At 68.9% G+C, this 57,240-nt stretch carries 54 protein-coding genes (2 of these 54 running past the window's edge); 42 read left to right on the top strand and 12 right to left on the bottom strand.

Features of this window, described 5'->3' with window-relative positions:
* Both DEU35_RS17340 and def read left to right on the top strand, forming a co-directional pair.
* Positions 1-1,701: the 3' portion of a MinD/ParA family protein gene (locus tag DEU35_RS17340; RefSeq protein ID WP_258873291.1), read on the top strand. It extends 633 nt beyond the left edge of the window; only the last 1,701 of its 2,334 coding nucleotides appear in the window; its start codon lies beyond the left edge, outside the window; it ends in the stop codon at positions 1,699-1,701.
* Positions 1,698-2,189, top strand: a complete 492-nt coding sequence (gene def, locus DEU35_RS00575; RefSeq protein WP_103210645.1) for a peptide deformylase — start codon at positions 1,698-1,700, stop codon at positions 2,187-2,189. Before DEU35_RS17340 ends, def begins: the two co-directional genes overlap by 4 nt.
* 192 nt (positions 2,190-2,381) lie before the next feature.
* On the opposite strand, the gene DEU35_RS00570 is transcribed toward def, so the two are convergent.
* On the bottom strand, positions 2,382-4,208 hold the full coding sequence (locus DEU35_RS00570; RefSeq protein WP_116238333.1) for a long-chain fatty acid--CoA ligase: 1,827 nt from the start codon (positions 4,206-4,208) through the stop codon (positions 2,382-2,384).
* A 156-nt stretch (positions 4,209-4,364) separates the two neighbouring features.
* Between DEU35_RS00570 and DEU35_RS00565 the strand changes: the two genes are divergently transcribed.
* From DEU35_RS00565 to DEU35_RS00555, 3 genes are read left to right on the top strand one after another with little or no spacing between them, the layout of a single operon-like run.
* Positions 4,365-5,300: an ROK family glucokinase gene (locus tag DEU35_RS00565; protein WP_116238332.1), complete on the top strand. Its 936-nt coding sequence runs from the start codon at positions 4,365-4,367 to the stop codon at positions 5,298-5,300.
* A 2-nt stretch (positions 5,301-5,302) separates the two neighbouring features.
* Complete coding sequence (locus tag DEU35_RS00560; protein ID WP_103210651.1) at positions 5,303-6,016, top strand: 1-acyl-sn-glycerol-3-phosphate acyltransferase; 714 nt, start codon at positions 5,303-5,305, stop codon at positions 6,014-6,016.
* A 9-nt stretch (positions 6,017-6,025) separates the two neighbouring features.
* Positions 6,026-7,363, top strand: coding sequence for a class II 3-deoxy-7-phosphoheptulonate synthase (locus DEU35_RS00555; protein WP_103210653.1), 1,338 nt, complete (start codon positions 6,026-6,028; stop codon positions 7,361-7,363).
* 141 nt (positions 7,364-7,504) lie between these two features.
* On the opposite strand, the gene pknB is transcribed toward DEU35_RS00555, so the two are convergent.
* Together pknB and DEU35_RS00545 are read right to left on the bottom strand one after the other, a co-directional pair.
* Complete coding sequence (gene pknB, locus DEU35_RS00550) at positions 7,505-9,457, bottom strand: Stk1 family PASTA domain-containing Ser/Thr kinase (RefSeq protein ID WP_116238331.1); 1,953 nt, start codon at positions 9,455-9,457, stop codon at positions 7,505-7,507.
* Positions 9,458-9,524: 67 nt separating this feature from the next.
* A complete protein-coding gene (locus DEU35_RS00545; RefSeq protein ID WP_116238330.1) occupies positions 9,525-10,517 on the bottom strand; it encodes a LysM domain-containing protein in 993 nt (330 codons plus the stop codon).
* A gap of 148 nt (positions 10,518-10,665) precedes the next feature.
* Between DEU35_RS00545 and DEU35_RS00540 the strand changes: the two genes are divergently transcribed.
* Positions 10,666-11,010: an Rv2175c family DNA-binding protein gene (locus DEU35_RS00540; RefSeq protein ID WP_103210659.1), complete on the top strand. Its 345-nt coding sequence runs from the start codon at positions 10,666-10,668 to the stop codon at positions 11,008-11,010.
* 12 nt (positions 11,011-11,022) lie between these two features.
* Here DEU35_RS00540 and DEU35_RS00535 read toward each other — a convergent pair whose 3' ends face one another.
* Positions 11,023-12,114: a polyprenyl synthetase family protein gene (locus DEU35_RS00535; RefSeq protein WP_116238329.1), complete on the bottom strand. Its 1,092-nt coding sequence runs from the start codon at positions 12,112-12,114 to the stop codon at positions 11,023-11,025.
* Between the two features lie 64 nt (positions 12,115-12,178).
* Here DEU35_RS00535 and DEU35_RS00530 point away from each other — a divergent pair, with 64 nt between their 5' ends.
* The 24 genes from DEU35_RS00530 (at position 12,179) to DEU35_RS00415 (ending at position 38,963) form a co-directional block, all read left to right on the top strand.
* Entirely contained in the window at positions 12,179-12,559 is a 381-nt protein-coding gene (locus tag DEU35_RS00530; RefSeq protein WP_103210664.1) for a DUF3040 domain-containing protein, read from the top strand.
* 337 nt (positions 12,560-12,896) lie between these two features.
* Entirely contained in the window at positions 12,897-13,328 is a 432-nt protein-coding gene (gene mraZ / locus DEU35_RS00525) for a division/cell wall cluster transcriptional repressor MraZ (protein ID WP_056227713.1), read from the top strand.
* 100 nt (positions 13,329-13,428) lie between these two features.
* Complete coding sequence (rsmH, locus tag DEU35_RS00520; RefSeq protein ID WP_103210666.1) at positions 13,429-14,382, top strand: 16S rRNA (cytosine(1402)-N(4))-methyltransferase RsmH; 954 nt, start codon at positions 13,429-13,431, stop codon at positions 14,380-14,382.
* Positions 14,379-14,999 (top strand): hypothetical protein, encoded by a 621-nt coding sequence (locus DEU35_RS00515; protein ID WP_103210668.1) that lies wholly within the window; start codon positions 14,379-14,381, stop codon positions 14,997-14,999. The genes rsmH and DEU35_RS00515 overlap by 4 nt, the downstream gene beginning before the upstream one ends.
* Positions 15,000-15,004: 5 nt before the next feature.
* A complete protein-coding gene (locus tag DEU35_RS00510) occupies positions 15,005-16,798 on the top strand; it encodes a penicillin-binding protein 2 (RefSeq protein WP_103210670.1) in 1,794 nt (597 codons plus the stop codon).
* 62 nt (positions 16,799-16,860) lie between these two features.
* On the top strand, positions 16,861-18,273 hold the full coding sequence (gene murF / locus DEU35_RS00505) for a UDP-N-acetylmuramoyl-tripeptide--D-alanyl-D-alanine ligase (protein ID WP_116238328.1): 1,413 nt from the start codon (positions 16,861-16,863) through the stop codon (positions 18,271-18,273).
* Positions 18,270-19,376, top strand: coding sequence for a phospho-N-acetylmuramoyl-pentapeptide-transferase (mraY, locus tag DEU35_RS00500; RefSeq protein WP_116238327.1), 1,107 nt, complete (start codon positions 18,270-18,272; stop codon positions 19,374-19,376). Before murF ends, mraY begins: the two co-directional genes overlap by 4 nt.
* Complete coding sequence (gene murD, locus DEU35_RS00495; RefSeq protein WP_396652075.1) at positions 19,358-20,890, top strand: UDP-N-acetylmuramoyl-L-alanine--D-glutamate ligase; 1,533 nt, start codon at positions 19,358-19,360, stop codon at positions 20,888-20,890. Before mraY ends, murD begins: the two co-directional genes overlap by 19 nt.
* A gap of 10 nt (positions 20,891-20,900) precedes the next feature.
* Positions 20,901-22,154: a putative lipid II flippase FtsW gene (gene ftsW, locus DEU35_RS00490; RefSeq protein WP_258027973.1), complete on the top strand. Its 1,254-nt coding sequence runs from the start codon at positions 20,901-20,903 to the stop codon at positions 22,152-22,154.
* A 49-nt stretch (positions 22,155-22,203) separates the two neighbouring features.
* Entirely contained in the window at positions 22,204-23,277 is a 1,074-nt protein-coding gene (locus tag DEU35_RS00485) for a glycosyltransferase (RefSeq protein WP_116238325.1), read from the top strand.
* A 247-nt stretch (positions 23,278-23,524) separates the two neighbouring features.
* A complete protein-coding gene (gene murC / locus DEU35_RS00480) occupies positions 23,525-24,931 on the top strand; it encodes a UDP-N-acetylmuramate--L-alanine ligase (protein ID WP_103210680.1) in 1,407 nt (468 codons plus the stop codon).
* Between the two features lie 2 nt (positions 24,932-24,933).
* Positions 24,934-25,863: an FtsQ-type POTRA domain-containing protein gene (locus DEU35_RS00475; protein WP_116238324.1), complete on the top strand. Its 930-nt coding sequence runs from the start codon at positions 24,934-24,936 to the stop codon at positions 25,861-25,863.
* Between the two features lie 151 nt (positions 25,864-26,014).
* Entirely contained in the window at positions 26,015-27,202 is a 1,188-nt protein-coding gene (ftsZ, locus tag DEU35_RS00470) for a cell division protein FtsZ (RefSeq protein WP_074694330.1), read from the top strand.
* Between the two features lie 65 nt (positions 27,203-27,267).
* On the top strand, positions 27,268-27,954 hold the full coding sequence (locus tag DEU35_RS00465; protein ID WP_103210684.1) for a YggS family pyridoxal phosphate-dependent enzyme: 687 nt from the start codon (positions 27,268-27,270) through the stop codon (positions 27,952-27,954).
* A 31-nt stretch (positions 27,955-27,985) separates the two neighbouring features.
* Positions 27,986-28,456 carry a cell division protein SepF gene (locus DEU35_RS00460; RefSeq protein ID WP_103210686.1) on the top strand — a complete coding sequence of 157 codons (471 nt, stop codon included), beginning with the start codon at positions 27,986-27,988 and terminating at the stop codon, positions 28,454-28,456.
* A 2-nt stretch (positions 28,457-28,458) separates the two neighbouring features.
* On the top strand, positions 28,459-28,761 hold the full coding sequence (locus DEU35_RS00455; RefSeq protein WP_094733641.1) for a YggT family protein: 303 nt from the start codon (positions 28,459-28,461) through the stop codon (positions 28,759-28,761).
* Between the two features lie 135 nt (positions 28,762-28,896).
* Complete coding sequence (locus DEU35_RS00450) at positions 28,897-29,517, top strand: DivIVA domain-containing protein (protein WP_116238323.1); 621 nt, start codon at positions 28,897-28,899, stop codon at positions 29,515-29,517.
* A 9-nt stretch (positions 29,518-29,526) separates the two neighbouring features.
* The gene (lspA, locus tag DEU35_RS00445) at positions 29,527-30,111 is read left to right on the top strand and encodes a signal peptidase II (RefSeq protein WP_103210690.1); all 585 of its coding nucleotides are present in this window, start codon (positions 29,527-29,529) and stop codon (positions 30,109-30,111) included.
* Between the two features lies 1 nt (position 30,112).
* Complete coding sequence (locus tag DEU35_RS00440) at positions 30,113-31,036, top strand: RluA family pseudouridine synthase (RefSeq protein WP_116238322.1); 924 nt, start codon at positions 30,113-30,115, stop codon at positions 31,034-31,036.
* Between the two features lie 190 nt (positions 31,037-31,226).
* A complete protein-coding gene (dnaE, locus tag DEU35_RS00435) occupies positions 31,227-34,691 on the top strand; it encodes a DNA polymerase III subunit alpha (RefSeq protein ID WP_396652082.1) in 3,465 nt (1,154 codons plus the stop codon).
* Between the two features lie 95 nt (positions 34,692-34,786).
* Positions 34,787-36,058 carry a hypothetical protein gene (locus DEU35_RS17335; protein ID WP_258873290.1) on the top strand — a complete coding sequence of 424 codons (1,272 nt, stop codon included), beginning with the start codon at positions 34,787-34,789 and terminating at the stop codon, positions 36,056-36,058.
* Positions 36,059-36,121: 63 nt separating this feature from the next.
* Entirely contained in the window at positions 36,122-37,423 is a 1,302-nt protein-coding gene (hisD, locus tag DEU35_RS00425; protein ID WP_116238321.1) for a histidinol dehydrogenase, read from the top strand.
* Between the two features lie 12 nt (positions 37,424-37,435).
* A complete protein-coding gene (gene nrdR, locus DEU35_RS00420) occupies positions 37,436-37,927 on the top strand; it encodes a transcriptional regulator NrdR (RefSeq protein ID WP_103210699.1) in 492 nt (163 codons plus the stop codon).
* Positions 37,928-37,937: 10 nt separating this feature from the next.
* Positions 37,938-38,963, top strand: a complete 1,026-nt coding sequence (locus DEU35_RS00415; protein ID WP_116238320.1) for a quinone-dependent dihydroorotate dehydrogenase — start codon at positions 37,938-37,940, stop codon at positions 38,961-38,963.
* Positions 38,964-39,226: 263 nt separating this feature from the next.
* Here DEU35_RS00415 and DEU35_RS00410 read toward each other — a convergent pair whose 3' ends face one another.
* The gene (locus tag DEU35_RS00410; RefSeq protein WP_116238319.1) at positions 39,227-39,799 is read right to left on the bottom strand and encodes a DUF3043 domain-containing protein; all 573 of its coding nucleotides are present in this window, start codon (positions 39,797-39,799) and stop codon (positions 39,227-39,229) included.
* A 46-nt stretch (positions 39,800-39,845) separates the two neighbouring features.
* Between DEU35_RS00410 and DEU35_RS00405 the strand changes: the two genes are divergently transcribed.
* The 6 genes from DEU35_RS00405 to DEU35_RS00380 all read left to right on the top strand — a co-directional run bounded on the left by DEU35_RS00405 (position 39,846) and on the right by DEU35_RS00380 (position 45,707).
* Positions 39,846-41,240 (top strand): dipeptidase, encoded by a 1,395-nt coding sequence (locus DEU35_RS00405; RefSeq protein WP_116238318.1) that lies wholly within the window; start codon positions 39,846-39,848, stop codon positions 41,238-41,240.
* A gap of 72 nt (positions 41,241-41,312) precedes the next feature.
* The gene (gene erpA, locus DEU35_RS00400; protein WP_056227791.1) at positions 41,313-41,678 is read left to right on the top strand and encodes an iron-sulfur cluster insertion protein ErpA; all 366 of its coding nucleotides are present in this window, start codon (positions 41,313-41,315) and stop codon (positions 41,676-41,678) included.
* A gap of 166 nt (positions 41,679-41,844) precedes the next feature.
* A complete protein-coding gene (gene coxB / locus DEU35_RS00395) occupies positions 41,845-42,726 on the top strand; it encodes a cytochrome c oxidase subunit II (RefSeq protein ID WP_103210707.1) in 882 nt (293 codons plus the stop codon).
* 2 nt (positions 42,727-42,728) lie between these two features.
* Positions 42,729-44,492, top strand: coding sequence for a cytochrome c oxidase subunit I (gene ctaD, locus DEU35_RS00390; protein WP_056227796.1), 1,764 nt, complete (start codon positions 42,729-42,731; stop codon positions 44,490-44,492).
* A 2-nt stretch (positions 44,493-44,494) separates the two neighbouring features.
* Positions 44,495-44,911, top strand: coding sequence for a cytochrome c oxidase subunit 4 (locus tag DEU35_RS00385; RefSeq protein WP_103210709.1), 417 nt, complete (start codon positions 44,495-44,497; stop codon positions 44,909-44,911).
* Positions 44,912-44,915: 4 nt separating this feature from the next.
* The gene (locus DEU35_RS00380; RefSeq protein WP_103210712.1) at positions 44,916-45,707 is read left to right on the top strand and encodes a PP2C family serine/threonine-protein phosphatase; all 792 of its coding nucleotides are present in this window, start codon (positions 44,916-44,918) and stop codon (positions 45,705-45,707) included.
* 51 nt (positions 45,708-45,758) lie between these two features.
* Here the strand turns inward: DEU35_RS00380 and DEU35_RS00375 are convergent, their stop codons facing one another.
* From DEU35_RS00375 to DEU35_RS00350, 6 genes are all read right to left on the bottom strand, one after another.
* Positions 45,759-46,709, bottom strand: coding sequence for an alpha/beta fold hydrolase (locus tag DEU35_RS00375; RefSeq protein WP_116238317.1), 951 nt, complete (start codon positions 46,707-46,709; stop codon positions 45,759-45,761).
* A gap of 38 nt (positions 46,710-46,747) precedes the next feature.
* Complete coding sequence (locus DEU35_RS00370; protein WP_103210717.1) at positions 46,748-47,155, bottom strand: rhodanese-like domain-containing protein; 408 nt, start codon at positions 47,153-47,155, stop codon at positions 46,748-46,750.
* Positions 47,156-47,363: 208 nt separating this feature from the next.
* A complete protein-coding gene (locus tag DEU35_RS00365; protein WP_103210719.1) occupies positions 47,364-49,205 on the bottom strand; it encodes a cytochrome bc complex cytochrome b subunit in 1,842 nt (613 codons plus the stop codon).
* The gene (locus tag DEU35_RS00360) at positions 49,202-50,260 is read right to left on the bottom strand and encodes a ubiquinol-cytochrome c reductase iron-sulfur subunit (RefSeq protein ID WP_116238316.1); all 1,059 of its coding nucleotides are present in this window, start codon (positions 50,258-50,260) and stop codon (positions 49,202-49,204) included. The genes DEU35_RS00365 and DEU35_RS00360 overlap by 4 nt, the downstream gene beginning before the upstream one ends.
* A gap of 39 nt (positions 50,261-50,299) precedes the next feature.
* Positions 50,300-51,112, bottom strand: a complete 813-nt coding sequence (locus tag DEU35_RS00355; RefSeq protein ID WP_103210724.1) for a c-type cytochrome — start codon at positions 51,110-51,112, stop codon at positions 50,300-50,302.
* A 16-nt stretch (positions 51,113-51,128) separates the two neighbouring features.
* Complete coding sequence (locus DEU35_RS00350; protein ID WP_116238315.1) at positions 51,129-51,800, bottom strand: heme-copper oxidase subunit III; 672 nt, start codon at positions 51,798-51,800, stop codon at positions 51,129-51,131.
* Positions 51,801-51,932: 132 nt separating this feature from the next.
* Between DEU35_RS00350 and trpD the strand changes: the two genes are divergently transcribed.
* Both trpD and DEU35_RS00340 read left to right on the top strand, forming a co-directional pair.
* Positions 51,933-52,994 carry an anthranilate phosphoribosyltransferase gene (gene trpD / locus DEU35_RS00345; RefSeq protein ID WP_103210728.1) on the top strand — a complete coding sequence of 354 codons (1,062 nt, stop codon included), beginning with the start codon at positions 51,933-51,935 and terminating at the stop codon, positions 52,992-52,994.
* A 2-nt stretch (positions 52,995-52,996) separates the two neighbouring features.
* Complete coding sequence (locus tag DEU35_RS00340; protein ID WP_116238314.1) at positions 52,997-53,989, top strand: PHP domain-containing protein; 993 nt, start codon at positions 52,997-52,999, stop codon at positions 53,987-53,989.
* A gap of 6 nt (positions 53,990-53,995) precedes the next feature.
* Here the strand turns inward: DEU35_RS00340 and DEU35_RS00335 are convergent, their stop codons facing one another.
* Positions 53,996-54,907 (bottom strand): 5'-3' exonuclease, encoded by a 912-nt coding sequence (locus DEU35_RS00335; RefSeq protein ID WP_116238313.1) that lies wholly within the window; start codon positions 54,905-54,907, stop codon positions 53,996-53,998.
* A 48-nt stretch (positions 54,908-54,955) separates the two neighbouring features.
* Here DEU35_RS00335 and DEU35_RS00330 point away from each other — a divergent pair, with 48 nt between their 5' ends.
* The 4 genes from DEU35_RS00330 to DEU35_RS00315 form a co-directional block, all read left to right on the top strand.
* Complete coding sequence (locus tag DEU35_RS00330) at positions 54,956-55,354, top strand: YchJ family protein (protein ID WP_116238312.1); 399 nt, start codon at positions 54,956-54,958, stop codon at positions 55,352-55,354.
* Positions 55,355-55,445: 91 nt separating this feature from the next.
* Complete coding sequence (locus tag DEU35_RS00325; RefSeq protein WP_103210739.1) at positions 55,446-55,829, top strand: PPOX class F420-dependent oxidoreductase; 384 nt, start codon at positions 55,446-55,448, stop codon at positions 55,827-55,829.
* A 1-nt stretch (position 55,830) separates the two neighbouring features.
* Positions 55,831-56,505, top strand: a complete 675-nt coding sequence (locus DEU35_RS00320) for an SDR family oxidoreductase (RefSeq protein WP_116238311.1) — start codon at positions 55,831-55,833, stop codon at positions 56,503-56,505.
* On the top strand, positions 56,502-57,240 hold the 5' portion of the coding sequence (locus DEU35_RS00315) for an isocitrate lyase/phosphoenolpyruvate mutase family protein (RefSeq protein WP_103210743.1). It continues 38 nt past the right edge of the window; the window shows 739 of its 777 coding nt (coding positions 1-739); the start codon lies at positions 56,502-56,504; the stop codon falls past the right edge of the window. Before DEU35_RS00320 ends, DEU35_RS00315 begins: the two co-directional genes overlap by 4 nt.

Genomic DNA, 57,240 nt, shown 5'->3' with positions numbered 1-57,240 from the left:
CCGGTGGAGACCGAGCGGCGGACCGATGATCGCGCGGGTGCCGAGATCGTCGACGACGTCGAACTGCTCGAGGCGGACGCGGCCGAACCGGTGGACGCGTTCGACGACGTCCCCCTCGGAGCGCACGACCTCGAGCACGATCACGCGTCGGTCGATCCGGAAGAGCCCGGCACGCACGACGAGCCCGCGACGTACGGCGAGGCCGCAGACATCGCGGAACCGCTGACGCGCGCGCCCTGGATTCCCGCGGCCTCGGACGAGGCGGAGGCCGGCAGCTCCGGCATCGGCGAGGCGCACGAGCTCGAGCCGGGGGATGCCACTCCCGAAGACGCGGAGCCCTCCCACCCCGAGCCGGAAGATGTCGCCGACGACGGCGCCGATGACGCAGAGGTCGAGGAGACCAAGATCGTGGCACAGACGCCCGCAGACGCCACGCAGCCGGTCGACGCGCCGCGCCCGGAAGCCGCGGCCGAGCCGCAGACCGCCGCTTCGACGGCCGCCGCCGAGATCGAGGCCGATGCCGCCGTCGCACGGGCCGGTCTCGAGGCCGCCCCGGCCTCCGCCCCGGCACCGACCACGCGCGCCGAGCGCGCCGCGACGGGCGTCATCGGAACGATCCCGCTCACGCGCCGCGGCGCCCAGCAGGCCGACGACGCCGCCCGCGTCGATCGCTCGCATTCGCTGGAACGCGTGCGCACGCCGGCCCCCGAGGTCACGCTCGCCTCGAAGCGCATCGGGCAGATCGACGACGCGCGCGAGAGCTCCGATCTGCTCACCGCCGACCGTCTGCTCGACCCGCGGCAGATCACGCGTCCGGAGCCCGAGGGCCTGTGGCAGCAGCTGGTCTACTCGGTCTCGCGCCACCGCATCAACCTGGGTGACGGTCGTCGCGCCCGCCAGCGCAAGGATCTCGACCGTCGGATCGCCGCACCGCTCGCCGGCGGCGCTCGGTTCGTGCCGGTGCTCTCGCGCAAGGGCGGCGTGGGCAAGACCACCGTCACTTCGCTGTTGGGCATGGCCCTGGCAGACGCCCGCGACGACCGCATCATCGCGGTCGACGCCAACCCCGACCGCGGTACGCTCGCCGACCGCGTGGGTCGCGCGAACGGCCGCACGGTTCGCGACCTCGTGCGTTCCCACGACGAGATGGTCGGCTACAACGACGTCTCGTCGATCGTGGCACGCGATGCCACGCGTCTCGACGTGCTGGCATCCGACTCCGATCCGCGGGTGTCGGAGGCCTTCAGCGACGAGGACTACCGCCAGGTCGCCGACGTCGCCGCGCACTACTACTCGATCGTCCTGACCGATACAGGCACGGGGATCGTGCACTCGGTCATGGGTGCCACGCTCGAGCTGGCCGACACACTGGTCATCGTCGCGGGTCTCTCGGTCGATGAGGCGCGCCTGGCGTCGGAGACACTGACCTGGCTCGAGACCAACGGGTACGCATCGCGCGTCCGCGACGCCGTGGTGGTGCTCAACACCTCTCGCCCCGGCACGCCGCTGGTGCGCGAGAACGAGCTCGAGGCGCACTTCCGCTCGCGTGTGCGCACGGTCATCCGCATGCCGTACGACGCCCGCATCGCCGCGGGCAGCGCCATCACTTTCCGCGAACTCCAGCCCTCGACCCGACAGGCCGCGCGCGATCTCGCCGCCGCCGTCGTCGAAGGCCTGCGCACCCCGGCGGCCGCCGCATGACCGTCCGCCCGATCCGCCTGTTCGGCGACCCCGTCCTGCGCGCGACGAGCGCGCCCATCGAACAGATCGACGACGGCATCCGTGCTCTCGTCCAGGACCTCGTCGATACCGTCGAGCTCCCCGGGCGCGCGGGCGTCGCGGCCCCGCAGATCGGTGTGGGGCTGCGCGCCTTCAGTTACAACATCGACGGTGATATTGGCTACGTACTGAACCCCGTGCTCGTCGAGACGCGCGGAGAACCGCAGCCGGTGGGCGAGGGCTGCCTCTCGGTACCGGGTCTGTGGCATGACGCGCTCCGCTACCCGTGGGCGAAGGTCGTCGGGATGGACCTCGACGGCAACGAGGTCGTCCTCGAGGGCGAGGGGCTGCTCGCCCAGGCCCTGCAGCACGAGACCGACCACCTCGACGGCATGCTCTACCTGTCGCGCCTGTCACCCGAGACCCGCCGCGAGGCCATGCGCCAGGTGCGCGAGAGCGACTGGTTCTGACCTGATCTCTGCAGAAGGGCCCGGATGCCGGCATCCGGGCCCTGTGTCTGCCCCCGCTCGTCACGAGAACAGGAGGGCGCGACGAGAACAAGCCGGTTCGAGGCGATCGTCCCGTATCCGTGACATCTCCTATTCTCGCGACGCGAAACGGCCCGGCCCCGCGAGGGAACCGGGCCGTCGTCGTCGCGCGTGTCAGGGAAGAGACACGTTGGTCGTGTTGACCGGCACCGCGTAGATGTCCTCGATCGCGTCGGCGAAGTCCGACGTGATGACGTTGCGCTTGATGCTCATCTTCGGGGTGAGGTGGCCGCTGGCCTCGGTCCATTCGGTCGGCAGGATCGTGAACTTGCGAATCGACTCCGCGCGCGAGACCCGCGTGTTGGCGCGGTCGATCGCGCCCTGCACCTCGGCGCGGACCTTGTCGTTCTCGGCCGCCTCGGTGAGCGGCATGTCGGCGGGGAGGCCGTTGTTCGACAGCCACGTCGGCAGCATCTCGGTGTCGAGCGTGACCAGCGCCGCGATGAACGGCTTGTGGTCGCCCACCACGACGACCTGGCCGACGATGGGATTGGCGCGGATCGGATCCTCGAGGGCCGCGGGAGCGACGTTCTTGCCGCCGGCGGTGACGATGATCTCTTTCTTCCGTCCGGTGATGGCGAGGAAACCGTCGCTGTCGAACGCGCCGATGTCGCCCGTTTTGAACCACTCTCCGTCGAAGGCCTCGGCCGTGGCCTCGGGGTTCTGCCAGTACTCCCGGAACACGTTGATGCCCCGCACTTGGATCTCGCCGTCATCGGCGAGACGGATGCCGACACCCGGCAGCACGGGACCGACGGTGCCGATCTTCGACTTGGTGGCGAGGTTCACGGTGGCCGGTGCGGTGGTCTCGGTGAGGCCGTAGCCCTCGAGGATCACGACGCCGAGGCTGCGGAAGAAGTGGCCCAGGCGAGTACCGAGAGGAGCCGACCCCGACACCGCGTAGACGATGTTGCCGCCCATGGCATCCCGGAGCTTGGAGTAGACCAGCTTGTCGAAGAGCGCGAACTTGATCTTGAGCAGCAGGGGGATCGGCTTCCCCTCCTGCAGGCGCTGGGAGTGCTCGATCGCGGCGTCGGCGGCGGCTCGGAAGATCTTGCCTTTGCCACCCGCCTCGGCCTTCTGCTCGGCGGAGTTGTAGACCTTCTCGAACACGCGGGGGACCGCGAGCAGGAAGGTGGGGCGGAAGCTGCCGAGTGCCGGGAGCAGCTGCTTCGTATCGGGCTGGTGGCCCGTCTTCACGCCCGCGTGCACGTTCAGCAGCGAGATAAAGCGTGCGAACACGTGCGCCGTGGTGATGAACAGCAGGGTCGAAGCGCCAGGGGTCTCGACGACCTCGTGCAGCGACTTCGCGGAGTTGCGCGCCAGCTCGACGAAGTTGCTGTGGACGAGCACGCAGCCCTTCGGGCGACCGGTGGATCCCGAGGTGTAGATGAGAGTCGCGACATCGGAGGCCTTCGCCAGGTGGCGGCGGCGCTCGATCTCTTCGTCGGTGATGTGCGTGCCGCCCGCGACGAGCGCGTCGAGAGCGCCCGAGTGCATCGCCCACACGTCGCGGACGAGGGGAAGGTCGCTGCGCACCTCGTCGAGACGCTCGGCGTGATCGGTCGACTCGACGACCACGGCGATCGCGCCGGAGTCCGACAGGATCCACGAGATCTGCGACGGCGAGCTGGTCTCGTAGACCGGGACCATGATGGCGCCGGCGTAGAACAGCGCGAAGTCGACCAGGGTCCAGTCGTAGGTGGTGCGGGCGATGAACCCCACCTTCTCGCCGGGCTGGATGCCGGCGGCGACGAAGCCTTTCGCGAGGGCGATGACCTGCCGTTCGAATTCGACGGCGGTGACATCGCGCCATCCGTCTCGGTCGGGAACCGCGAACAGCGGTCGGTCGGGGGTGGCGCGGACGCGGTCGGCGAGCAGGTCGGACGCGTTCGCGTCGGGTTCTGCGGGAATGAGGGCGGGTTGATCGAACTGGATCACGGCAACTCCTTTGGCACCGGAAGAACGTCGAGCTGTGGGACGAGTCTATCCGCACCGAGGCGCTCTGCCCCGGGAGCGCAGCGCATCGTCGTCGGTTGCACGGCATGGCTAGACTTCTCCGGGCCGAGCCGCACGGTGGGCCCGGAAGGGAGCGCGGTGCGCAACGTCGGCATCGATATCGGGGGAACGAAGATCGCGGGGGGCGTCGTCGACGAAGACGGCACCATCGTCGAGAAGCTTCGAGTCGACACTCCCATCGACCCCTCGGCTCTCGTGGATGCCGTGGTCGACATGGCCGATCACCTGCGCCGGGCACACGAGATCCACGCGATCGGCGTGGCCGCGGCCGGTTTCATCAGCCGCGACCGCAGCACCGTGATCTACGCACCGAACATCGACTGGCGCGACGAGCCCCTCCGTGCGCGCCTCGAGCAGCGCCTCGACGCCTCGGTCACGATCGAGAACGACGCGAACGCGGCGGGCTGGGGGGAGTACCGCTTCGGCGCCGGCCGAGGCGTGCGCGACATGGTCATGCTCACGATGGGCACCGGCGTCGGCGGCGCCGTCGTCACCGACGGCGAACTCTTCCGCGGCGGGCACGGCATCGGTGCCGAGCTCGGTCACATGCGGTTCGTGCGTGGCGGCCACCCCTGCGGATGCGGACAGAACGGCTGCCTCGAGCAGTACGCGTCGGGGCGCGCGCTGCAGCGCGAGGCCAACGCGATCGCCGACGAGGGCGGCATCGGCGCGGCCCTCGCGGCCGTTCGCGAAGAGCGGGGCGCGATCCCCGGGCCCGCCGTCTCGCGCCTCGTCCTGGCCGGAGATCCCGGGGCCGTCGAGGCTCTCCGTCGCGTCGCCACCGCCCTGGGCGAGGCGTGCGGCGGTTTCCAGGCCGTTCTCGATCCCGAGGTCTTCGTGATCGGCGGGGGAGTGGCGCAGCTGGGCGCCGACCTGCTCGAGCCCGTGAAGCTCGCGTACGAGACCTCCCTCCCGGGGTACGGTGAACGTCCGGTCGCGGAGTTCGCGATCGCACGCCTGGGCAACGATGCCGGTCTCATCGGGGTCGCGGACCTCGCCGGGAAGGAGCGCTGACGATGTTCTACTGGCTCATGAAGTACGTGGTGATCGGACCGGTGATCAAGGCCGTGTTCCGTCCGTGGATGGTGGGCCGGCGCAACATCCCCGTCGAGGGGGCCGCGATCCTCGCGAGCAACCACCTGTCGTTCTCCGACTCGATCTTCCTGCCGCTCATGATCGACCGCCGCATGGCGTTCCTCGCCAAGAGCGACTACTTCACCGGTAAGGGCCTCAAGGGGTGGGCCACCCGCATGTTCTTCACCGCGACGGGCCAGCTGCCCATCGACCGATCGGGGGGCAAGGCGTCGGAGGCCTCGCTCAACACGGGCCTCGGCGTGCTCGGGCGCGGCGAGCTGCTCGGCATCTATCCCGAGGGCACGCGCAGCCCCGACGGCACCCTGTACCGCGGCCGCACGGGCATCGCTCGGATGGCGCTCGAAGCGCACGTCCCGGTCGTCCCCGTCGTCATGGTCGACACCGGCGCCGTCATGCCCATCGGGCGGCGTCTGCCCCGCGTGGGGCGCGTCGGCATCGTGATCGGCGAGCCCCTCGATTTCTCGCGTTTCGAAGGGATGGAAGGCGATCGTTACGTTCTCCGCTCCGTCACCGACGAGATCATGGTGGCCCTGCAGCGTCTCGGCGAGCAGCGCTACGAAGACGTCTACGCCTCGACCGTCAAGGACCGTCTCGCCGCGTCACAGGCGGCGAAGGCGCCGGTCTCCCGCCACTAGACTTCAGGGGTGAATCAGCAGCTCCACGACCTCGACCACTGGCGAACCCTGCCCATCAAGCAGCAGCCGCAGTGGTATGACGAGGCCGCTGTGGCCGCGGCATCCGCAGAACTCGCCACCCTTCCGCCGCTGGTGTTCGCCGGCGAGGTCGACATCCTGCGCGACCGCCTCGCGCGTGCCGCCGCCGGCCAGGCCTTCCTCCTGCAGGGCGGTGACTGCGCCGAGACCTTCGCGGGCGCGACCGCCGAGCAGATCCGCAACCGCATCAAGACCGTGCTCCAGATGGCCGTCGTCCTCACCTACGGCGCTTCGATGCCGGTCGTGAAGATGGGCCGCATGGCGGGCCAGTTCGCCAAGCCGCGCTCGAGCGACGTCGAGACGCGCGGCGATGTGACGCTCCCGGCCTACCGTGGCGACATCGTCAACGGGTACGACTTCACCGAGGAGTCGCGTAAGGCCGACCCCGCACGCCTGCTCAAGGGCTACCACACGGCCGCATCGACCCTGAACCTCATCCGTGCGTTCACGCAGGGCGGCTTCGCCGACCTGCGCGAGGTGCACAGCTGGAACAAGGGCTTCGCCAGTACCCCGGCCAACCAGGCCTACGAGAGCATGGCGACCGAGATCGACCGGGCCATCAAGTTCATGGAGGCCGCCGGGGCCGACTTCGACGAGCTCACGCGCGTCGAGTTCTACACCGGGCACGAGGGCCTGCTCATGGACTACGAGCGTCCCATGACGCGCATCGACTCGCGCACGGGTCAGCCCTACAACACCTCGTCGCACTTCCAGTGGATCGGTGAGCGCACGCGCGAGCTCGACGGCGCACACGTCGACTACTTCTCGAAGATCCGTAACCCCATCGGTGTGAAGCTCGGCCCCACCACCACGGCCGAAACCGCGCTGGCGCTGATCGACAAGCTCGACCCCGAGCGCGAGCCCGGGCGTCTCACCTTCATCACGCGCATGGGTGCGGGCAAGATCCGCGACGCCCTGCCGCCGCTGCTCGAAGCCGTCCGCGACTCGGGCGCGACCCCGCTCTGGGTCACCGACCCGATGCACGGCAACGGCATCACCACCCCCACCGGTTACAAGACGCGTCGCTTCGACGACGTGGTCGACGAGGTGCGCGGGTTCTTCGAGGCACACCGCTCGGTGGGTACGCACCCCGGTGGCATCCACGTGGAGCTCACCGGCGATGACGTCACCGAGTGCCTGGGCGGCTCGGAGCAGATCGACGAGGCGACCCTCGCGACCCGCTACGAGAGCCTGTGCGACCCGCGTCTGAACCATCGTCAGAGCCTGGAGCTGGCGTTCCTCGTGGCCGAGGAGCTCGAGAAGCGCTGACCCCCGTCCGAACGAGACGACGCCCCCGGCCCCGAGGTCGGGGGCGTCGTCTCGTTCCGGATGCCGTGAACGAGTGCGCTGCGTCGAGTCACACACGTCGTCCGAAGCCGTGCGGCGCGGGAGGGGCACCGCCGGGAAGCGTTACAGCGTCGGCGTCAGCGTGATCGTCGAACCCTGCGGCGCGGTCGTTCCGGCCTTGGGGTTCGTCGCTCGCACCTTATAGATGTCCCAGTACTTGAAGCCGAGGGGGAGCGTTCCGTCGTCGATGCCCGCGTTGACCTGGAAGCCGAGTGCTTCGAGGGTCTTCACGGCATCCCGGATCGACATTCCCACCACGTTGCCCGGGATCTCGACGGGCTTCGGACCGATCGACACCCGCAGGGGAACCGTGTCGCCGGGGCGCCAGTTGCCGCCCCCGTCGCGCTGGCCCATGGCGATGACGTTCCCGGATGCCACGGAGTTGCTGTACTCCTCGGTCACCGAGGACTTCAGCCCGACGCCGTCGAGGGCTCGCTGAGCCTGCGAACGCGAGTCCCCGGTGACGTCGGGGATGGGGCCGAGGGAGACGACGAGCGTGGCCGCGTCTCCTTCGTAGACGGTGCAGCCCTCGGTGCAGTCGATCGAGTCGCCGCCGGAGCGGGGAATGACCGAGGCACCGAGCACCGTGCCGTTCGCCGGATCGGCGAACTGACGCTCGGGGTCGCCCGCGACACCCACGAAGGCCTGTTCGAGGATGGCGCGCACCTCGTCGGCGCTCTTGCCGGCGAGGGCCGGTATCTGATGGGTCGCCGGCCCGATCGAGACGAAGACCGTGACGACCGTCTCTTTGTCGAGCCGCTCGCCCGGGGCGGGGTCGGACCCGACCGTGGTCCCCGAGGGGATCTCTCGATCGGTGACCTCCTGCGCCTGCGCCCGCAACTGCTGCTCGGTGAGCAGGGCCTCGGCGTCGGCGAAGCTCCGGCCCGAGATGTCGGGGACCGCGACGAGCGAGCCCGGTCCCGAGCCGAAGTACCAACCGGTGAATCCGGCGCCCCCGGCGAGGAGCAGCACGAGCACGAGGATCCACGCGCCCCGCGTCGTGCGCCGACGGGTGCGCGTGCGCAGGCGTGCGGCGTTGTCGGGCTCGTCGATGGTGGCGGAGGGGAGGGACGCCGTCTGCGGCAGCACCTTGGTCAGCTCGCGCGACTCCGCCGCGTTCGGGGGGCTCGTGGTGCCCACCGCGACGGCGCGGGCCACCTGGGGGGCGAGGCCGAGCTCCTTCTCGATCGCGCGCAGGCGCTCGAGCATCGCACCCGCGTCGAGGGGGCGATCGCCCGGCTCCCGCTCGGTCGACCACAGGACGAGCTCGTCGAGTTGCTCGGGCACCCCGGGATTCTTGGCGCTCGGGCGGGGCACCGAGTCGGTGGCGTGCTGGTAGGCGATCTGCATCGGCTGCTCGCCCTTGTAGGGCTGCTCGCCGACGAGCATCTCGTAGAGCATGATGCCGAGCGAGTAGATGTCGCTGCGGGCGTCGGCCGTGCCGCGCGTGACGAGCTCGGGTGCGAGGTAGGCGATGGTGCCCATGAGCTGAGCGCCGCTCGCGGTGTTCGCGGTGGTCGCGCGGGCGAGGCCGAAGTCGCCGATCTTGATGCGGCCGTCCTCGGCGAGCAGGACGTTCTCGGGCTTGACGTCGCGATGGACGATCCCGGCCCGGTGCGCGGCCGCGAGCCCCGAGAGGATGGCATCCATGATCGTGAGAGTCTGATCGACCGTGAGGCGCCGGTGCTCGCGGAGCAGTTCGCGCAGGGTGATGCCGGGCAGGTATTCCATCACCAGGTAGGCCATCTCGCCGTCCTGACCCTGGTCGAAGACGTTGACGACGTGCGGGTCGCTCAGTCGGGCGGCCGAGCGGGCTTCCTGGATGAAGCGGCTCTGGAACACGGTGTCGTCGCTGAGGTGGCCGTGCATGACCTTCAGGGCGACGCGGCGCTCGAGGCGCAGGTCGGTCGCGACGTACACGGTCGCCATGCCGCCGCGCGCGATGCGCGCGCGCACCCGGTACCGGCCGTCGACGAGACGGCCGATCAGCGGGTCTGCCTGCTGACTCGTGCTCACACGTCGAGTCTACGGAGCGCCCCCTGTGAGCCCGGGGAGCGGCTCGCCTTCACCTCGGTCGAGAAGCTCAGCCGAGAACGGAGAGCCAGACGGTCGCGGGTTGCTCCCATTGGGCGTAGCGGTCCGGGTAGGCCGAGATCTGTACGGCCTGCGCGGCGTCGGCGTAGGGCAGTTGCTCCCATCCGGGGATATCGAGCAGCCCGCGGGTGGCGGCGCCGTTGGGATCGCCTGCTCCGCCGAAGAACACGCGGGTCGAGCGGTCCCGGTCGAGGATCTGGTCCGGCGTACCCCAGCCGGTGCTGGGTCGCTGCTGGAAAAGGCCGAGCGAATCGCGGTCGCCCCAGTCGAGGTTGCGCAGCCACGATTCCTGCATCGCGGTGCCGAGGGCGATGACGATGCCGCGGTCCGAGACGCCGAGTTCGCGCCCGATGCGGATGATCAGACGAGCGTTCTCGCTCTGTTCGGCGTCCAGCCCGGGTGCGGTGGCGGGAGCGACGGCGGCCGGGGCAGGGGCCGGCGCGGGGGTTCCCAAGGGAATCTGCAACACGTCGCCGGGGTAGATGATCGAGGCACGCGTGAGCCCGTTCGCGCCGAGGATGGCGTCGACCGAGACGCCGTTGGCGCGAGCGATCGCCGAGACGGTGTCGCCCGGGCGGACCTCGTGCGATCGAGGCGCGGCCTCCGGCGTCGTGGGGGTGGTCGGAGCGGGCGACGCCGCGGGCGTGAGCGCGAGCACCTGACCCGGGCGGATGACGCTGCCGGGCGTCAAGCCGTTGGCCGTGAGGACCGCGGCGGTATCGAGGCCGTGCGCGCGGGCGATGCCCCACACCGTGTCGCCCGCGGACACCGTGTAGGTGGTCGGGGCGGCGAGAGCGGTGAGAGCCGGCATCCCGAGACCGCGGGGGGCGGGCGGCAGGACGGTCAGTGCCGGTTCGGGGGGAGCGGCGTGGGCGGAGTGCTCCGCGGTGAGGGTCAGAGCGATCGTGCCGGCCACGGCGGCCGGCCAGATGGCGACCGCGCGGCGTCGCGAGGGCAGGGGGGACAGCGTGAGTCGTCGCATGGTGGGGGGATTCCGTTCGTTCGACTGCCCGCAACCGTGGCATGCCCGGGGGCGGATGTCAACGGAAGTGGCCCCTGTGACGCATGGGACTCACCGCACAGGCGTCCTCGGGAGCGGTCCGGTGCGGCGGAAATGAGAGGATGGGGGAGTGAGCGAGACTTCCCGGTACGAGACAGCGTGGCTGACCATCCCCGACCTGGTCGAGTTGCTCGACGAGTCGCTCGGACGCGTCCGCCGCCTCTTCGACGAGCACTACCTCGTCGGTTCGCGCCGCGAGGGCGTGTTCAAGGTGCCCGCGGTCTTCATCGTCGACGGGCGCCCGTTGGCGTCGTTGCGCGGCACGATCATCGTTCTGCACGACGCCGGGTTCGACCCCGACGAGACAATCGATTGGCTCCTCAGCCCGGAAGAGACCATCGGCATGGCGCCGATCGAGGCTCTGCTCGCCGGGCGCAAGAGCGAGGTTCGCCGAGTCGCGGCGACTCTCGCCTGAGCCGTTTCGGCGTCAGGCGGCCCGCTCGGTGGCCGCGCGCGCAAGAGCGCGGAGGTCTTCGAGAGCCGCGGTGTCGACCCGCGCGGCGTCGAGCGCAAGATCGGCCTGCCTCGCGTAGTCGGCGATCAGGCCCTCCGTCCGCTCGAGCGCACCGGTGTCGGCGATCGTGCGCTGGAGTGCCGCGATCTGCGCCGCGTCGAGATCCGGATCGCCCAGAAGTGTGTCGAAACGCGCACGATCGTCGGCCGAGAGGATCTCGCGGGCGTAGGCCACGAGGACCGTGCGCTTGCCCTCGCGCAGGTCGTCCCCGACCGGTTTTCCGGTGACGACGCTGTCGCCGAAGACGCCGAGCACGTCGTCGCGCAGCTGGAAGGCCATGCCGACGTCGTGACCGAACCGACCGAGGGAGTCGAGCTGCGCCTCATCGGCACCGGCGAGAGCCGCCCCGATCTGCAGGGGCTGCTGGATGCTGTACCGCGCCGACTTGTACGACGCGATGCGCAGAGCTCGCTCCGCGTGGCTCTCGTCGGGGTAGACGGCGTACGCGGACTCCTCGGCGACGTCGAGGAACTGCCCGACGGTCACGTCGCGGCGCATCCGCGCGTAGGCGCGGCGGGTCGAGGCGGCGTGGGGGTGGCTCTCGAGGCCCGCTTCGAGCAGGTCGTCGCTCCAGGCGACGAGGAGGTCTCCGAGCAGGATGGCCCCCGACCGGCCGAACGCGTCGGGATCACCCGCCCAGTCGGCGTCCTGATGCGCTTTCTGCAGAGCGCGGTGCGCCGCTGGCTGACCTCGGCGCGTGTCGCTGTTGTCGACGAGGTCGTCGTGGACGAGGGCCGCCGCATGGAAGATCTCGAGCGAGGTGGCCACGGCCAGAGCGGGTTCGTCGAACGGGGGAGAGGCCGGCGCGTCGAGAGCGCGGACGGCACGCCAGCCGGCGAGGCAGAAACGGGCTCGCAGGCGCTTGCCGCCCTGGAGGGCGGACGCTCCGGACCGGGTGAACGACTCGGCCTCCGGGCCCAGGGCGGAGGCGTACGATAGCTGTTCGGAGAGGAACTTGTCGAGTCGCTGGGAAACAGCTTCGATCGGTTCCGAGGAGGTCGCCACGGGCCTAGCCTAGTGATCTACGTGGCGCGTAGAATCGCCGGCAACGAACAACAGAGGGGGATGCATGCCACTGTCAGAGCAGGAGCAGCGTCTGCTGGACGAGATGGAGCGCCATCTCATGAGCAACGACACCGATGTCGTCTCCGCCCCCAGTCGCGCCCTCAGCTACCGCAACATCGTCCTCGGCTCGATCCTCGTCCTCGCGGGTCTCGGTGCGCTCGTCGCGGGTGTGTCGATCGGATTCACCACGGGCTTCGTCGGCATCGCCGTCGGCGTCCTCGGCTTCCTCCTGATGGTGGGGGGCGTCGTGTTCGCCGTCACCCCGACGCGCGGCGCCGCGCAGGCATCGCCCTCCGTCGCCAAACCCCGCCCCGCGCGCGCCTCCGGCTCGTCGTTCATGGATCGCATGAACGAACGCTGGGATCGCCGCCACGACGGGCCCTAAGCCTCCGGCCCCCCTCATCTCAGCACCGGCTCTTCGGAGCCGGTGCTTTTTCGTGCGCCCGGGAACCCCGTGCACCTCGGGAGCGGGGAGTGCGGCGGAAACGGCACGCATCCGACCTCGGGCGCTCCTTTTTCCTCCACCTCGACGTGCACCCGGGGTGATCTGCCGTCATCGGCCGCGGGATTCTGCGGGTTGCGCTCCCGGGTGTCGCGACGGAAGGACACAGTACACGGCTGTGGTTTTCCGCAGAAGACCCCCGATTTCGATAGCGAAGTGGAGGAAGGTGGAGTAAAGTGGGGGAAACTTCGCAGGCCGGACGAAGGGGGTGGACGCCCGAATGCTGCTCGGAACGCACACACCCAAGCTCGACGACAAGGGTCGGGTCATCCTGCCGGCGAAGTTCCGTGACGATCTCGGCGCCGGAGTGGTGATCACGCGCGGGCAGGACCGCTGCCTCTACGTGTTCAGTACCGAGGAGTTCGAGCGCGTTCACGAGCGGATCCGCGAGGCCCCGCTCAGCAACAAGCAGGCCCGCGACTTCCTGCGCATGTTCCTCTCGGGGGCCAGTGCCGAGAAGCCCGACAGTCAGAACCGCATCACCGTCCCGCCCGCGTTGCGTACCTACGCGGGGCTCGGGCGCGAACTCGTCGTCACCGGTGTCGGAGCGCACGCCGAGATCTGGGATGCCGAGGCATGGAACTCCTACGCGGAGAGCAACGAAGAGACGTACGCCGAGATGGAGCAGGAGGTGATCCCGGGACTTTTCTGACCCTTCGGCTGTGATGCCCAGCCGCTCGCCCTGACGCACTTCCCCGGCGCCAGGTCGATGCGGATGGGGATCAGAGTCCGAAGGTTCGGCCCGAGACATCATGGATATCCGCGACATCCACACCCCCGTCCTGCTCGAGCGCTGCGCCGAGCTGTTGGGTCCTGCCCTGCAGAAGCCCGGCTCCGTGTTCGTCGATGGCACGCTCGGCATGGGCGGCCACTCGGAGGCGTTTCTCGAGCGGTTCCCCGAAGCCCGCCTCATCGGCCTCGATCGCGACACCGAGGCCCTGCGTATCGCGGGCGAGCGCCTCCAGCGCTTCGGCGACCGCGTCACCCTCGTGCACACCGTGTACGACGGGATCGTCGAGGCCGTGGCGTCAGCCGGAGTCGACAAGGTCGACGGGATCCTCTTCGACCTCGGTGTCTCGTCTCTGCAGCTCGACGTCGCCGACCGCGGCTTCGCCTACGCGCAGGACGCGCCGCTCGACATGCGCATGGACCAGACCGCCGGCGTCACGGCCGCGGAGGTTCTCGCGACCTACGGCGAGGGCGACCTGCGTCGCATCTTCGAGCGCTACGGCGAAGAGAAGCTCGCCGGCCGCTATGCCCGCGCGATCATCGCCGCTCGCTCCGAAGCGCCCCTCGAACGCTCCGGCCAGCTGGTCGACATTCTGCAGGCAGCAACCCCCGCCGCCGTGCTGCGCGAGCGTCACCCGGCCAAGCGCGTCTTCCAGGCCCTGCGCATCGAGGTCAACGCCGAGCTGTCGGTGCTCGAGCGCACGATCCCGGCGGCGCTGAGCGTGCTCGGCGTCGGTGGGCGCATCGTCGTGCTGTCGTACCAGTCGCTCGAAGACCGCTTGGTCAAGCGCGTCTTCGCTGACGCGTCCACGTCCACCGCTCCGCGCGGACTGCCCGTGGAGCTTCCCGAGCACGCCCCGAAGTTCCGACTCCTCGTGCGCGGCGCCGAACTCGCGAGCGACGAAGAGCGCGCGGCCAACCCCCGCGCCACCCCCGTGCGTCTGCGCGCGGCCGAGAGAATCCGGGAGGACGCATGAGCGCACCCCAGGCCGTCGATGCAGTTTTCCTGCCCGACTTCCCGACGCCCGTTCGCGAGCGCCGGCTCACCGTCGTCCCCGCCACCGCGCGTCGTCGTGCCCCGCGGCGCGTGTTCGGCGTCATCGCCGTGCTCGGCGCGCTGGCGATCGTGCTGGTGCAGATGGGCCTCGGCATCCTGACGACTCAGAGCTCCTTCGAGATCTCCTCGCTCACCCAGCAGCAGCGTGATCTGACCTACCAGAAGCAGATCCTCTCCGACGAGAGCGCGGGGCTCAGCTCGCCCCAGTACCTGGCGGCCAACGCCGCAGCGCTCGGCATGGTCATCGACGAGTCGCCGACCTACCTGCGTCTGAGCGACGGGGCCGTGATCGGTTCCGACAAGCCGGCCGACACCGCCTCCTCGGTCGACGCCAAGGGCCGCGGCTCGGTCGGCAACGCGCTGATCTCGGGCGTTCCGCTCGTCACCGACCCGGCAGCGTCCACCACCGAGAACGGTACGTCGACCCCTGCCCCCGCGGCGCCCGGACAGCCCGCGCCCACCGAGGCCGCCCCGGCCACCCCATCCGCGACACCCCCGCCGATCAGCGACGGTTTGCCGACTCCCGCGACACGATGAGAGCCATGACGACGACAACCTCCCGTTCCCCGCGGCGTCGCACCGTCGTCGCCCTCGCGGTCGTGCTGATCGTGATCATCGCCTTCGTCGTCCGCCTGGTCGACATCCAGGTCGTGAACGCCCGCGACCACGTAGACGACTCGCTCTCGATGGGTCTGCAGAACTCCCGCATCGAGTACGCCTCGCGCGGATCGATCGTCGACGACAACGGGGTGCCGCTGGCCACCAGCGTCAATCGCTACGACGTGCAGATCGACCCGATGCTCGCCGCGAAGGGCGTGACCACCCGCGACGACGACGGCGACGAGACCACGACGGCATGGCCCGACCTGGCCGCTCAGATCGCCGGCGTCACCGGTCAGAACGCCGCGGACGTGCAGAAGATCGTCCAGGACGCCGTGGCCGACAACCCCGAGTCGCGCTACGCGATGATCGCGAAGAACGTCTCGACCGAGCAGTACCGAGCCCTCGTGGCCCTGGGGCTGCCGTTCCTCAGCTTCCCGCCTCAGGCGGGCCGCATGTACCCCGACGGCGCGGTCGCCGGTAACCTGCTCGGGTTCGTCGGCGGCGACGGTCAGGCCCTCGCCGGCCTCGAGGCGGCCGACAACGACTGCCTGGCCTCGACCAACGGCAAGGTCGTCTTCCAGCAGAGCCGCGACGGCGTGGTGCTCCCCGGTACCGAGGTCGTCACGCAGCCCGCGGTCGACGGCGGCACCCTCAAGCTCACGATCGACCGCGACCTGCAGTGGTACCTGCAGCAGCTCATCGCCGAACAGGTGCAGAACACCGGGTCGCTGCGCGGCACCATCACCGTGGTCGAGGCGAAGACGGGCAAGATCCGCGCACTCGCGGAGTACCCGACGGTCGACCCGAACGACCCCACCGCCACCGCGCCCGAAGATCGCGGCAGCCGCGCGTTCTCGAGCCCTTTCGAGCCCGGTTCGACCTTCAAGGCGCTCACGACCGCGATCGGCCTGGACAGCGGCTCGTACACGCCGCAGACCACGGTGACGGCCTCGGGTCGAGAGGTGCTGGACGGCGACGCGCGCGTTTCCGACGCGTTCTCGCACGGCCCGAACGTCTACACCCCCACGGGCGTCCTGATCGACTCCTCGAACGTGGGTATCTCGAAGTTCGCCCAGATGATCCCCGCCCAGACGCGCTTCGACTACCTGCAGAAGTTCGGCATGGGAACGACGAGCGCGATCGACTTCCCGGGGGAGTCGGGCGGCATCCTGCACCCCGTCCAGGACTGGGACAAGCAGACCTTCTTCAATACCGCGTTCGGCCAGGGTCTGTCGGTCACCGTGCCCCAGCTCGTGGGGGCGTACCAGACCATCGCCAACGGCGGCGTGAAGAAGCCGCTGTCGATCGTCGAGGGCTGCACGGCGGCCGACGGCACCGTCACCGACGTCCCCTCGACCGAGGGCACGCAGGTCATCTCGACAGACACGGCGAAAGAGGTCTCGCTCATGCTCGAGAACGTCGCCACGCAGGGCGAGCTCGCGTCGAAGATCGCGATCCCCGGCTACCGCATCGCGATCAAGACCGGTACCGGTGAGAAGGTCGACGAGAACACGGGCGCCTACAAGCCCGACGCGTACTTCACCACGATGATCGGTTTCGCCCCCGCCGACGACCCGCAGTACGTGGTCGCGGTCAACCTCGACGAGCCGCGGACGGTAAAATCGTCGGCGGCCACCGCCCCCGCGTTCCAGAAGGCCCTCACCCAGGTTCTCAAGTCCTACCGGGTGATCCCGTCCGGAACCACGACCCCCGAACTGCCCAAGTTCGGCTGAGAAAGAGCCCGTATCGGTCTCGTCTCGGTAACGAATGCGACCGGAAAGGGCGTCCCACAGCAATGATCTCCCTCAGCCTCTCCCACCTCGCCGACGTGCTCGGCGGCCGACTCGTCGTCCGAGGTGACGACACCCCCGACACGCTCGTATCGGGTCTCGTCGATACCGACTCGCGCCTCATCGGACCCGGTGGGATCTTCGTCGCCAAGCCCGGCGAGACCACCGACGGCCACCTTTTCGTCGGCACCGCCGTCGAGCGCGGCGCGGCCCTCGCGATCGTCGAACGCGAGCTCGACGACGCGGTGAGCCAGATCGTCGTCCCGGATGCCGTGGCCGCCCTCAGCGACCTGGCCCGCGACGTGGTGGCCCGGGTGCGCGACGCGGGCCCCCTCCAGATCGTCGGCATCACGGGATCCAACGGGAAGACGACCACGAAGAACCTCCTCGCCCGCATCCTCGAGGACGAGGGCGAGACGGTGGCGCCGCGCGCCTCGTTCAACAACGAGGTCGGCGCTCCGCTGACGATGCTGCGCGTCACCGAGAACACCCGCTACCTCGTGAGCGAGTTCGGAGCCAGCGCCCCGGGCGCCATCGCGCACCTCGCGGGTCTGGTCACACCCGACGTCGGCGTCGTGCTGATGGTCGGCATGGCGCACGCCGGCGGCTTCGGCGGAATCGAGTCCACCTTCCACGCCAAGAGCGAACTGGTGAAGGCCACCCGCGAAGGCGGCCTCGCCGTGCTCAACGCCGACGACCCCCGCGTCGCCGCGATGGAGCCCATCGCACGCGAACGCGGGCAGGAGGTGCGGTGGTTCGGCCGAGGCGAGCGGGCCGAGGTGCGCGCCCTCGACGTCGAGGTGTCGGCATCCGGAACCCGCGCCGATCTGCTGGTCAACGGAGAGCCCTTCACCCTCACCCTGCGGGTGCTCGGCGAGCATCACGTGATGAACGCCCTCGCGGCCCTCGCCGCCGCCACGGCGGTCGGCGTCGCCGCCGCCGATGCGATCGCGCGTCTCGAGACCGTCGAGATCGCCGAGCGCTGGCGCATGCAGCCGCTCGGCTCCGACCGCGTGCGCATCATCAACGACGCGTACAACGCCAGCCCCGACTCCATGGCCGCAGCTCTGCGCACCCTCGCCCAGATCACCGGACCCGAGGAGCGCACGGTTGCCGTCCTCGGCGCGATGAGCGAGCTGGGGGAGTACGCCGACGAAGAGCACGATCGCGTCGGGCTGTTGGCCGTGCGCCTGCGCATCCAGCGGATCGTCGTGATCGGCCCCGAGGCGCGCCGCATGTATCTCGAGGCCATCGCCCAGGGCTCGTGGGACGGCGAGGCCGTGTTCTTCGCCGATGCCGACGCCGCCTACGACTACCTCTCGACCGAACTGCGCGACGGCGATCGCGTCCTGGTGAAGTCGTCCAACTCGGCGGGGCTCCGGCACCTCGGCGACCGTCTGGGAGACTTGTTCGCGTGAGATCACTTCTGACGTCGGCTGCGATCTCGCTCGCCTTCACGCTCTTCCTCACCCCGGTGTTCCTCCGGTGGTTCCGCAAGTGGGGCTGGGGTCAGGTCATCCGCACCCCCGAGAACGTGCACAACCCCTCGCACGGGGCCAAGCGCGGCACGCCCACCATGGGCGGAACGATCTTCATCCTCGGCACGATGGTTGGGTACTTCATCGGCTCGTACGCCGGCAACAACCCGCCCACGGTCTCGGGCCTGCTCGTGCTGTGGCTCATGCTCGGCTTCGGCGTGGTCGGTTTCATCGACGACTACATGAAGATCCGCCAGCAGCGCAGTCTGGGGCTCTCGGGCTGGCGCAAGATCGCCGGTCAGGTCATCGTCGCGGTGCCCTTCGCGATCATCGCGTTGAACTTCCCGAACACCGTCGGACAGACCGCCGCCTCGGGGTACGTCTCGGTGTTCCGCGACATCCAGCTGCTGTCGTTCTTCGCCCTCGGGCCGATCCTCGGCTGGCTGCTCTACCTCGCGTGGATCTCGCTGATCGGGACCGCGACGTCCAACTCGGTCAACGTCGCCGACGGCCTCGACGGCCTCGCGGCGGGCTCGGGCATCTTCGTCGTCGGCGCCTACAGCCTCATGGCGTTCTGGCAGAACAAGCAGGTCTGCGCCGACGTGCTCGACCCCACCGTGCAAGCCGGGTGCTACGCCGTGCGCGACCCCTTCGATCTCGCGATCGTCGGTGCCTCGTTCGTGGGAGCCCTCGTCGGATTCCTCTGGTGGAACGCACCCAAGGCGAAGGTCTTCATGGGCGACTGCGGTTCGATGGCGATCGGCGGCGTGATCGCCGCGATGGCGATCTTCACCCGCACCGAACTCCTGCTCATCCTCATCGCGGGCGTCTACGTCATCGCTTCGGGCTCGGTCATCCTCCAGCGGGCCTACTTCAAGATCACCCGGGGCAAGCGCCTCTTCCTCATGAGTCCCCTGCACCATCATCTCGAGATGCGCGGATGGCCCGAAGTCACGATCGTCGTGCGCATGTGGATCATCGCCGGCCTCCTCGCCGTCTCGGGCATCGGATTCTTCTACGTCGAATGGCTCTCACGCGTATGACCGACCTCTCCACCCTCACCAGCTGGCACGCCGACTGGAAGGGGCTGCGCGTCGTCGTCCTCGGCCTGTCGGTGACCGGGTTCTCCGTCGCCGACACCCTCGCCGAGCTCGGCGCCGAGGTGCTCGTGGTGACGGAGCGGGCGGATGCCGAGTACTCCCGCCTCCTCCCCGTGCTGGGCGTGAGCCTGCACGAGGGTCCGCTCGAGACCGTGCCCGCCGAGATGGCCGACTTCGCACCCGAGGTGGTCGTGGCATCCCCGGGCTTCCCTCCGCACCACCCCGTGATCACGTGGACGCGGGAGCGGGGCATCGCACTGTGGGGCGATGTCGAACTCGCGTGGCGCGTGCGCGACAAGGTCGTGCGGCCCGATGGGCGCCCCGCCGACTGGGTGCTCATCACCGGCACGAACGGCAAGACCACGACCACGCGTCTCACGGCAGAGATGCTCATGACGGCGGGTCAGCGGGCGGTACCCGTCGGCAATATCGGAACGCCGGTGCTCGACGCGGTGCGCGATCCGGGGGGCTTCGACGTCTTTGTCGTCGAGCTGTCCAGCCACCAGCTCTGGTATCTGAACCTCCAGAGCGGGCCCGACGCCCTGTCACCGCATTCCGCGGTGTGCCTGAACCTCGCGGACGACCATCTCGAGTGGCACGGCGGCGCCGACGCGTATCGCGCGGCGAAGGCCGGCGTGTACACCCGCACGCGGGTGGCCTGCGTCTACAACAAGGCCGACATCGCGACCCGCGAGATGGTCGAAGACGCCGAGGTGATCGAGGGCGCCCGCGCCATCGGCTTCGACCTCGGCGTCCCGGGTCCCAGCGACCTCGGCGTGGTCGATGGCATCCTCGTCGATCGCGCGTTCCTCGAGGAGAGGGCCACCTCGGCCCTCGAGCTGACGACGGTGACCGACCTCGCCCAGCGGGGACTCGCCGCTCCCCACATGGTCGCGAACATCCTCGCCGCGTCGGCCCTCGCCCGTTCCCTCGGCGCGACACCCGCGCACATCCACGACACGCTCGAGCGCTTCCGTCTGGACCCGCACCGCATCCAGGTCGTCGGCGCCCACCTCGGCGTCACCTGGGTCGACGACTCCAAGGCGACCAACCCTCACGCGGCCGCCTCGTCGCTCGCGGCCTATCCCGGCGCCGTGTGGGTGGTCGGGGGACTGCTCAAGGGTGTCGACCTCGGCGACCTCGTCCGAGCCCGCGGCGCGTCGGTGCGCGCGGTCATCGTGATCGGCACCGAGCGCGACGAGATCGTGACCGCGTTCCAGCGACACGCCCCGGCGGTGCCGCTGTTCGAGGTCGACCACGCCGAGACTGAAGACGTCATGGCCCAGGTCGTCGAGCTGGCGGCGGGTGTGGCCCGGGATGGAGACACCGTTCTTCTGGCTCCCGCGGCGGCCTCGTTCGATCAGTTCGCGTCCTACTCCGACCGCGGCGACCGCTTCGCCGAGGCGGTGCGGGAGTGGATCGCGGGCCACGACGGAGATTCTCGACCGCACGACTGAGGGGACTCGCGTGACCACGACGGCGCCTCCTCCGCGGCAGACACCCGACGAACCCGAGCGTGCCGGCCTCGCGGCCCGCGTCTCGCTCGGTCGGGCGTTCCGCCCCGTGCCGAGCGAGTTCCTGCTCATCACGTCCGCGGCACTCCTGCTGACCGGTTTCGGTCTGGTCATGGTGCTCTCGGCGACCTCGGCCCTCGATGGCGCGCAGAACCCCTTCGATCACGTGCTCAAGCAGGGCGTGTTCGCCGTCATCGGCATCCCGCTGATGTTCGTCCTGAGCCGGGCGCCCCTGCGGTTCTGGAAGCGCATGGCCTGGCCGGCGCTGATCTTCGCGACCCTGTTCCAACTCCTCGTGTTCACGCCGTTGGGCATCTCGGCGAACGGTAACCGCAACTGGATCAACCTCGCGGGCATCCAAGCTCAACCGGCGGAGTTCCTCAAGCTCGCCCTGGCGCTCTGGCTCGGTTACGTCCTGTATCGCAAGCAAACGCTGCTGGGCGACTGGCGGCACGTGTTCATCCCGATCGTTCCGGTCTTCGCCCTCGTCGTCGCCACGGTCATGGGCGGCAAGGATCTGGGCACGACGATGATCCTCGTGCTCGTCCTGCTCGGCGCCCTGTTCTTCTCGGGCGTGAAGCTGCGCATCTTTGTCCTCCCCGCCCTCGCGGCCGTCGGCGCCATCGCCCTCTTCGCCGTCACGAGCGCAGACCGCATGCGCCGCATCATGAGCTTCCTCGACCAGGACTGCATCGCCAACTACCTCGGCGACTGCTATCAGCCGCTGCACGGCATCTGGGGGCTCGCCGCGGGCGGCATCTTCGGTGTGGGTCTGGGCAACTCCGCCGAGAAGTACGACTGGCTCCCCGCCGCGGCGAACGACTACATCTTCGCCATCGTGGGTGAGGAGCTCGGGCTCATCGGCTGCATCGTGGTCCTCCTGCTGTTCGGCCTGTTCGCCGTCGGCGCCTTCCACATCATCCGCCGCACCGACGACCCCTTCGTGCGCATCGTCGCGGGTGGCATCACCATCTGGATCGTCGGCCAGGCCATGATCAACGTCGCGGTCGTGCTCCGCGTCTTCCCCGTGCTGGGCGTGCCGCTGCCGTTCATGTCGCAGGGAGGTACGTCGTTGCTGTCGGTGTTGATCGGGTGCGGCGTGCTGCTGTCGTGCGCGCGGACGCTGCCCGACCGCCGCGCGGTGAGCGAGGCGCCCCCGCGCGCGCCGCGACGGGCCGCGGCATCCCCCCGTCGTCCGCGCGGCTGAGCGCCCCCGACCGCCGCGCGTGCGCGTGCGAGGTGGTTAGGGTCGAACGGTGACGACTTACCTTCTCGCCGGCGGCGGCACCGCCGGGCACGTGAACCCCCTGCTCGCGGTCGCCGACGGACTCCGCGCCCGCGACGCCTCGGCCGACGTCCTCGTGCTGGGCACCCGCGAGGGCCTCGAAGCGCGCCTCGTTCCGCTGCGCGGTTACGAGCTGCTCACCGTCGCGAAGGTTCCGTTCCCGCGCCGACCGAACGGGGCGGCCGCAGCGTTCCCGGTGCGGTTCCTGCGCGCGGTCGCCCACGTGCGCCGCCTGATCCGCTCGCGCGGCGTCGACGTCGTCGTCGGATTCGGCGGATACGCCGCGGCTCCCGCCTACGTCGCGGCGCGCCGCGAACGCGTGCCGTTCGTCGTGCACGAGGCCAACGCGAAGCCGGGCCTCGCCAACGTCCTGGGCGCCCGGGGCGCGGCGGCGGTCGGCGTGGCCTTCGCGGGCACACCGCTGCGCGGAGCCCGAGAGGTCGGGATGCCACTGCGGCGGGAGATCGTCGACCTCGACGCCCCGGCCCTGCGCGCCGAAGCGGCCGCCCACTTCGGGCTCGCTGCCGATCGCCCCACGCTCCTGGTCTTCGGCGGATCGCTCGGCGCTCTGCGCCTGAACACGGCCTTCGGTGGAGCGTGGCGCGACGTCCTCGACGCGGGCTGGCAGTTGCTCCACGTCACGGGCCAGAACTCCGACCTGGCCGACCCCGGCGTCGACGGGTATGCCGTCGTCCGCTACGTCGACCGCATGGACCTGGCCTTCGCCCTCGCCGATCTCGTCGTCTCGCGTTCGGGCGCGGCGACCGTCAGCGAGATCAACGCCCTCGGTATCCCCGCGGTCTACGTGCCCTACGCGGTCGGCAACGGCGAGCAGAGTCTCAACGCCGCCGCGGCTGTGCGTGCGGGGGCCGCTGTGCTCATCGCCGACGCCGATCTCACGCCCGAGCGCGTCCGCTCCGACATCGTGCCCCTGCTCGCCGACGAAGACCGGCGGACCGCGATGCGGGACGCTGCGGCGCAGACCGGCATCCGGACCGGGACCGAGAACGTCATCGCCCTCGTCGACGAGGCCCTCGGCGGCTGACGTATCCGGCCCGCCGCAGGCGACACCCTCCGCCCGTGCCATCGTGCGGAGTTCGCCGGCGACACGGGCGGTTCGGGCTGTGTGCGCTCGGTGCGTCGTCCGATAACTCCGCCCGATGGCCCGCCTCGGGCATCTGGCCCGCGCTCGTCTGTCTGACGGCCGGCGGCCGACGACCGGCCCGACCGCCCCGCCTCCCCAGCGCGCCGGGGCCGACGCGCAGGATCGGCGACGTAAACTCGCAAGCGCCATGATCAGACCCGACCTGAGCCTCCCCATCCCCGAGACCATCTCCTCCGCGCATTTCATCGGCGTGGGTGGTTCGGGCATGTCGGGACTCGCGCGCATGTTCCTCGACCGCGGGATCCGCGTCTCCGGCTCCGACCGCGCCGACAGCGCTGCGCTGCGCGACCTCGCCGCGCGCGGTGCGACGGTCCACGTCGGTCACGACGCGGCCTATCTGGGAGACGCCGACACCGTCGTGCACACCGGCGCGATCTGGCCCGAGAACCCCGAGTTCGTCACGGCCAAGGAGCGCGGACTGCACGTCATCCACCGGTCGCAGGCGCTGCACTGGCTCATCGGCGGTCGGCGTCTCGTCTCGGTCGCCGGTGCCCACGGCAAGACCACCTCGACGGGCATGATCGTCACGGCCCTCCGCGCTCTCGACGTCGACCCCACGTTCGTCAACGGCGGCGTCATCGCCGATCTCGGAGCCTCGAGCGGCACGGGGAGCGACGACCTCGTCGTGATCGAGGCCGACGAGTCCGACGGCACGTTCGAGCTGTACGACACCTCCGTCGCTCTCATCACCAACGTCGACCCCGACCACCTCGACCATTACGGCTCGCGTGACGCCTTCGACGCCGCGTTCGCCCGATTCGCGGATGCCGCGAGCGAAGCGGTGGTCATCTCGTCCGATGACGCCGGCGCCCGCTCGGTGCGCGAGCGCATCACGCACGCGAACGTCGTGACCTTCGGCGAAGACGCGGCCGCCGACGTGCGGCTCAGCGGCATCCGGACCGACGGTCCCGTCGCTTTCACGCTCACCGCCGACGGCGAGAGCGTCGAGGTGCGCTTGCGCGTCCCTGGGGCCCACAACGCCGTCAACGCCGCCGGTGCGGTCGCCGTGCTCCGTGTGCTCGGCCACTCGCTCGGGGAAGCGGCGCGCGCCGTCGAGGGTTTCGGCGGCACGGTCCGCCGTTTCGAGCTGCACGGCGTGCAACAGGGAGTGAGCGTCTACGACGACTACGCGCATCACCCCACCGAGGTCGCCGCCGCGCTCTCGGCCGCGCGCACGGTCGTCGGCGAGGGACGCATCATCGCGATCCAGCAGCCGCACACCTACTCGCGCACGCAGGAGATGTACCGCGAATTCGCCGAGGTGCTCGAGACCCACGCCGACCACACGGTCATGCTCGACGTGTACGGCGCCCGCGAAGATCCAGTGCCCGGGGTGACCGGTGAGCTGGTCAGCGGCGCCTTCGCCGACCCCGCTCACGTGCAGTACGTGCCCGATTGGCAGGCGGCGGCCGATTACACGGCCGAGATCGCCCGCCCCGGCGACTACGTCATCACCCTCGGCTGCGGCAACGTGTACCAGATCATCCCGCAGGTGCTCGAGGCGCTGTCCCGCACCGAGGCCACGGCGGTCTGAGCATGAAGCGGCCCTCGCCTCTGCCGTCGACGCCGGAGTCCGCGCGCCGCGCCGCGACCTCCCGGTCCGCAGCCTCGCGGCACCCGGGTTCCGTCGACGACACCGCGGCGGCCAGGCGCTTCGCGTCGTCCGACATCGACCCGGACGGGAAGGCTCCGGATGCCGGGGGAGCGGGGCTGCGCGACGTGTGGCGCGCGTCGCGGGCCCGGCGTCGGGCGCTCTCGGCCGAGGTCCGTCGGTTCACGGTGCGTCAGCGGCGACGGAGACGGGTGTGGATCGGGGTCGTCTCGGCCTTCCTGGTCATGGCGCTGGGAACGGCGGGTGCGGCCTACAGCCCGCTGTTCGCGGTCGAGAAGGTCGACGTGGTCGGTACGGCGCAGCTCGACCCGGCGGCCGTCTCCGCCGCCCTGAGCGATCAGCTGGGTGTTCCGCTCGCGATGGTCGACGACAGTGCGGTCAAGGCGGCGCTGGTGCGCTTCCCGCTCGTCGAGTCGTACACGCTCGAGGCGCGTCCGCCCCACGACCTCGTCGTGCGCATCGTCGAGCGCACCCCCATCGGAGCGATGCAGTCCGCAGCAGGTTTCACGGTGGTGGATGCCGCCGGCGTCGCGCTGTCGACGACTCCCGACGCGCCCGCGGGTCAGCCCGTGCTCGACATCACGGGGGGAACCGATTCGGCCGCCTTCCGCGCGGCGGGCCGCGTGGTGCGCTCGCTTCCGGAGGCCGTGCGCTCGCAGGTCACCGCGGTGTCGGCCTCGACGCCGGACGACGTGACGCTGACGCTCGGCGCCTCCGGATCGAAGGTCGTATGGGGAAGCGCCGACCGCTCGGCCGAGAAGGCGGTCGTCCTCGACCGTCTCATGCAGAAGAGCCCGCCGGATCGGGCCAAGGAGTACGACGTGACCTCGCCCGAGGCGGGCGTCGTCCGCTGATCTTCGAGGCGATAATCCAACACGCCGCGTGTCGGGCGGGCGGGGTCGGGTCCGCCGCATACCTTCGAGCTAAGGAATTGCATACCGGGCAATTCTTTAACCCTCAACATGAGGTTTAAAGTTTCGGGTTCGGGGACAAACGGAGGCCGGCATGAGCCACAACCAGAACTACCTCGCCGTGATCAAGGTCGTCGGTGTGGGCGGGGGCGGCGTCAACGCCGTCAACCGCATGATCGAGCTCGGCCTTCGCGGCGTGGAGTTCATCGCGATCAACACCGACGCTCAGGCGCTGCTGATGAGCGACGCCGACGTCAAGCTCGACGTCGGTCGTGAGCTGACCCGCGGCCTCGGTGCCGGCGCTGATCCCGAGGTCGGCCGACGTGCCGCCGAGGATCACGCCGAAGAGATCGAAGAGGCCCTGCGCGGTGCCGACATGGTCTTCGTGACCGCGGGCGAGGGCGGCGGCACGGGCACCGGAGGCGCCCCCGTCGTCGCGAAGATCGCCAAGTCCATCGGTGCACTAACCATCGGTGTTGTGACCAAGCCCTTCTCGTTCGAGGGGCGCCGTCGGCAGAGCCAGGCCGAGGGCGGTGTGCAGCGCCTGAAGGAAGAGGTCGACACCCTCATCGTCGTCCCCAACGACCGTCTCCTCGAGATCAGCGACCGCGGCATCTCGATGATCGAAGCCTTCGCGACCGCCGATCAGGTGCTGCTCGCCGGTGTGCAGGGCATCACGGACCTCATCACGACCCCGGGTCTCATCAACCTCGACTTCGCCGACGTCAAGTCGGTCATGCAGGGTGCCGGTTCCGCCCTCATGGGTATCGGCTCCTCGCGGGGTGCCGACCGCGCCATCAAGGCCGCTGAACTCGCCGTCGAATCGCCTCTGCTCGAGGCGTCGATCGAGGGAGCGCACGGTGTGCTGCTGTCGATCCAGGGCGGCTCGAATCTCGGCATCTTCGAGATCAACGACGCCGCTCAGTTGGTCAAGGAAGCCGCTCACCCCGAGGCGAACATCATCTTCGGAACGGTCATCGACGACACTCTCGGCGACGAGGTGCGCGTCACCGTCATCGCCGCCGGTTTCGACGGTGGAGAGCCCTCCCTGCGTATCGACGCGGTCGGGGCCCAGCGTCCCGTCTCGGCGCCGGTCGTCCCCGTCATCCCGGCCGACGACGTCGCCCGTGACCTCGACGCCGCCGAAGAGCAGAAGGCAGCGACCGAGCGCGCACCCGAGCGTCGCCCCGAGCCCGCGCCGGTGACCGCGCGCGTGCCCGAGACCTCGTACGACGGCGGTTACGCCGACGACGACCTCGACGTGCCCGACTTCCTGAAGTAAGAGCGAACGCTGCGACGAGCGGGTCCGGTGTCCACCGGGCCCGCTCTCGTCGTCGAAGGAGCACCATGGACACCGCCCTGGCCGACCGCCTCGCCGCCGTCGACGAGCGCATTCGGGATGCCGCCGTCGCCGCGAACCGCGATCCCGGCGAGATCACCCGTATCGTGGTGACGAAGTTTCACCCCGCCTCTCTCGTCGCCGAGCTGCACGCCCTGGGCGTGCGGCACGTGGGGGAGAACCGTCAGCAGGAGCTCACCGCCAAGCGCGCCGAGCTCGACGGCATCCCGGATCTCGTCTGGCACTTCATCGGTCAGGCGCAGACGAACAAGGCGCGCGCGGTGCGGGCGGGGGCGGATGCCGTGCACTCCGTCGACCGATCGCGGATCGCCGACGCGCTGCACGCCGCAGGCGCCGGGGGCGAGATGCTGGACGTGCTCGTGCAGGTGAACCTCACGGATGATCCCGGTCGCGGGGGAGTCGGTCCCGGCGCCGTGGAAGAGCTCGCGGCGCACGTCGCGGGGCTCTCGACGCTGCGCCTGCGCGGGGTCATGGCCGTCGCCCCGCTCGACGAGGAACCCGCACGAGCCTTCGAGCGACTGCGCCGCTGTGCCGACGCGGTGCGCTCCGTCGTCCCCGACGCGCGCTGGATCTCGGCCGGTATGACCGGAGATTTCCCCGAAGCCATCGCAATGGGCGCGACACACCTGCGGATCGGCTCCGCAATCACGGGCCCGCGCCCCCCGCGCGACTAGCCTCGAACCAGACGAGCGAACGGAGGATGCGATGTCGAACCCCCTCAAGAAGACGATGGTGTACCTGGGCCTCGCCGACGAGGAAGAGACCTATGAGGAGACCGCGCCGCAGCCCATCGCGCGCAAGCAGCCCACAGCTGCCGCTCCCCTCGAGAAGGCCGCGCCGGTGACCCCCCTGCACCGTCCCGCCGTGGTGCGTCAGCCCGCGGCCGGACCCGTGAGCGAGATCCTCACGGTGCACCCCAAGCAGTACCGCGACGCGCAGACGATCGCCGAGAACTTCCGCGAGGGAATCCCGGTCATCATCAACCTGTCGCAGATGAGCGACGCCGACGCGCGCCGTCTCATCGACTTCGCGAGCGGACTCTCGCTCGGGCTGTACGGTCGCATCGAGCGGGTCACAAGCAAGGTCTTCCTGCTCTCGCCCGAGAACATCGCCGTCTCCGGCGATGGTGCGATCGCGCAGGCCGATCCTGAGGCTGCGCCCTTCGCGTCCCAGTAACAGTGGCCGTTCTGAGCCTCGTCGGCTCCATCCTCAGTGCGATCCTGTTCATCTTCATCGTGCTGCTGCTCGCGCGCCTCGTGCTCGAGTACATCCCGATGTTCAACCGGGAGTGGCGTCCGCGCGGCGTCACGCTCGTGTTGGCCGAGATCGTTTACACCGTGACGGACCCGCCTATCAAGCTGATCCGTCGCTTCATCCCGCCCCTGCGCATCGGGGGGATCGCCATCGATTTCGGTTTCGCGATCGTCATGTTCGTCTGCTTCATGCTCCTGAGCGTCACACGGTCCCTCGCGGCCGTGTGATCTCTTCGCCGCCGCTTTCTCACCGGTGATCTTCGACACCGGTGGAGGGCGGCGGCTATGCTGTTCCGAAGCGGTACGCCCCGGTGCGACACCCCCCACAGTTCCGACATCAGAGCTCTCGAAAGAGGAAACACCATGGCACTGACCCCCGATGACGTCGTCACCAAGCAGTTCCAGCACGTGCGCTTCAAGGAGGGCTTCGACCCCGACGAGGTCGACGACTTCCTCGACGAGATCGTCGTCGAGTGGCGCAAGACGATCGCTGAGAACGAAGAGCTGAAGACCAAGCTCGCGGCCTACGAGTCCGGCGAGGCCTCCCCGTCCGCCGGCAGCGCCCCCGTCGAAGCCCCCAAGGTCGAAGAGCCGGTCGTCGCCGAGACTCCTGCTGCCGCTCCCGTCGCCTCCGCGCCGACGAACGACGTCGAGCCCGCCGCCCAGAGCGCCGGCATCATCGAGTTGGCCCAGCGTCTTCACGACGAGCACGTCGCCGAGGGTAAGGCCCAGCGCGACCAGCTGATCGGCGAGGCCCAGGCCCAGGCCGCGTCCATCGTCGCCGAGGCCGAGCAGAAGGGCCGCGAAGAGCGCGCCCGTCTCGAGAAGGAGCGCACGACGCTCGAGGGTCGCATCACCGAGCTGCGCAACTTCGAGCGCGACTACCGCTCGCAGCTGCGCTCGTACATCGAGGGTCAGCTCCGCGACCTCGACACCACCGCGACGTCCTCGGGCTCGACGCCGGTGTCGGCGATCGGTCTGTAGGCCGACTCTTTGCGCAGTCGACCTCCTCTGCGTTCGGCGGCGGCCGGCATCACCATCGCGGTTCTCGCGGTGCTGGTGCTGGCCGCCGACCAGTTTGCGAAGAACGCCGCGATCGCCGCTCTCCCTTCGGAGCGCGTGGTCCCGATCCTCGGTGACTTCCTGCAGTTCTACCTCGTCCGCAACCCCGGTGCGGCGTTCTCTCTCGGCGAGGGCGTCACGTGGGTGTTCACCATCGCTCTCGCGGTGGTCGCCTGCGTGATCGTCTATCTCGGTGCACGCCGGGTACGGTCCCGCCTCTGGGCGGTCGCGCTGGGTCTGCTCCTCGGCGGGGTGCTCGGCAACCTCACCGACCGCCTGGTGCGAGAGCCCGGCTTCCCCGTCGGACACGTCGTCGATTTCATCTCGACGCCCTGGATGATGCCGGCGATCTACAACGTCGCCGATATGTTCATCGTCACGATGATGATCTCGGTGGCGGTCCTCGTGCTCTTCGGGCTCAAACTCGATGGCACCCGCGAGACCAAGGCCTCACGTGCAGCGGCGGATGCCGCCGAGGGCGAGGTCGAGGCTCCCGTCGACCCGGGCGCTCGCTGACATGGAGTCGCGGAGCCTGCCCGTCCCCGACGGGCTCGACGGGACGCGCATCGACCAGGGCCTGGCCAAGATGCTGGGCTTCTCGCGCACCTTCGCGGCCGAAGTGGCCGATGCCGGAGGGGTCAACGTCGACGGCCGGGTGGCCGGTCGTTCCGACCGCTTGCGCGCCGGTACCTGGCTGAGTGTCGAGTGGGAGCCCAAACGCGATCCCGAGATCGTGCCGGTCGAGGTCCCCGACCTCGGGATCGTGCACGACGACGACGACATCGTGGTCGTCGACAAGCCCGCGGGCGTCGCCGCTCACCCGTCCGTCGGGTGGGACGGACCGACCGTGCTCGGGGCCCTCGCCGCGGCGGGGTTCCGGATCGCCACCAGCGGCCCGGCCGAGCGGCGTGGTGTCGTGCATCGCCTCGACGCGGGCACGAGCGGCCTCATGGTGGTCGCCAAGACCGAGCGCGCCTACACGCTGCTCAAGAGTGCGTTCAAAGACCGCGAGGTCGACAAGATCTACCATGCGGTCGTGCAGGGGCACCCCGATCCGCTCTCCGGCACGATCGACGCGCCGATCGGTCGGCATCCGCATCACTCGTGGAAGTTCGCGGTGACGCCGGACGGCAAGGACTCGGTGACGCACTACGAGACGCTCGAGGCGTTCCCGCGCGCCTCGCTGCTCGAGATCCATCTCGAGACCGGGCGCACGCACCAGATCCGCGTGCACATGGCGGCCCACCGCCATCCGTGCGCCGGCGATCCTCTGTATGGTGCCGACCCCACGCTGTCGGCCCGCCTGGGACTCACGCGCCAGTGGCTGCACGCGCATCGGCTCGCCTTCACGCACCCCGGCTCGGGGGAGTGGGTGGAGTTCGAGTCCCCGTACCCCGCCGATCTTGCGCATGCCCTCGAGCTGCTCGGCGACGGGGTCTGACAGAACGATCGACATGCGTCCGGGCGCAGACCAATGCGCCGGATGCCGGGACCCCGGCGACGCGCCCGGGGGAGCGTGTCGAACTGAGCGCCGGCTGCGAACTTCCGTGGTCGATGTCGGGGGCCGAACGTAGACTCGACCCGTGGCAGCAGACTCCTTCGTTCACCTTCACGTGCACAGCGAGTATTCGATGCTCGACGGCGCGGCCCGCATCGGCCCGATGGTCCAAGAGGCCGTCAGGCAGGGCATGCCGGCCATCGCGGTGACCGACCACGGCAACACGTTCGCGGCGTACGAGTTCTACAAGACCGCGAAAGACGCGGGCATCAAGCCGATCATCGGGATCGAGGCCTACGTCACCCCCGGGACGCACCGCTCCGACAAGACGCGTGTGCGCTGGGGGACGCCCGAGCAGCAGAGCGACGACGTCTCGGGTTCGGGGGCGTACACGCACATGACCCTGCTGTCCGAGACGACGCAGGGCATGCACAACCTCTTCCGTCTCTCGTCCAAGGCGAGCATGGAGGGCTACTACTTCAAGCCCCGTATGGACCGCGAACTGCTGCAGACCTACAGCAAGGGTCTCATCGCCACGACCGGCTGTCCCTCCGGCGAGGTGCAGACGCGCCTGCGCCTCGGCCAATACGAAGCCGCTCGGGCGGCCGCCGCCGAATTCCAGGACATCTTCGGCAAAGACAACTACTTCGCCGAGATCATGGATCACGGTCTCTCGATCGAGCGCCGCGTGATGGGCGACCTGCTCAGGCTGTCGAAAGATCTCGGCATCCCTCTGCTGGGAACCAACGACCTCCACTACACGCACCAGCACGACGCGACGAGCCACGCCGCCCTGCTGTGCGTGCAGTCGGGCTCCACGCTCGATGACCCGAAGCGCTTCAAGTTCGACGGCGACGGCTACTACGTCAAGTCGCCCGCCGAGATGCGTGCGGTGTTCCGCGACCACCCCGAGGCGTGCGACAACACACTGCTGATCGCCGAGCGCTGCGACGTCGAGTTCGATACCTCGGCCAACTACATGCCGCGCTTCCCCGTGCCCGACGGCGAAACCGAGGGCAGCTGGATGATCAAAGAGGTCGAGAACGGTCTCCACGACCGTTACCCCGGCGGCATCCCGGATGCCGTGCGCAAGCAGGCCGAGTACGAGACCGACGTCATCCTTCAGATGGGGTTCCCCGGCTACTTCCTCGTCGTCGCCGACTTCATCAACTGGGCGAAGAACAACGGCATCCGGGTCGGACCCGGCCGCGGTTCGGGGGCAGGTTCCATGGTCGCGTACGCGATGAAGATCACCGATCTCGACCCTCTGCAGCACGGCCTCATCTTCGAGCGCTTCCTCAACCCCGACCGCGTCTCGATGCCCGACTTCGACGTCGACTTCGACGACCGTCGCCGCGGCGAGGTCATTCAGTACGTCACCGAGAAGTACGGCGACGAGCGCGTCGCTCAGATCGTGACCTACGGCACGATCAAGGCCAAGCAGGCCCTGAAAGACGCCGGACGCGTGCTCGGCTTCCCCTTCAGCATGGGAGACCGCCTCACGAAGGCCATGCCTCCGGCCGTGATGGGCAAAGACATGCCGCTCGACGGCATGTTCAACCCCGAGCACCCCCGCTACAAAGAGGCGAGCGAATTCCGCACCCTCATCGAGACGGACGCCGAGGCGAAGACGGTCTTCGACACCGCCCTGGGACTCGAGAACCTGAAGCGTCAGTGGGGCGTGCACGCGGCCGGTGTCATCATGTCGAGCGAGCCCCTCATCGACATCATCCCGATCATGCGCCGCGAACAGGACGGCCAGATCGTCACGCAGTTCGACTATCCGGCGTGCGAGTCGCTCGGCCTGATCAAGATGGACTTCCTGGGGCTTCGCAACCTCACGATCATCAACGATGCCCTCGACAACATCGAGGCGAACCGCGGCCACCCGCTCGTGCTGGAAGATCTCGAGCTCGACGACGCCGCCTCGTACGAGCTTCTCGCGCGCGGAGACACGCTCGGCGTGTTCCAGCTCGACGGTGGGCCGATGCGTTCGCTCCTGCGTCTCATGCGCCCCGACAATTTCGAGGACATCTCGGCCGTCCTCGCCCTGTACCGTCCCGGCCCGATGGGCGTGAACTCGCACATCAACTACGCGTTGCGCAAGAACAAGCAGCAGGAGATCGAGCCGATCCACCCCGAGCTCGAAGAGCCGCTGGCCGACATCCTCGACACGACGTACGGCCTCATCGTGTACCAGGAGCAGGTGATGGCCGTGGCGCAGCGCGTCGCGGGCTACACGCTCGGTCAGGCCGATCTGCTGCGTCGCGCGATGGGTAAGAAGAAGAAGAGCGAGCTCGACAAGCAGAAAGAGATCTTCTTCGGCGGCATGACCGAGCGCGGCTACGGCGATGTCGCTCAGCAGACCCTGTGGAAGGTGCTCGAGTCGTTCGCCGACTACGCCTTCAACAAGGCGCACACCGCGGCTTACGGTCTCGTGTCGTACTGGACCGCCTACCTCAAGGCGCATTACCCCGCCGAGTACATGGCCGCGCTGCTCACGAGCGTCGGAGACTCGAAAGACAAGATGGCGGTGTATCTCAACGAATGCCGTCGCATGGGCATCAAGGTGCTCCCGCCCGACGTGAACGAGTCGATCCGCTTCTTCGCGGCCGTCGGCGAAGACATCCGCTTCGGCCTGGGCGCGGTCCGCAACGTCGGAACGAATGTCGTCGACGGCATCGTCTCGGCCCGGCAGGATGCCAAGTACACGTCGTTCCATGACTTCCTGTCGAAGGTCCCGATGCACGTGGCGAACAAGCGCACCGTGGAATCCCTCATCAAGGCCGGTGCCTTCGACTCCCTCGGCTCGACCCGTCGCGCCCTCGTCGAGATCCACGAGGACGCGTGCGAAGGGGCTGTGCTCGACAAGCGACGCGAGGCGAACGGCGAGGTGGGCTTCGACTTCGACTCGCTGTGGGACGAACCGCAGCAGGTCGAGAAGGTCCCCGAGCGACCCGAGTGGACAAAGAAGGACAAACTCGCGTTCGAGCGTGAGATGCTCGGGCTCTACGTATCCGATCACCCTCTGGCCGGTCTCGAGGTGCCGCTCGCGAAGCACGCCTCGACATCGATCCACGATCTCCTGGCCTCGGAAGACGTTCAAGACGGAGACCAGGTCACCGTCGCGGGCTTGTTGACGAGCGTCCAGCACCGCGTTGCGAAGCAGAGCGGCAACCCCTACGGCATGGTCACCGTCGAGGACTTCAACGGCGAGGTGACCGTGATGTTCATGGGCAAGACCTACGCGGAGTTCGCGCCGATCCTGCAGGGCGACTCGATCCTCGTCGTCCGCGGCCGCGTGTCGCGTCGAGACGACGGGCTGAATCTGCATGCGCAGAGCGCTTTCGCTCCCGACCTCGAGGGCCTCGACGATGCGGGCGGACTCACCCTCGTCGTTCCCGAGCAGCGCGCCAACGAGGCGCTCGTCGGCGAGCTCGCGCAGATGCTGCGTCGGCATTCCGGGTCGACCGAGGTCGTCCTCAAGTTGCACAAAGGCGGGACCGCCAAGGTATTCGAGGTGCCGATGCCCGTTCGTGTGACCGCCGACCTGTTCGGCGAGCTCAAGGGCCTCCTCGGCCCGAACTGTCTCGGCTGAACGACGCACCTCCGCAGCGAGGTGCAACCCCAGCGAACGCTGGAGACCCCCTGGTTAGGATGACCGGGCGCTTGCCGCCCTCCGAAAGGACCACCGTGACCGATCCGACCCCCCACGACGGCTTCACACCCCGCGACCCCGACCGACTCGACGGCGCCCCTTCCGACCCGCGCGCGCCCTATGAGCCGACCGGCGCCCGCCGCAAGGGCTCCGACGGCGCCGACGCGACCGACCTCGCGGGTCATGACACCGGTGCTCTCGACGCCGCATCCCGCGGGGCGTTCCTTCCTGCCGCCGCCCACGCGAACGCTCACGCCGGCGGTCACCCGCACATCGACGCAGACGCCGACCGCCCGAACTACGGCGTCGGCCCGTTCTCCGTTCGCGAGGTCTCGCTTCTCGGTATCTGGGTGGTGGCGTTCTTCGTCTCGTTCTTCCGCACCAACATCCTCGAGTCGGGGTCCGGCGTCCTCGTCGGCGGTGCCAACGTCTGGCTCTCGGGCCTGTGGTGGATCCCCGCCATCGCCCTTCCCACCGTCGCCGTCGGCCTCATCGTGCTCCGGCGCCTTTCTCCCCAGGGAATCCGCCGCGTCGGTTCGCTCGGCATCGACCAGTTCTCCTCCGTCGCGTTCACGGTTGCGGCCCTGGTGTGGGTCGCGTGGGTATGGGATGCTGTCGCGGTCTTCGACTCGAACGGGGTCTGGACGCGCTCCTGGGTCATCTGGGTCGAGGCCGTGCTGCTGCTCGCAGGCGTCGTTCTCACGGTGTTCGCGCCGTTCATCCCGCCCTTCTCCGCCGACTTCCGCGGTCGAGAAGAGATTCCCGCTCACCGCACCGCGCGTCCGATCCGTCCGGTGGTGGTGCGGCCTCGTACGCCGCGCACCCCCAAGGCCCCGACGGCCGCGCAGGCGTCGATCCCCACGGCGGCCACCCCGTCGGGCGCTGAGGTCGGGGCAGACGTCCCCGCCCCGGGGAGCTACACCGGCTCGACCGATCTCGCGCACGACGCCGCACCGGCGACCAGTGTTCTCCCGGCCCACGCCGATGAGAACGACACCGACGTGTTCGCTCCGCTTCGTGCCGACGACGACGATCGCGACGACCACTCGCGGTGGGTCGCTCCGGTCGGTGACGAGCCGACGGCGGAGCAGCGCGCCGCTCACGACGACCACCCGCACGCGCAAGCGTTCTGGGCTCTCGCTCCGGAGCAGCGCGAGATCGTCGACGACTACGGCTCACCGATCTTCCACATCGGTCCCACGGCATGGGCGCTCGTGATCGAGGACCGCGGCGAGACCTTCGTCGTCCGCCACGACGACGGTCGTATCGGGTACCTGCACGACGTCTCGGGCGTCACGCGCGGCTGAGCGGAGCCTGCGAGCCGCCCGCCTCGCGCGAGGCGGCTCGCGGGCGCCGGTAGCCTGGGATACATGCTTCGCACGATCGATCTCCGCGGCCGCGTGCTCTCGCCGGCCGAGCTTCTCGCCGTCGTCCCGCGCGCCGACGCCGCGCGCGACGAGGCCCTCGCCACCGCCGCTCGGCTCGTCGACGACGTCGCGCGGCGCGGTGAAGAAGCACTCCGCGAGCAGGCTGCGCGTTTCGACCGGGTCAGCGATCACGCCCTGCGTGTGCCCGCCGACCACCTCGACGAGGCCCTGCGCGATCTCGATCCCGGCATCCGTGCCGCTCTCGACGAGGCGATCGTGCGCGTGCGCGCAGCTTCCGCGGCGCAGGTGCCCGCCCCCGTCGTCACCCAGCTCGGCGCGGGAGCCCGCGTCACGCAGCGCTGGCAACCGGTGCGCCGTGTGGGCCTGTACGTTCCGGGCGGCAAGGCCGTCTACCCCTCCAGCGTCGTCATGAACGTCGTACCCGCTCAGGTGGCCGGAGTGCGCGAGGTCGCCCTCGCCTCCCCGCCACAGGCGGCGTTCGGCGGTCGCGTCCACCCCGTCATCCTCGCCGCGGCGAAGTTGCTGGGCGTCACCGAGGTCTACGCCATGGGCGGCGCCGGGGCCATCGGCGCCTTCGCGTACGGCGTCGGCAAAATCGGGCTCGACCCGGTCGACGTCGTGACCGGACCCGGCAACAATTTCGTCGCCTCGGCCAAGCGCGCCGTCGCGGGTCGGGTGGGCACCGACTCCGAAGCCGGAGCGACCGAGATCCTCGTCGTCGCCGACGACAGCGCGATCCCCGCCCTCATCGCCGCTGACCTGGTCAGCCAGGCCGAGCACGACGAACAGGCTTCCGCGGTGCTGGTCACCGCTTCCGCCGACCTGGCCGAGGCTGTCCGCGCTGCCCTCCCCGAGCGTGTCGCCGCGACGCGCCACACGGAGCGCGTCACGGCGGCGTTCCATGGTCCGCAGTCGGCCGTCGTGCTGGTGGACGACCTCGCGCAGGCCACCGCGTTCAGCAACGCCTACGCACCCGAGCACCTCGAGCTGCACCTCTCCGACCCGCGTCCGGAGGATTTCGTGAATGCGGGTGCCGTGTTCGTCGGCCCTTACACCCCGGTCAGCCTCGGCGACTACCTGGCGGGCAGCAACCACGTGCTGCCGACCGGGGGACAGGCGCGCTACGGCTCCGGACTGTCGGCGGCGACGTTCCTGCGCCCCCAGCAGGTCGTCGAGTACGACCGCGATGCGCTCGCGCGTGTGCGCGATGCCATCGTGACCCTCGCTGACGCGGAGGCGCTGCCCGCGCACGGTGAGGCCGTTACCGCCCGTTTCGACGCGTAGTCTGGCGGCGTCATGCACTGCCCCTTCTGCCGCAACCCGGACTCCCGCGTCATCGATTCGCGCACGAGCGACGACGGTCTGAGCATCCGCCGGCGGCGCCAGTGTCCGAAATGCGGCGGGCGCTTCTCGACGGTCGAGACCGCGAGCTTGAACGTCATCAAGCGATCCGGCGTCGTGGAGCCGTTCAGTCGCGAGAAGGTCATGTCGGGCGTTCGCAAAGCCTGTCAGGGGCGACCGGTGACCGATGGCGACCTCGCGGTGCTCGCCCAGCAGGTGGAAGAGAACATCCGCCAGACCGGGTCCTCGCAGATCGAGGCGAACGAGATCGGCTTGTCGATCCTCGGCCCCCTTCGTGAGCTCGACGAGGTCGCCTACCTTCGCTTCGCGAGCGTCTACCAGGCCTTCGATTCGCTCGACGACTTCGACGCCGCTATCGCTCAGCTGCGCGCCGATCACGCCGAGCGGTCTGCGGGACGGATCGGCGAAGGCGACACGGTCCAGTAATCTGGCGGGGATGTATCCCCTCCTCTTCCGCACGGTCCTGACCCGCTTCGACCCCGAGTTCGCGCATCACCTCGGCGCTCTCGTGATCCGTGTCGCGGGCGTGGAGCCGGTGGCATCCCTCGTGCGCCGCCTCACGGCACCCGGGCGCACGCAGAAGGTCCACGCGCTCGGTCTCGAATTCGACTCGCCGTTCGGCGTGGCCGCGGGTTTCGACAAGAACGTCACGATGGTCAGCGGTCTCGGCGCCCTCGGCTTCGGCCACGTCGAGGTCGGGACGGTCACCGCCCTTCCACAGCCGGGCAATCCCAAGCCCCGCCTGTTCCGTCTCGTCGCCGACCGGGCGGTCATCAACCGCATGGGGTTCAACAACGACGGAGCCGCCGCGGCCGCCGCGAGACTGCGACGTGTGCGTCGCTCGCGTCGGCGCCCGGTGATCGGCGTCAACATCGGAAAGAGTCGCGTGGTCGCCGTCGAGGACGCCACGACCGATTACGTCCGCAGTGCCCTGCTACTGGCCCCTCTCGCCGACTACCTCGTCGTCAACGTCTCCTCGCCCAACACGCCCGGTCTTCGCGGTCTGCAGGCGGTCGAGACGCTGCGTCCCCTGCTGACGGAGGTTCGGGATGCCGCGGGCGACACGCCCCTGCTCGTGAAGATCGCCCCGGATCTCGATGACCCCGAGGTGCAGGACATTGCGCGCCTTGCCGTCGATGCCGGGCTCGCGGGCATCATCGCAACGAACACCACGATCGCCCGGTCGCACCTGGCCACCAACGCAAAGGCGGTCGAGGCGATGGGGGCCGGCGGCCTGTCGGGTGCGCCGCTGAAAGCGCGAGCTCTGCAGGTGCTGCACCTCGTGCGCGACGTCGTGCCCGAGGAGTTCGTCGTGATCTCGGCCGGGGGAGTGGAGACAGCCGACGATGTGCGCGAGCGGCTCGCCGCCGGAGCCACGCTCGTACAGGGGTACACCGGTTTCCTCTACCGGGGCCCGCTGTGGGCCCGGCAGATCAACCGCGGTCTCGCGCGCGGCCGCTGAAAGCGGCGGCCGCGCATCGTGCAGCCGACCACGCGTGGGTCGCGCAGGTCACGGTGCCGCACGCGTCGGTTGCCCGCGCCGGGGCGTCGCCACGCCCGTGGCGGCGATCTCGCGACGTCTGCCGCCCTGCGGCGCGCCTGGCGCCGTCCGAGTGTCCAGAGCAGCCCCCGCTCGCGGGTCGCGCGGCGCGTCGTGAGCACTCCACCGGGGTGAAAGAGAAGCGGCACGCCCGAAGGCGTGCCGCTCGATAACGTCGGAACCGGTCAGACGGGGTACTGCCCGCGCTTGACCTGTGCCTTGGGCAGGCGCATGAAGCGCATCTGCACGGTGCGCATGGCGGCGTACCAGCCCAGGCCCTTCTCGAGGCGGCTCTCGCCGAACTTCTCTTTCGCGGCGCGCTTGATGCGGATCGACGTGATGATCATGTCGCCGACGACGAAGAGGATGAAGATCCACAGCGCCACGAACGACCAGTACTGGAAGAACGAGACGGGAATCAGCGTCGCCACGATCACGAGGATCATGAAGGGCATGACGCCCTCGCCGAGGTGCCAGCCGGCGTCGACGAAATCGCGGGCGAAGCGACGCTGCGGGCCGCGGTCGCGGGCGGGCAGATACTTCTCTTCGCCGGCGGCCATGCCGATGCGCGCCTTCTCGCGTTGAGCGGCGAGCTCGGCGCGGGCGCGGGCCTTGGCCTCTTTGGTGTCGGGCACCAGCGGACGCTTACGAGCGGCCTCCTGCTCGGCGCGCGACGGGGTTGCACGCCCCTTGCCCGAACTGAGCTCCGTCGGCTCGACGGGGGTGTCGTTGGGGGCGGGGGCGGGGGACTTGGCCACGGGAAACCTCGGTGCTTCGCTGATCGGGAGATTTAAGATTACCCGCATGACCCTCGACCTGTCCCGGCAGGACGCTGTGCAAAAAGCAGCGGACGCCGGCATCCCCTCCGCCCTCGCCGATCTCGGCTCCCTCGTGCGCATCCCGTCCATCGCGTGGCCGGCCTTCGACCAGTCCGCGCTCGTCAAGAGCGCGGATGCCGTGGCCGCCCTCCTCGAGGGCACCGGCGTCTTCGATTCGGTCGAGGTGAAGCGCGCCGCGATCCCCGGAACAGACGAGACCGGCCAGCCCGCCGTCCTCGCCACGCGCGCGGCCCGCAACGGGCGCCCGACCGTGCTGCTGTACGCGCACCACGACGTGCAGCCTCCCGGAGACGAGGCGCTCTGGGACTCCCCGCCCTTCGAGCCCACCGTCCGCGACGGGCGTCTCTACGGGCGCGGCGCCGCCGACGACAAGGCCGGCGTCATGGCGCACGTCGGTGCGATCCGCGCTGTCTCCGAGGTGCTCGGCGACGACCTCGACCTTGGCATCGCCGTCTTCATCGAGGGAGAGGAGGAGTACGGCTCCCGCTCGTTCGGGCAGTTCCTCGCCGACAACGCCGACGTGCTGCGCTCCGACGTCATCGTCGTGGCCGACTCCGGCAACTGGGACGAGCGCACTCCCGGTCTGACGGTCTCGCTGCGGGGCAACGCCCGATTCACCCTCACCGTCCGCACCCTCGAGCACGCCTCCCACTCCGGGATGATGGGCGGAGCGGTCCCGGATGCCATGCTGGCCACGGTCAAGCTGCTCGCGACCCTGTGGGACGACGACGGTGCCGTCGCGGTCGATGGCCTCGCGGTGCGCGACGCCGAGACCCCCGTCTACGACGAGGCCACGCTTCGCGCGGAGTCCGGCCTCCTCGAGGGTGTGAGCCCGATCGGCCGCGACTCGATCCTCAGTCGTATCTGGAACAAGCCTTCCATCACGATCACCGGATGGGATGCCACGCCCGTCGAGGCGGCATCCAACACCCTCTCTCCGCAGACCAGCGTCGTGATCAGCGCGCGTGTGGCTCCCGGACAGAACGCCCAGGACGCCTTCGCCGCCGTCGAGGCCCATCTGCGCGCCCACGCCCCGTTCGGGGCGCAGCTCGAGTTCACCGACGTCGACTGCGGTGACTCCTTCCTCGTCGACACGACCGGCTGGGCCGTGGAGGAGGCGCGTGCGTCGTTCGCCGAGGGCTATGGCGTCGACTCGGTGGACGTCGGTATCGGCGGCTCCATCCCGTTCATCTCCGATCTCGTGCGCGAGTTCCCCGAGGCGCAGATCCTCGTGACCGGTGTCGAAGACCCCCACGCCCGCGCGCACAGCCCGAACGAGTCGCTGCACCTCGAGACGTTCCGTAACGCGCTGGTCTCCGAGGCCCTGCTGCTCGCCCGCCTCAACGCGCGCGGGCAGTGATCGAGGCCGCGGGGGCGGGACGGGCGTAGACTCGTCTCGTCCCCGCGACCGAACAACCCGAAGGGCATCGCCATGACCGACACCACACTGTCGTCCTCCGCCGAGACCCGCGAGCACGGCGTCGGCCTGACCGCGGCCGCCTCCGACAAGGTGAAGAGCCTGCTCTCGCAGGAGGGTCGCGACGACCTGCGCCTGCGCGTCGCGGTTCAGCCCGGCGGCTGCTCCGGCCTCATCTACCAGCTGTACTTCGACGAGCGGTACCTCGACGGCGACAAGGTCGTCGACTTCGACGGCGTAGAGGTCATCGTCGACGACATGAGCGTCCCGTACCTCGACGGCGCCAACATCGACTTCAAGGACACGATCTCGGAGCAGGGCTTCACGATCGACAACCCCAACGCGCAGGGATCCTGCGCCTGTGGAGACAGCTTCCACTGACACCCCGACGCCGTTCTCCGGCGTCGAATCGAGAGCCCCCGGAACCCCGGATCACCCCGTGGAAACCGGGGGCTTTCGATGTCTCGGCACTGGACGAATGGCCTGAGAACGGTGAGAGGTTGCTCTAGACTGTCAGAGCAACATCCACGACCCGGAAAGGTGCATTGTGCCCTCCAAACGTCGCCTTCGCTGGGCAGCGCTTCCCCTCGGGATCGCATCCGTCGCGGTCCTCTCCGGCTGCACCACCACTCAGCTTCACGGCTTCCTGCCTGGCTTCGTCGATGACGGCCCGGCCGCGACGAACCACACCGACATGGTCGCAGGGCTCTGGGTCAACTCGTGGATCGTGCTCCTCGCCGTGGGTGTCATCACCTGGGGCCTCATGCTGTGGTCGGTCATCGCGTATCGCCGCCGCAAGGGCCAGTCCGGTCTCCCGGTGCAGCTGCGCTACAACATGCCGGTCGAGATCTTCTACACCGTCGTGCCGCTGATCCTCGTCGTGGGATTCTTCGCCTTCACGGCGCGCGACCAGAACACGCTCGAGACGCAGTACGAGAACCCCGACGTCTCCATCACCGCCTACGGCAAGCAGTGGGCGTGGGATTTCCAGTACAACGGCACCAAGGAAGACAATTCCGACGCCGTGTACTCCATGGGTGTGCAGGCCAAGGCCACGTCCGACGGCTACGACCTCCAGGACGTCCCGACCCTCTACCTGCCGGTGAACAAGACCGTGAAGATCGACCTCCGCTCGCGCGACGTCATCCACTCGTTCTGGATCATCGACTTCCTCTACAAAAAAGACATGTACATCGGTCGCGACAACGAGTGGTCTTTCACGCCCACCCGTGAAGGCACCTACGAGGGCAAGTGCGCGGAGCTCTGCGGTGAGTACCACTCCGCCATGCTCTTCAACGTCAAGGTCGTCAGCGAAGACGAGTACAACACCTACCTCGACTCGCTGCGCCGTGCCGGCGACGTGGGCGACATCAGCGACCTGTCGCGTCTTCAGAACCTGACGACGGCCGGCACCGAAGGGAACGAGTGATCATGGCCACGACGCTTCCGCTCCAGGGGACGGGCCCCTCGCGCCCGACGACTCTCCCGCCGCGTCAAGCCGCACTGCTCAGCACCACGCGTGTGGAGCAGAAGGGCAATCTGGTCGTCAAGTGGATCACCTCCACCGACCACAAGACCATCGGGTACATGTACCTGATCGCCTCCGTCATGTTCTTCATGCTCGGTGGCGTCATGGCGTTGATCATCCGCGCCGAGCTGTTCGAGCCCGGCATGCAGATCATCCCCACCAAAGAGCAGTACAACCAGCTGTTCACGATGCACGGCACGATCATGCTGCTCATGTTCGCGACGCCGCTGTTCGCGGGGTTCGCCAACGCGCTGCTGCCGCTGCAGATCGGTGCGCCCGACGTGGCCTTCCCGCGCTTGAACGCGTTCGCGTTCTGGCTGTTCCTCTTCGGCTCGACCATCGCCGTCTCCGGCTTCCTCACCCCGCAGGGTGCGGCCGGGTTCGGATGGTTCGCCTACCAGCCGCTCGCCAACGCCAGCTTCTCTCCGGGCGTAGGCGGAAACCTCTGGATGCTCGGTCTCGGCATCAGCGGTTTCGGCACGATCCTCGGCGCGGTCAACTTCATCACCACGGTGCTCACCATGCGTGCACCCGGTATGACCATGTGGCGCATGCCGATCTTCTCGTGGAACACGCTGATCACGAGCATCCTGATCCTGCTCGCGTTCCCCGTGTTGGCCGCCGCGATCTTCGCCGCCGCTGCCGACCGCGTGCTCGGCGCGCACATCTACAGCCCCGAGAACGGTGGCGTGCTCCTCTGGCAGCACCTCTTCTGGTTCTTCGGTCACCCCGAGGTCTACATCATCGCGCTGCCGTTCTTCGGCATCGTGTCCGAGATCTTCCCCGTCTTCAGCCGAAAGCCGATCTTCGGTTACAAGACGCTCGTGTACGCGACCATTGCGATCGCGGCCCTGTCCGTCGCGGTGTGGGCGCACCACATGTACGTCACCGGCGGTGTGCTGCTTCCGTTCTTCGCCCTCATGACGATGCTGATCGCCGTTCCGACCGGCGTGAAGATCTTCAACTGGATCGGAACGCTGTGGCGGGGCTCGGTCACGTTCGAGACCCCCATGGTCTTCGCCCTCGGCTTCCTCGTGTCGTTCGTGTTCGGTGGTCTCACCGGCGTCATCCTCGCCTCGCCCCCGCTCGACTTCCACCTCTCCGACTCCTACTTCGTCGTAGCGCACTTCCACTACGTCGTGTTCGGCACCGTGGTGTTCGCGATGTTCGCCGGCTTCTACTTCTGGTGGCCCAAGTGGACGGGCAAGATGCTCAACGAGCGTCTCGGCATGGTGCACTTCTGGATGCTGTTCATCGGCTTCCACATGACCTTCCTCATCCAGCACTGGCTGGGCGTCGACGGCATGGTTCGCCGCTACGCCGACTACGCAGCCGCCGACGGGTGGACCTGGGAGAACCAGCTCTCCACCGTGGGCTCGATGATCCTCGGCGCCTCGATGATTCCGTTCCTCCTGAACGTCTGGATCACCGCCCGCAAGGCACCGCGCGTCACGGTCGACGACCCGTGGGGGTACGGAGCGTCGCTGGAGTGGGCCACCTCGTGCCCGCCCCCGCGTCACAACTTCACCTCGATTCCTCGCATCCGTAGCGAGCGCCCTGCCTTCGACCTGAACCACCCCGAGGCCGGTATCCCGGTCGGTGTGGGGCCCGCGAAGGATGCACCCGAGGCGCCCGTGGTCGACTCCGCGGCCGGAGAGGTCAAGTAAGAATGCGTACCAACGTTGGACTCTGGTGGCTGCTGGCCGTCTTCGGTTTCCTGATCGCCGCCGTTTACACCGTCTGGAGCCTCCTCCAGCACGGTGGCGTCGAGTGGGTCGGCAGTGTCGCGCTCGTCTTCCTCGGCCTCATGTCGTCGATGATTGCGTTCTACATCTCGCGCGTCATGAAGGCGCAGCGCGGTGACCTGCCCGAAGACACCCTGACGGCTGACATCGACGACGGCGACCCCGAGATGGGCGAGTTCAGCCCGTGGTCGTGGTGGCCCATCGTGCTCGCGGCCTCCGCCGCCATCGCGGTGATCGGTCTCGCGGTCGGCAGCTGGCTCGTCCCCGTCGGCTTCGCGGTGTTCGTCATCGCCATCGTCGGCTGGGTGTACGAGTACTACCGCGGGTACTTCGCGCGCTGACCCCGTGCCCATTCGGCTGAACGCGGCCGCCGTCTCCGACGCCGGCTCCCACCGTCCCACCAATCAGGACGCCGCCTTCGCGGCGTCCTGGGGTGCGGCGGTGGCCGATGGCGTCGGGGGAGGGCCCTCCGGGGACCTTGCCTCCGCCGCTCTTCTGCACCGTCTCGTGGCGACGCGAGGTGGTGGAATGGATGCCGACGGCCTGCTCGTCCGCATCCGCGAAGCGAACTGGGACATCCGTGCCCACGTCGAGCGCGATCCTGCGCTGCAGGGCATGGCGACGACGTTCACCGGCATCTTCCTCAGCGTGAGCGGTGAGCTCCTGCTCGCTCACACCGGAGACTCGCGGGCCTATCTGCTCCGCGACGGCGAGTTCACACGCGAGACGCGTGACGACTCGTACGTTCAGGCGCTCGTCGACCACGGCATCATTCCCCCCGAGGCAGCTCAGGCACACCCGCGGCGCAATATCATCACCGCCTCTCTCGGTGGTGCCGAGGGAGATGTCGTTTCCGTCGCTGAACGTCCGCCGGTAGCCGGAGATCGTTGGGTCCTCTGCAGCGATGGCTTGACCGACTACGTGCCGGAGGCTGACGTCGCTCGCCTTGTCGCTGAGTCATCAGACCCGCGCTCGGCTGCGGCCGCTGCCGTGGCTTTGGCACTCGAAGCTGGTACGCGTGACAACGTCACCGTCGTCGTGTGCGACGTCATCGACGACGATCAGACGGTGAGCAGCGATCCGGTGTTCTTCGGCTCCGCCGCCCGTTGGTTCGCCGAAGACGTCGAGACCGCCTGATCCGTTTCTCGACCGCGCATCCGGCTCGGCTCCAGGGTTCGTGATCTGCGTTCAGCGCGATGCCCGGGCGAACTCGTCCATCGCATCCTGAGCCAGCTGGGCGCTCCGCGGACCGCCGTGGCCGTCTTCCTCGACGATCTCGAGGCGAGAGCCCGGCCAGGCGCGGTGCAGCTTCCACGCGGTCAGCGACGGCCCGCTGATGTCGCGCCGCCCGTGGATGAGGACACCGGGGATGTCCGCGAGCTGCTCTGCGCGATCGAGGATGGCTGTGTCGCCGGGGAGGAAGCAGTCCCGCGCCCAGTAGTGGGTCACGAGGGTGGCGAAATTCAGCCGGTGCCGCTCATCGTCGTGCAACGGTCCCGGGGTTGAGAGGGGCCCGAGGGACATATGCGTCGCTTCCCACTCGTCCCACTGGTCGGCGGCTGTCTGACGCGCGGATGGGTCAGGGCCGGTGAGAAGTCGCGCGTATCCCTCGATCGTGCGCTCATCCGTACGCAGAAGCGAGCGGAGGCGCTCGTACGCTTCAGGGAAGACCGGGGCGATCCCGTCGGTGATCCAGTCGATCTCCCAGCGTCCTCCGGTGGTGACGGCGAAGTTGACGATCTCGCTGACGCGGTCGGGATGCTCGAGGGCGTACGCGAGTGCCAGGGTGGAACCCCATGACACCCCGTGCAGGAGCCAACGGTCGATGCCGAGGTGGACCCGCACCGCTTCGATATCCGCGAGCAGGTTGTCCATCGTCTGGTGCCGCAGGCTGGCGAGATCATCGGCGGCCCAGGGCTCGCTCCGCCCGCATCCTCGCTGGTCGATCCCGACGATGAGATGAAGGTCGGGATCGAAGCGGCGCCGGTACCCACCTTTGCCGAGCCCACCGCCGGGGCCGCCGTGCAGATACAGGGCCGGCCGCCCCCGGGGGTTTCCCGAGGTCTCCCAGTACACCCTGGCACCGTCCGGTCGCTCCACGAATCCGGAGGCGAACGGCTCGAGAGGAGGATGTTGCATGTCGCAAGCCTAACCGCGGGGCTGATCGCACTCGAGGATCAGGAGCGCACCACCATGACGGTCGGGTCGAAGACCCGTTCGCACGGCCCGTCGTCGTTCTCGGTGGGCTGGCCCTCGCGAACCCAGTACTCGTAGCCGCCGATCATTTCCCGCACGTCGTACCCGAGCTGCGCGAAAGCGAGCGCACCCTTCTGGCCGGCGTTGCAGCCCGGGCTCCAGCAGTAGACCACTACCGGCGTGCCCGCCGGGATCTCGTGTGGAGCCCGTTCGGCGATTTCACGGTAGGGCATGTGGATGGCCCCGCAGACGCGTCCCTGCCCCCACGCGTCGTCGCCGCGCACGTCGACGAGTACCAGCTCGTGTCCGGACTTCTGGGCAGCGTAGACGTCGCTCGGGTCGGTCTCGAAGGCGAGACGGCGAGAGAAGTACTCAAGGGCGTCGCTCATGGCTCTCACGCTAGAGGCGCGGACGGAATGCGGAAAGACAGCGGATGCCACGCTCCTACGCTTCCCTGCCAGATGGCGTTGGCGGGGGAGCGGACCTCTGGGACGGCGTCGCGCGACACGCGCGCTCCCCGCGCACTGAGCACGGTTCGCCCCGGGCAGGAAACGCGAAACCCCGGTGCCGCGGCACCGGGGTTTCGTCGACGGGCGATTACTCGCTCTTATCGCCCTCCGGGCGGTTGCGCTCTTCGAGACCCTTGGGAGCCGGGATCTCGACCTCGGCACGCTCGCCCACCGCGTTGCGGGGTCGACCGTCCTCATCGGCGCGAGCGTTGGCTCCGGCGATCTCGTCGGCCTCCTCGTGGTCGATGTGATCGAGTTCGTGGTGCTGATGAGCCACCGCGGCGTCGAGCTCGGCCTGGGTGAGGGGAGCGAGCCGGTCCTCGAAGAACCAGCGCGAAACCGCACCACGGACGTTCTCGTACCAGGGGATCTCACCGTTGGCGTTGGGACGGACGACGAGGGGCTCGTACGTCTCGTTGTCGACCAGCTTCCAGCGCTCGTACTCGTCGACCGGCTGGTGGACCTCGATGTACTCGCCACCGGGGAGGCGGACGATGCGGCCGGACTCGTAGCCATGCAGGGCGATCTCGCGGTCCTTCTTCTGCAGCGCGATGCAGACGCGCTTCGCGATGAAGTAGGCGAGGATCGGGCCCAGGATCAGCAGGGCCTGCAGGACGTGGATGACACCTTCCATGGTGAGGTGGAAGTGCGTCGCGATGATGTCGGACGACGCGGCCGCCCACATCACGGCGTAGAACGTGACACCGGCCGCGCCGATCGCCGTGCGCGTCGCGGCATTGCGCGGACGCTGGGCGATGTGGTGCTCGCGCTTGTCGCCGGTCACCCACGCCTCGATGAAGGGGTACACCAGCACGAGAACGATGAAGAGACCCAGGACACCGACGGGGATGATGATGTTCCACGAGAAGGTGTGGTCCCAGAGCACGAACTCGAGGTGCGGCGGGATCAGACGGAGCATGCCGTCGGCGAAGCCGATGTACCAGTCGGGCTGCGTACCGGCGGACACCGGGGACGGGTCGTACGGACCGTAGTTCCAGATGGGGTTGATCGTCACCAGCGCGGCGATCAGAACGATCACACCGAACGTGATGAAGAAGAAGCCACCCATCTTGGAGGCGTACACCGGGAGCATCGGGTAGCCCACGACGTTGCTGTTCGTGCGGGCGGGCCCGGCGAACTGCGTGTGCTTGTTGATGATCATCAGCATGAGGTGCACGGCCAGCAGAGCCACGAGGATCGCGGGCAGCAGCAGGATGTGCAGCGTGTACAGGCGTCCGACGATCGCGGTACCGGGGAACTCTCCGCCGAAGAGCAGGAACGACGTCCAGGTGCCGATGATCGGCAGGCCCTTGATCATTCCGTCGATGATGCGCAGACCGTTACCGGAGAGCAGGTCGTCGGGGAGCGAGTAGCCGGTGAAGCCCTCGGCCATCGCGAGGATGAAGAGGATGAAGCCGACGACCCAGTTGAGCTCGCGGGGCTTGCGGAACGCACCGGTGAAGAAGACGCGGAGCATGTGGACGCCGATACCGGCGACGAACACGAGGGCGGCCCAGTGGTGGATCTGTCGGACGAGCAGGCCGCCGCGCAGGTCGAACGAGATGTGCAGAGCCGACTCCATGGCGGCCGACATCGCGATGCCGCGCATGGGCTCGTAGGCGCCGTTGTAGTGCGTTTCGACCATGGACGCCTGGAAGAAGAACGTCAGGAACGTGCCCGAGAGCAGCACGACCACGAAGCTCCACAGGGCGATCTCGCCGAGCATGAACGACCAGTGGTCGGGGAAGACCTTGCGGCCGAGCTCCTTGACGATGCCCGACATGCTCGTGCGCTCGTCCATGTAATTCGCGACGGAGCCGACGAAACGGCCGCCGAGCGGCTTTCCGTCGCGTCCGCTCGTCGCCGGCGCACCCGCGTGCACTGCGGGTTCGGTGGTGACGTTCTCGGTGGGATGGGTACCGATGCTCATGAGCGCTCCCAGAAGCTGGGGCCGACGGGCTCGTGGAAGTCACTCTGCGCGACGAGGTAGCCCTCGGCGTCGACGGTGATGGGGAGCTGCGGCAGGGGACGGGCGGCCGGGCCGAAGATGACGGCCGCACCGTTGGCGACGTCGAACTGCGACTGGTGGCAGGGGCACAGGAGGTGGTGGGTCTGCTGCTCGTAGAGCGCGACGGGGCAACCGACGTGGGTGCAGACCTTCGAGTACGCGATGATGCCGTCGTACGACCAGTCCAGGTTGTTGGTCTCGGGGTTGAGCTGCTCGGGCTGCATGCGCATGAGCAGGACGATCGCCTTGGCCTTCTCTTCGAGGTAGCCCTCGTCATGGCCGAGTCCCGCGAGTTCTTCGGGGATGACGTGGAATGCGGAGCCGAGAGTGACGTCAGCCGCGCGGATCGGACGACCCGAGGGGTCGTGCGTCAGGCGCATGCCCTCTTTCCACATGGTGTGGCTGAGGAGCTTGACCGGGTCCTGGTCCTGCGGAGCCAGGCCGCGGAACAGCGTGATGCCGGGGATGACCGAGGCGACCAGAGCGGCGAACATCGAGTTGCGGATGATCTCGCGACGACCGAAGCCGGAGTCCTTGTTCGCCTCTTCGAAGACGTTGATCGCGCCCTCGCGCACCTCGTCGCGACCACGAGTGGCGTGGCGGTCCTCGATGTACTCCTTGTCGGACATGACCGACTTGCCCCAGTGAATGGTGCCGATGCCGATCGCGAGCAGCGCGAACGCGATGCCGAGCCCGATGAAGAGGTTGTTGTAGCGGATATCGATCAGCGCGCCCGACTCGATCGGGAAGATCATGTAGGCGATGCTCGCCCAGATGCTCGCCGCAACCGAGAAGTAGAACAGCGTGTAGACCGTGCGAACCGCACGCTTCATCGCCTGCGGGTCCTGGTCGGTCATGCGCTGACGGTGGCCGGGAAGGCCGGGGTTCTGTACGGCGTCGGGAACCGCGACGGCGAGCCCCGAGGTGGGCTTCCAGGAAGCCCTCTCGTGCTCGAGTGCGTCGTCCTCGTGTGCCATGGTGCTCCTCGTGCGTTTACGTAATGTCGAAGACGACGGTCAGTTGGACTTCGCCGTGATCCAGACGGTCAGGGCGATGAGCGCTCCGATACCGAAGATCCAGATGAACAGGCCCTCAGAGACCGGGCCGAGCGAGCCGAGGGCGTAGCCGCCGGGGGACTCGTTCTTCTGCAGGTACATCAGGTACGAGATGACGTCGCGCTTGTCTTCGGGGGTCAGGTTCAAGTCGTTGAACACCGGCATGTTCTGCGGGCCGGTGACCATGGCCGCGTAGATGTTGACCGGCGAGACCGTGTGCAGGTCGGGGGCGTACTTGCCCTCGGTCAACGCTCCACCGGCGCCGGCCACGTTGTGGCACATGGCGCAGTTGATACGGAACAGCTCGGCGCCGTGAGAGAGGTCGCCCTGACCGTCGACGATGTCCTCGCTGGGGTAGCTGGGGCCGGGCGCAGAGGACTGCACGTAAGCGGCGATCGCGTTGATCTGCTCTTCGGTGAACTGCACCGGCTTGACCGGAGCCTGCGGCCCCTGCGCCTGCAGCGGCATACGACCGGTCGACACCTGGAAGTGCACCGACAGTTCTCCGACGCCGAAGAGGGACGGACCCTGCTGGCTGCCCTGCAGGTCGAGACCGTGGCACGTGGCGCAGTTGGCCTGGAAGAGCTTCTGCCCTTCTTCGACCGCCGACGCCGAGTTCGCCTCGCTCGTGGGGGTGCTGGAGGTGGCGGCCATCGCGGCCGATGCGCCGGCGTAGACGCCTCCGGTCAGGAGGAGTCCGATGCCGATGAGCGCGGCGGCGGCCAGGGGGCTACGACGCCCGGACGCCCGACGAGTCTTCTTCTCGCGTGCCATGTGGAGTACTGCTCTCTTACTTGAGGAAGTAGATGACGAAGAACAGGGCGATCCAGACGACGTCGACGAAGTGCCAGTAGTACGACACGACGATCGAGGTGGTCATCTCTTTCCGACCGAAGTTCTTCACGGCGTATGCACGACCGATCACGAGCAGGAAGGCGATGAGGCCACCCGTCACGTGCAGGGCGTGGAAGCCGGTGGTGATGTAGAAGGCCGAGGCGTAGGGGTTGGCGCTGATGGGCATGCCTTCGGCCACCAGGGTCGCGTACTCCCACACCTGACCCGACACGAACACCGCGCCGAGGATGAAGGTGAGGTAGAACCACTCCACCATTCCCCACTTCAGGAAGCCGGTGCGTCCGCCGGTGCGGTACGGCTGGTACCGCTCCGCGGCGAAGACGCCCATCTGGCAGGTGACCGAGGACAGCACGAGGATGATCGTGTTGACGGTCGCGAAGGGAACGTTCAGCAGCTGCGTCTCTTCGGCCCACAGAGAGGCCGACGTGCTGCGGAGAGTGAAGTAGATCGCGAACAGGCCGGCGAAGAACATGACCTCGCTGCCCAGCCACACGATGGTGCCCACGGCGACCGGGTCGGGCCGCTTCACGGCACGCACAGCCTGGGAATACGTCGCTGAGGTCGTCACCGTTCCATTATGCGCGATCCGCGAGCACGATATTCCCATCCCCACCCTGCGATATTCCATCGTCGAGACTTAGGGAAGCCTCAGAATCTGCACATAAGCCCCGGTACGGAGGCTGTTTCATCGCCGGGTCCCGGGGGCCGCCGCGCGACACGCGTGTGGAAGGATCGTGGCATGGCGGAACGTTTCACCTGGCCCGATCTCCTCTCGTCGCTGCTGGCCGGCACCGACCTCAGCGTGTCGGAGTCCACCTGGGCCATGCGCAAGGTCATGGCGGGGGAGGCGACACCGTCGCAACTCGGCGGATTCCTCATGGCGTTGCGGGCCAAAGGCGAGACGGTCGAGGAGATCGTCGGCTTCCGCGACGCGATCCTCGAGGCAGCGGTGCCGCTCCCGGTCCGCGCCGACGTCCTCGACATCGTGGGTACGGGCGGTGACCGCTACGGCACCGTGAACATCTCGACGACGGCGGCCGTGGTGGCCGCGGCATCCGGAGTTCCCGTCGTCAAACACGGCAACCGCGCCGCGAGCTCCGCCTCGGGCTCGTCGGACGTGTTGTCGTCGCTGGGCATCGGGTTGACGCTCTCTCCCGAGAAGGTCGCCGAGATCCTCGACCGGACGGGAATCACCTTCGCCTTCGCCTCGGCGTTTCATCCGGGCTTCCGCCACGCGGCGGCCACCCGTTCGGAGCTCGGTGTGCCGACGGTGTTCAATTTCCTCGGTCCGCTCTGCAATCCCGCGCGTGCCGAGGCCAACGCGGTCGGCGTCGCGCACCTCGACCGCGTTCCACTCATCACGGGGGTCTTCCGCACGCGCGGGGCGACCGCCCTGGTGTTCCGCGGCGACGACGGTCTCGACGAGCTGACCACCACCGGGCACAGCCGTGTCTGGGAGATCAGCCGTGGCGACGTCCACGAGCACGATCTGGATCCCCGGGATCTCGGCATCCCTCTCGCCGACATGGACGACCTGCTGGGCGGGTCTCCCGATCACAACGCCGCCGTGGTGCGGCGGGTGCTCGGCGGCGACCGCGGGGCCGTGCGTGACATCGTGCTGCTGAACGCGGCGGCGGGGCTCGTGTCGTTCCGTCTGTTCCAGGATGCCGCGCAGGTGCAGCGGCCGATCCTCGAGCGGCTGGGTGAGGCCATGGCCGACGCGGCGGCGGCGATCGACGACGGCCGCGCATCGGCGAAGCTCGACGACTGGGTCGAGGCCTCGAAGGCGCTGGCGGAGTAGGCGTGGACCCGCTCGACGCGCTCACGGAGATCGCGTACCTGCTCGAGCGGGAGCGGTCCTCGCGGTACAAGTCGAAGGCGTTCCGCACGGCGGCCGCCGCGATCGAGGGGCTGAGCGACGCGCAGTTGCGGGATCCGTCGCTTCGTCGCCGCGCGGGCATCGGGGAGTCCACCTTCGCGGTCATCCAGCAGGCGCTGAGGGGCGAGGTGCCCGAACGCCTGGCGACGCTGCGCGCGGAGTCCGCCCCCACCGGAGGCGCGGAGCTGCGGGCGCAGCTGAAGGGCGACCTGCACAGCCACAGCGAATGGTCCGACGGACTGACGCCGATCGAGACCATGGTCGACGCGGCGCGCGGACTCGGTCACGAGTACCTCGCTCTCACCGATCACTCTCCGCGACTCACCGTCGCGAACGGACTCTCGCCCGAGCGGCTCCGCGCGCAGATGGACATCGTCCGTGGTCATCGGGGCGACGGGTTCACGCTCCTCAGCGGTATCGAGGTCGACATCCTCGACGACGGAGCCCTCGACCAGGAGGACGAGCTGCTGCGCGCGCTCGATGTGGTGGTGGCATCCGTTCATTCGAAACTGCGCATGGAGCGCGGGCCGATGACGAAACGGCTCGTCGCGGCGGCGAGCGACCCGCGGGTCGACGTCCTCGGGCACGTGACCGGCCGTCTCGTGGAGGGGGCGCGCGGAACACGACCTCCGTCGGAGTTCGATGCACGCGAGGTGTTCGCCGCGGCCGCGGCCTCGGGGGTGGCGGTGGAGATCAACTCGCGGCCCGAGCGGCAGGATCCGCCGGACGACCTGCTCGCCCTCGCGATCGACGCCGGGTGCCTCTTCTCGATCGATTCGGACGCGCACGCTCCGGGTCAGCTGTCTCTGTTGGACTTTGGTGCCGCGCGCGCCGAGGCTCTGCAGGTGCCCGTCGACCGGATCGTCACGACCTGGCCGCTCGAGCGCTTGCGCGCCTGGCTCGAGCGCGGTCGCTGAGACCGCTCAGGCGGGGAGGGCGGCCAGCGCCCTCGTCATCGACGACCCGAGGTTCCAGCGCTCGGCGAGTTCTTCGGCGGCGGACCGGTCCACGGGACCGAGGCGGTCGTCGAAGGGCTCGAGGTCGAGCTCGCGCGCGACGCGCACCACGGTCGGGGCGACCTCGAGGTAGTCCGCGGCGGCGGCGATCTTCGCGCGCTGGGCGGGTGTTCCCGCGGTGCCCTCGAGGACCCCCGCGCGGATGCCATCGAGGTCGCCGCACGCGGTGAGCAGCGCCGCCGCGGACTTCTCTCCGATGCCCGACACGCCGGGCAGCCCGTCGGAGGGGTCGCCGCGCAGCACGGCGAAGTCGGCGTATTGCTTCGCGTGGACGCCGTACTTGGCGAAGACGGCCGCGTCGTCGACGAGTTCGAGATTGCTCATCCCTCGAGCGGTGTAGACGATCCGGATGCCGCGATCGTCGTCGACCAGCTGGAAGAGGTCGCGGTCGCCGGTGACGATGTCGACCGGGACGTCGGAACGGGTGGCGAGGACTCCGATCACGTCGTCGGCCTCGTGCTCGGCCGCCCCCACCACCGGGATGCCGAGCACGGCCAATGCCTCGCGGATGAGGGGGATCTGCGCCTCGAGGGGGTCGGGCACCTCCTCGACGTCGGGTCCGGCCGGAACGGCTTCGACCACGCGGTGGGCCTTGTAGCTCGGCAACAGGTCGACGCGCCAGGCGGGGCGCCAATCGTCGTCCCAGCAGGCGACGAGACGCGAGGGCTCGTAAGCCGTCACGAGCTTCGCGATCATGTCGAGCAGCCCGCGCACGGCGTTCACCGAGGACCCGTCGGCCGCCTTGACCTTGTCGGGCACCCCGTAGAACGCGCGGAAAAAGAGCGAGGCGGTGTCGAGGAGCATGAGGCGATCGGTCACGCTGTCGATCCTGGCACGCGGGGTGGCCCGCTGACCTAGAGTGGCCGGATGTCCTTCGGCTCCGTCTCACGTCGTCCGGCACCGGATGCGACGTGTCCGTGCGGTCGCGCGCCGTTCGGCGAGTGTTGTGGACCGATCCTGGACGGTGCGACCGCTCCGAGCGCCGAGCGGTTGATGCGGTCTCGATACACCGCCTTCTCGGTCGGCGATGCGGTGCACCTCGCCCGGTCATGGCATCCGCGCACCCGCCCCGACGACATCACCGTCGACGACTGCACGGAGTGGACGGGGCTCGTGATCGAGGATGCGTCCGAGGACGGGGACGCCGCGACCGTGGCGTTCCGCGCCGCCTGGCGGCACGGCCGTGAGCGCGGCGAGGTGCGCGAACGCAGCCGGTTCTCCCGGCGTGGCGGGCGCTGGGTCTACGTGGACGGCGACATCGACTGAGTCGGGGCGGCTCGCCGAAGCCGTCAACCCCGCGGGCGATGTCGGGGGTCGTGCGTAGGGTCGGTCGCGGATCCTCGGCGAAAGGACACGGATGATCCCCGACGACCAGCGCGATCTTCTCGAGAACGCGAATTACGGCAGCCTCGGCACCGTCCGTCCCGACGGCACGGTGCAGGTCAACCCGATGTGGTTCGAGTTCGACGGTGAGCATGTGCTCTTCACGCACACCACGACGCGTCAGAAGTTCCGCAATCTGCAGCGGAACCCCTCGATGAGCCTGATGGTGTTCGACCCCGAACGCCCGTACCGGTACATCGAGGTGCGAGGGCGCCTCGTCGCGGCGGAACCCGACCCGACGGGGGCGTTCTACGTCCGCCTCGGACAGCGTTACGGCAACGCCCAGCAGGAGGCGCCGCCGGACAGCGCCGACCGAGTGATCCTGAAGATGTCGATCGACAAAGTAGGAGGACAGTGACATGGAACGCATCGTGATCATCGGAGGGCACGGCAAGGTGGCCCTCCACCTGGCTCGGCTGCTCGCCGACCGGGGCGACGAGGCGACGTCGGTCATCCGCAAGACGGAGCAGTCGTCCGACGTCGAGAAGGCGGGCGGCACACCGCTCGTGCTCGACGTCGAGAAGGCCGATGTCGACGAGATGGCCGAGGCCTTCTCGGGAGCCGACGCGGTGGTCTGGGCGGCGGGAGCGGGCGGCGGCAGCGCCGAGCGCACCTACGCGGTCGACCGCGATGCCGCGCAACGAGCGATCGACGCGGCCTCGAAGGCCGGCGTCCGGCGCTTCGTCATGGTGTCGTGGATCGGCTCGACGCCGGACCACGGCATCGACCCGGACGACTCCTTCTTCGCCTACGCCGACGCGAAGCTCGCCGCCGACGACCATCTCCGCGCCAGCGATCTGGACTGGACCATTCTGGGTCCCGGGACGCTCACGACGGACGAGCCCACCGGCCGCATCACCACCGCGCCCCAGGGCAAGGCGGAGGTCTCTCGTGCGGACGTGGCGGCCGTCGTCGCCGCGGTGCTCGTGCAGCCCGCCTCGGTGGGGCGGTTCATCCGTTTCGGCGCGGGTGAGACGCTCATCGCCGAGGCCATCGTGGCCGATGCCGGTCGTTCGGAGGGGGGACAGGCATGAGCGCCCTGAGCGAAAGGGCCGAGTCCTTTGCGAAGCTGCACACCGCCCCCGAGATCCTGCGGGTCGTGAACGTGTGGGACGTCGTCTCGGCCCGCGCGATCGCGGCCCTGCCCGAGACCCGGGCCCTCGCCACGGCCGGACACTCGATCGCCGCGACCTTCGGGTACGAGGACGGAGAGAACATCCCGCTCGAGGTGATGCTGGACATGGTGGGGCGTATCGTCGCCGCGGTGGACGTGCCGGTGACGGCCGACCTCGACGCCGGCTTCGGCGACCCGGGCGAGACGACGCGTCGCGCGATCGGGGTGGGCGTCGTCGGCGCGAACGTCGAGGACCGGGTCAAGCCGTTCGATGAGGCGGTGGCCGCGGTCGAGGCCGTGATCGCGGCGGGTGAGGCCGAGGGCGTCCCCTTCGTGCTCAACGCGCGCACCGACGTCTTCGTCAAGGGTGGCGATCGGCCACTCGACGACAAGATCGCGGATGCGGTGAAGCGCGGCCGCGCCTTCCTCGACGCCGGAGCGACCTCGGTGTTCGTTCCCGGTCTGCTCGACGCCGAGACAACCCGTCGGCTGGTCGAGGGGCTCGGAGACCAGCGGTTGAGTGTCATCGGCTTCCCCGGAGCACTGTCAGCCGGAGAATACGAGAAGCTCGGCGTCGCTCGGATCTCGTACGGCCCGCTCACGCAGCGCGTCGCCCTGACCGCGCTGCAGGACCTCGCCATCGACCTCTACGGCG

Origin of the sequence: Microbacterium sp. AG157, assembly GCF_003385695.1 — a bacterium.
Taxonomy (GTDB): domain Bacteria; phylum Actinomycetota; class Actinomycetes; order Actinomycetales; family Microbacteriaceae; genus Microbacterium; species Microbacterium testaceum.
The sequence above is the reverse complement of the archived record's forward strand: the minus strand, read 5'-3'. Positions and strand labels throughout refer to the sequence as shown.

What these genes read in the sequence shown, in the direction of transcription:
- DEU35_RS00560 (WP_103210651.1), top strand. Translation starts at nt 5,303, where the DNA reads ATGTTCTACTGGCTCATGAAGTACGTGGTGATCGGACCGGTGATCAAG.
- DEU35_RS00440 (WP_116238322.1), top strand. Translation starts at nt 30,113, where the DNA reads ATGGAGTCGCGGAGCCTGCCCGTCCCCGACGGGCTCGACGGGACGCGC.
- DEU35_RS00375 (WP_116238317.1), bottom strand. Translation starts at nt 46,709, where the DNA reads ATGCAACATCCTCCTCTCGAGCCGTTCGCCTCCGGATTCGTGGAGCGA.
- ftsZ (WP_074694330.1), top strand. Translation starts at nt 26,015, where the DNA reads ATGAGCCACAACCAGAACTACCTCGCCGTGATCAAGGTCGTCGGTGTG.
- rsmH (WP_103210666.1), top strand. Translation starts at nt 13,429, where the DNA reads ATGGATATCCGCGACATCCACACCCCCGTCCTGCTCGAGCGCTGCGCC.
- ctaD (WP_056227796.1), top strand. Translation starts at nt 42,729, where the DNA reads ATGGCCACGACGCTTCCGCTCCAGGGGACGGGCCCCTCGCGCCCGACG.
- DEU35_RS00515 (WP_103210668.1), top strand. Translation starts at nt 14,379, where the DNA reads ATGAGCGCACCCCAGGCCGTCGATGCAGTTTTCCTGCCCGACTTCCCG.
- DEU35_RS00350 (WP_116238315.1), bottom strand. Translation starts at nt 51,800, where the DNA reads ATGGGAATATCGTGCTCGCGGATCGCGCATAATGGAACGGTGACGACC.
- mraZ (WP_056227713.1), top strand. Translation starts at nt 12,897, where the DNA reads ATGCTGCTCGGAACGCACACACCCAAGCTCGACGACAAGGGTCGGGTC.
- trpD (WP_103210728.1), top strand. Translation starts at nt 51,933, where the DNA reads ATGGCGGAACGTTTCACCTGGCCCGATCTCCTCTCGTCGCTGCTGGCC.
- DEU35_RS00405 (WP_116238318.1), top strand. Translation starts at nt 39,846, where the DNA reads ATGACCCTCGACCTGTCCCGGCAGGACGCTGTGCAAAAAGCAGCGGAC.
- DEU35_RS00365 (WP_103210719.1), bottom strand. Translation starts at nt 49,205, where the DNA reads ATGAGCATCGGTACCCATCCCACCGAGAACGTCACCACCGAACCCGCA.
- DEU35_RS00450 (WP_116238323.1), top strand. Translation starts at nt 28,897, where the DNA reads ATGGCACTGACCCCCGATGACGTCGTCACCAAGCAGTTCCAGCACGTG.
- nrdR (WP_103210699.1), top strand. Translation starts at nt 37,436, where the DNA reads ATGCACTGCCCCTTCTGCCGCAACCCGGACTCCCGCGTCATCGATTCG.
- DEU35_RS00475 (WP_116238324.1), top strand. Translation starts at nt 24,934, where the DNA reads ATGAAGCGGCCCTCGCCTCTGCCGTCGACGCCGGAGTCCGCGCGCCGC.
- DEU35_RS00355 (WP_103210724.1), bottom strand. Translation starts at nt 51,112, where the DNA reads ATGGCACGCGAGAAGAAGACTCGTCGGGCGTCCGGGCGTCGTAGCCCC.
- DEU35_RS00360 (WP_116238316.1), bottom strand. Translation starts at nt 50,260, where the DNA reads ATGGCACACGAGGACGACGCACTCGAGCACGAGAGGGCTTCCTGGAAG.
- DEU35_RS00510 (WP_103210670.1), top strand. Translation starts at nt 15,005, where the DNA reads ATGACGACGACAACCTCCCGTTCCCCGCGGCGTCGCACCGTCGTCGCC.
- murF (WP_116238328.1), top strand. Translation starts at nt 16,861, where the DNA reads ATGATCTCCCTCAGCCTCTCCCACCTCGCCGACGTGCTCGGCGGCCGA.
- murC (WP_103210680.1), top strand. Translation starts at nt 23,525, where the DNA reads ATGATCAGACCCGACCTGAGCCTCCCCATCCCCGAGACCATCTCCTCC.
- DEU35_RS00415 (WP_116238320.1), top strand. Translation starts at nt 37,938, where the DNA reads ATGTATCCCCTCCTCTTCCGCACGGTCCTGACCCGCTTCGACCCCGAG.
- DEU35_RS00460 (WP_103210686.1), top strand. Translation starts at nt 27,986, where the DNA reads ATGTCGAACCCCCTCAAGAAGACGATGGTGTACCTGGGCCTCGCCGAC.
- DEU35_RS00530 (WP_103210664.1), top strand. Translation starts at nt 12,179, where the DNA reads ATGCCACTGTCAGAGCAGGAGCAGCGTCTGCTGGACGAGATGGAGCGC.
- murD (WP_396652075.1), top strand. Translation starts at nt 19,358, where the DNA reads ATGGCTCTCACGCGTATGACCGACCTCTCCACCCTCACCAGCTGGCAC.
- erpA (WP_056227791.1), top strand. Translation starts at nt 41,313, where the DNA reads ATGACCGACACCACACTGTCGTCCTCCGCCGAGACCCGCGAGCACGGC.
- DEU35_RS00385 (WP_103210709.1), top strand. Translation starts at nt 44,495, where the DNA reads ATGCGTACCAACGTTGGACTCTGGTGGCTGCTGGCCGTCTTCGGTTTC.
- DEU35_RS00465 (WP_103210684.1), top strand. Translation starts at nt 27,268, where the DNA reads ATGGACACCGCCCTGGCCGACCGCCTCGCCGCCGTCGACGAGCGCATT.
- DEU35_RS00330 (WP_116238312.1), top strand. Translation starts at nt 54,956, where the DNA reads ATGTCCTTCGGCTCCGTCTCACGTCGTCCGGCACCGGATGCGACGTGT.
- def (WP_103210645.1), top strand. Translation starts at nt 1,698, where the DNA reads ATGACCGTCCGCCCGATCCGCCTGTTCGGCGACCCCGTCCTGCGCGCG.
- DEU35_RS00320 (WP_116238311.1), top strand. Translation starts at nt 55,831, where the DNA reads ATGGAACGCATCGTGATCATCGGAGGGCACGGCAAGGTGGCCCTCCAC.
- dnaE (WP_396652082.1), top strand. Translation starts at nt 31,227, where the DNA reads ATGCTCGACGGCGCGGCCCGCATCGGCCCGATGGTCCAAGAGGCCGTC.
- DEU35_RS00545 (WP_116238330.1), bottom strand. Translation starts at nt 10,517, where the DNA reads ATGCGACGACTCACGCTGTCCCCCCTGCCCTCGCGACGCCGCGCGGTC.
- hisD (WP_116238321.1), top strand. Translation starts at nt 36,122, where the DNA reads ATGCTTCGCACGATCGATCTCCGCGGCCGCGTGCTCTCGCCGGCCGAG.
- DEU35_RS00325 (WP_103210739.1), top strand. Translation starts at nt 55,446, where the DNA reads ATGATCCCCGACGACCAGCGCGATCTTCTCGAGAACGCGAATTACGGC.
- DEU35_RS00370 (WP_103210717.1), bottom strand. Translation starts at nt 47,155, where the DNA reads ATGAGCGACGCCCTTGAGTACTTCTCTCGCCGTCTCGCCTTCGAGACC.